Below are 50,694 nucleotides of genomic sequence, written 5' to 3' on the forward strand. Positions count from 1 at the left end.
CCGCCAGCGTTCAATCTGAGCCATGATCAAACTCTTCAGTTAAAATCATTTTGTACCTTAGTTAAGACAAGGTACCAATTCTGGCTCATCAATTACTGACAAAAAATTTGCTCAAATAAACTTCGAGAAATTTCTACCAATTATCAATGAAAATATATTCGATTGATCAACCAGTAAAAATCCACACAAGTTGTTCTTCATAATCTCTTAATGATCTTTCTAACACCTCGTCAGTGCTAGAAGCTGGACTTGAAACACTTGATAACTCAGCGTCTCGCTTCGTTCATCACCGTGTATCTCGTCGGTATGGGTGCATTCTAGAGGAATTCAGAATCATTGCAACCCCCAATTCACTATATTTTTCACGTATGTATCTTTTTTCTACGAATTTCGTTAAAAAATCGCTTTTTTATCTAAATTTTGAGCATTTTTCTTCTATAAAAGCCGTATTCATTGCAATTCAATTTAAAAAAGTAGAATTTATTAAGACCTGATAACTATCAAAAAACTGTGACTTTTGAATAAGACCGTAAAATTTAAGGGCTGTATCCAGAATTTTCCGAAATTTTCTTATATCAGCTTACATATTTTGCTGTTTTCTATCCGACTTATAGATATGGAGCTTTTTGTAAGCTCAAAATCCTTGCTGTATACAGGTTTTTTCTTAACCCTGCTTTTAAGAAGCAAAAATGAGGATATGATCTTTCTAGATTTCAGATTATCCAGAAAGCTTATTTAAGCGCGGAAGAATAAGCAGAAGATTAAAATCGATTAAGCCACATTTGAGTATCTATCTTTTACCCAATGCTGCATCACTTCCTCAATCACTTCTTTCTTGCCACTATAGTCTTCAGCAGCAAACAATAATTTGGCCCGACGTGGCAGACGTTCTTTGACTAATGAAAAGAGTAAATAGTGAGAGGCAAGATCTAATTGCTGAAATAAAGCCTGTACCTGATCAAAAGATTTTTGTTTTTGCTCAGCAGATTCATATTCGAAGAGAAAACGCAAAATGAAATCGATGTCTTCATCAAACATCTGTTCAGTCTGGTATTGATACACCTTATTTACCTTTCTTTTTATAGATGGATTGAGATTCAAAGATGATTCATTCATCTCACTATGGATTTAACCTGAATCCCAGCTAATTCATCCATCTTTGTTTTGAATTTATTGAAGATTGAACATATAGCCAGACAACACCAATAAAAAAGGAAGAGATCTCTCCCAAAATCTCTTCCTTAGAATTGAATCTTTACCCGATCCATTATGTCATTATTATAGTTATTCACATTATATTAACTTGTCTCTTCACTTAGAGACCTGATCAATTATGGAGTTGTCTGTTATTGATCATTACCCTCTAGATATGCTTTTCACGGAATCTCTAGACGAATAAATCTTATACACAAAAAACCAGAAATGCAAGCCAAATGGCAAAATTTAAATGTTGTTTTTATAAGGTTTTTTTTGAATTTCTATATTTATATAATTCATATACAACTTAAAAAATAAAAGCAGGCCGAAGCCTGCTTTTATTTCAATAACTTAGAACCGGCCTTAGTCAACGAAGGTCACTTTTGCAATTGCTTTTTTGCTGGCCTGAATAATTAAAGTTACGTTCTCTTTCACAGAAAAAGACGCATCAACCGGTTTCCAGTCCACTTTTACAGTGCCGCGGCCTAAGGCATCTTTAGCTTGAGCAGCATTTTTGGTTAAGCCAGCTTCACGTAAAATTGAAGTAATGAAGATCTCACCACCAAATTCACCACGTGAAATGGTCACTTCTGGCGTACCTTCAGGCAGTTCACCTTCAGTAATGATATTACCTGCACCTTTATGGGCATGAGCGGCAGCTTCAGCACCGTGGAAACGTTCTACCAGTTCCAGCGCAAGGATACGTTTTACTTCCTGCGGGTTACGGCCTTCTTCGATTTCTTTCAGCAAGCCTTGAATTTCTTCTATAGATTTGAAGCTGAGCAGATCGAAATAACGCTCAATCAGTGAATCCGGCATAGATAATACTTTCTGGTACATCGCGCCCGGTGCATCAAATACACCAATATAGTTGCCTAAAGATTTAGACATCTTGTTCACGCCATCCAGACCTTCAAGAATTGGCACAGTGATACATACCTGCGCTTCCTGGTTATAACGGCCTTGTAGAGTACGACCCATCAACAGGTTAAAGGTCTGGTCTGTACCACCTAACTCCACGTCAGCTTCTAAAGCAATTGAGTCATAACCTTGAACCAGTGGATATAAGAATTCGTGAATCGCAATCGGTTGCTGATTGTTATAACGCTTGGTGAAGTCATCACGCTCTAACATACGTGCAACTGTTTGTTGTGATGCCAATTGAATCAGGTCAGCTGCAGTTTTTTGTGCAAACCATTCCGAGTTAAACACGACTTTGGTTTTGTTTGGATCAAGAATTTTAAATACTTGTTCTTGATAAGTTTTTGCGTTTTCTAGCACCTGCTCACGTGACAATGGCGGGCGGGTTGCGCTCTTACCCGTTGGGTCACCGATCATCGCAGTGTAGTCGCCGATCAGGAAGTACACTTCATGACCCAGGTCCTGGAATACTTTTAATTTATTGATTAAAACTGTATGACCTAGGTGCAGGTCCGGTGCAGTTGGGTCAAAACCCGCTTTAATTTTTAAAGGACGATTCTGCTTTAATTTCTTCAGAAGGTCTTCTTCAGAAATAATTTCGTGGGTGCCTCGTTGGATGAGGGCAAGTTGTTCTTCAGCCGGCAGGAAATTTGACATCACAAAATCCAAATACATCAGTTATTCAATTTGTGCGATATACTAACACTTTTTCAGCACATTGCAGGCTTAAGAATAATCATGACAGCGATCTATATTGGGGTAATGACCGGCACAAGCATGGATGGTGTCGATATTGTTGCTGCTTCTTTTGATCCACTTCAGCTTCATGCTACCCTCACCTTGCCTTTTGATCCCGATCTTCGTGATGAACTGATGGCACTGACTTTGCCAGATGACAATGAAATCGACCGCATGGGCAAAGCTGATGTCGCACTGGCACAAATGATTGGTCATGGCATCAATACGCTGATTAAAGAAAATAATTTAGATCGATCTCAAATTAAGGCGATTGGATCGCATGGTCAGACCATCCGCCATCGCCCCGAACATGGCTTTACCCTGCAAATCGGTGATCCAAATATTATTACCGAAATCACCCAAATTCCGGTCATTTCCGATTTCCGTCGTCGTGATCTGGCTGCTGGTGGCCAAGGCGCGCCTTTAGTTCCGGCTTTTCACCAAGATATTTTCCAGCATGACAGTATTCACCGTGTGATTCTGAATCTGGGCGGCATTGCTAATGTCAGCATTCTGCCGGCAGGTCAACCAGATCAGGTTTATGGCTTTGATACCGGCCCTGCCAATATTCTGATGGATGCCTGGTGTCAGCGTTATACTGGCCAGCCTTTTGATGAAAATGGTAACTGGGCGGCTTATGGCACGCCAGTCCGTAGCCTATTGGATCGTTTACAGGAACATGAATTCTTCTCAAAAGAGCCACCCAAAAGCACTGGCCGCGAAGACTTTAATCTGGAATGGCTGGACGAACAGATTGCCGACTGGCGCAATGACCTTCAATATGATGAACTTGAAGATACACCAGAGAATGTGCAAGCTACTTTAATGAAGCTCACTACCCGTGCGATTAAAAAAGCCATTTACCGTTCCGGTCTGGATACCGGTGAAGTTTATGTTTGTGGTGGTGGTGCCTATAATTCACATTTATTGGAACAGTTACGCTGGCGTTTGCGTAAACATCATTGGAGCGTACAAACCACAGCCGACCTTGGCTTAAATCCGACTTGGGTGGAAGGCACAGCTTTTGCCTGGCTGGCGATGCGTTTTATGAATCAACTCAGCGGCAATCTGCCGGCTGTGACAGGTGCATCAGGTTATCGCGTTCTGGGTACAATTACCTCTGTATAAGAGCAGCTTTAAGCTCACTATATATAGTTATAAAAAAGGTCTGCATATTTGCAGACCTTTTTTATAATGAAGAATCATATTTAGATCATGTCTAAATTCTTCCTAACGCATCATGAGTTTGGCATTTTCATTTCTAAATGCACGCAGGATTTGCTGTCCTGCACGACCGGTCGGGCTTAAACCCAGACGGTTCTGTTCCTGACGAATCGCCTGACGGGTTTTATCCCCAATTAGACCATCTACCTCACCAATATCATAGCCACGGTTTAACAGGAATTGCTGGATCTCGCGACGTTCCGCACGTGACGTACCCGGATCATCGGTTGGCCAAGCTGCCTGGATGCTTCCTTTACCTTGTAAGCGGTCAGATAAATGTGCAATCGCTAAAGCATAACTTTCTGCTGCATTATAGCTATAAATGGCATCAAAATTCTTAAAGACTAAAAATACCGGGCCATTTTCACCTGCAGGTGCCAATAAGCCAGCCTGAGAAGATTCTGATAAATTGCCCTGCAATAGCGAAGTACCGTCAGCGCGCACCACACCACGGTTCATCCAGCTACTCAGTGATTTTTTATTGCGTCGGCCTTCGCCTGAAACAGACATGCCTTGTGGAATTTTTACTTCAAAGCCCCAAGGTTGGCCAGTCTGCCAGCCACGTTTTTTCAGGAAATTGGCTGTAGAAGCCAGTGCATCAGGAATACTGCCGACTAAATCACGACGACCATCCCCATCAAAATCTACCGCTAGTTCATCATAGGTTGATGGCATAAACTGGGTGTGACCAAATGCGCCTGCCCATGAACCTTTGAGCTGGCTTTCATAGACATCGCCACGCTGTAACAGTTTCATAGTGGTGAAGAACTCACCACGGAAATAACTTTGACGACGACCTTCACAACTCAAAGTACCCAAGGCCTGTAATAAAGGATACTTCCCGGAAATATCACCAAAATTACTTTCTACGCCCCATACGGCTACGATGGTTTCTGCCGGTACTCCATAGGCTGTGCTAATCCGGTTTAATACCTCACGATGTTGCTGCAGTTTTTGTCGACCCAGTTGTACACGTTCTTCATCCACCAGTCCGGACAGATAATCCCAGATCGGAGTCGAAAACTCAGGCTGATAATTCAGCTTTTCAATCACAGAATAATCGGGTGTTAAATTTTGCGTATAACGATCGTAGGTTGAACCACTTACGCCTTGTGCAATCGCCTGACTGCGCAAATTGGCAAGACAATTCTGAAAATTATTTTGGGACGCATAATTGACGGGGCTGCTCGGAACAGAGGATATATCCGTTGATGTCACACGCTGACCATTAATAATCAGTTCTGCCTGTGCCTGTGTAGCAGCTAAAACCAAAGAACCAACAAAAAGTGCAAGCCGTTGCATAAGACCCTTAAATATTTAGATTTTGAATTATGTTTCTACCTTAGCAGCTCATGACGAAAATTAAAGCGCCAATGCGTAAATTTAAATTCATAATTCCTACACTTTTGAATTCATTTTGTAGCTTTTAAATTTAAAAACTTATCCACAAGTCCATTTTAAATTCAAATCAGGCTCATTTTTTAAATTTAAATTCAAAACTCAGGAAATTACTTTTGAATTTAAAAATTTATTGTGGATAACTTGTCTTTAGATTAGGACTGCTCAATCAGCCAAAGGCTTCTGGTATATAGTATTTCTATTTTAAATTCATTTTTATTAGAAGGAACTATATTTAAATTCAGAACTTTGAATTCATTGATCAGCTTTCAAATTTGAATTCATATTTTTGAATTTAAATTTAAGCAGCGAAGTTTAAATTCAAAGTTCATTTTTAAATTTGAATTTATTTTTATGAATTTAAATTTAAAATCTATTTCCAGTTTTAAATTCAAACTCAATATTAAGTTTATCCACAAGTGAATAACCCAGAATTCAGCCCAAAATAGCAGCGAATTAAATTATTATATTTATACTCAATTGATCAGTTTATAAGCAATTGATTTTAAAAATGATCCGACCAATGGCAGGGGATTTTTAAAGAGGCGCAATCATGCCTGAATCTGGACAAATAAAAAAGCGATCACCGAAGTGATCGCTTTTTTTATCAGCAGCTCAAAGCTTAGATGGTCATATCTTCGCTCAATGCCAATGGATTCGGTAAAATCTTCGCCAGTTGACGGCATAAAGTGGTCAGCTGAGCGCTGTCTGTGGGCATCAAAGTGATGTGACCAATCTTGCGACCTTCACGTTCTGTTTTATTGTACAGATGCAGGTGTGCGCCTTCTAAAGTCAGGACATCTTCAGATTTGGGATGCTGACCGATAATGTTCACCATCACGGTTGGACGCACCACTTGAGTTGAACCCAGTGGCAGACCTGCGACCGCACGAATATGGTTTTCAAACTGCGAGCAGACAGCGCCTTCAATCGACCAGTGACCTGAGTTATGCACACGTGGTGCCATTTCATTTGCATACAGGCCTTTGTCTGTCACAAACAGCTCAAGGGTCAAGACACCCACATAATTCAAGTGATTGAGCAGGCGAGTAATGTATTCTTGCGCGACTGGCTGCAGATCCGCACTATTGGGTGCCGGAACGATGGAATGCGACAGGATGCCGTTATGGTGATGATTTTCAGCCAATGGCCAGGTTTTGACATCACCATTTTGACCACGTACCGCAATGATGGATACTTCACGCGAGAAAGTCACAAAACTTTCGGCAATCAATTCACCAGCAGGGCCGAGTTCCGCCCAGGCCTGATCAATCTGATCTGCTGAACGTAGAACGAACTGGCCTTTGCCGTCATAACCACCACGAGAGGTTTTTAGCACGATCGGTAAGCCAAGCTCAGCAACGGCCGCCTGCAAGCTTTCGACTGAAGTCACCGCTTTATATGGTGCAACCGGAATTTCCAGTTCATCAAATAGGGCTTTTTCAGACAGACGATGTTGTGCGATGGCTAAAGCCTGACGAGGCGGATGCAGATCTTTGTTTTGCGTTAAAACGTCGACATCAGCTAGGGGTGTATTTTCAAACTCCAGGCTGAAGACATCTGCGCTATTGATGAAATCCTGCAAGCCATTTACAGCTTTTGTTGAGAAAACCGGACCCAAAGCCGCAGAAGGGCAGTCCGTATTGGCTTCAAAGAACGTACATTGAATATTTAGAGGTAGTGCGGCTTGTGCCATCATCCGACCTAACTGGCCGCCACCAAAAATACCGATGGTTTTATCCATTGTGTTTGATCCCGTATTAAGCTTGGACTTACATTTGACCTGGAATATTGTTACTTGCGACTTTCTCGGTTTGTGCCGCGCGGAAATCTGCGACATTTTTTGCGATCTCTGGACGGGTTAAACCTAAAATCTGTGCTGCCATAATGGCTGCATTGGTTGCACCGGCAGGACCGATCGCCAATGTTCCTACGGCGATACCCGCTGGCATTTGCACGATAGAAAGCAATGAATCGACACCATTTAAGATCGAAGATTTGACGGGTACACCCAGTACTGGCAGATCAGTTTTGGCTGCACACATACCTGGTAAATGCGCTGCACCACCTGCACCGGCAATAATCACCTGAATACCACGATCACGCGCTTGTTCAGCATATTCAAACAGACGGTCCGGGGTACGGTGTGCGGAAACGACTTCGGCTTCAAATGGGACACCAAGCTGCTTGAGCATTTTGGCAGTGTGTTCGAGAGTTGCCCAATCTGATTGAGAACCCATGATAATACCTACGAGAGGAGTATCTTGTGCAGCAGCCGCATTCATTGCAAATTTTCCAGAGATTAAAGTAAGAAAGATAAATCTCGACGAGAGAGCCAAGCTTGAATAGGAATGCATATTATAGACTGATTTTTCAGCTTCATAAAATTTAACGGTCAAAGCAAGGCTCGATTTTTCTTATTTTTTTATTGGATTCTTAAAAACTGGAATAAAAATAGGGAAGTAGTGGCTAGTAGATGATTTCAGGAACTGCGGAATACAAAATAGACACAGCCACAGAGACACAGCGCTGCCCATAAATAATCCAGTTTAAACGGCTGTTTGAACAGGAAAATCATAAAGGGAACAAAGACCAGTAGAGTGACGGCTTCCTGGGTAATTTTCATTTGACCCACCGCCAGTCCCTGTTGGGCCAATAATTTGGTTGCTGGAATCATCAGGCTATATTCAAACAGGGCAATGGCCCAGCTAAATAAAATCGCCTGCCACAGCGGTGCATCATGCGGCAGGAATTTGAGATGTCCATACCAGGCCAGGGTCATAAAACAGTTGGCAATCACCAGAAGAAAGAGAGCCGGTAGCATCTGCATGCACTCTGCAAAAAGTTCGGGCTTATTTTACGATTTATTTTGCTAAAAGATATTCTGGAAGCTTGAAAATTTCCCTGAATTTGTCTGTGAAACAGGATTTAAAAAATCCCGCAGGAATGCTTGAACTTTGACTATCTTTTCGGTCAAAGCCTTGCTATCGTTGCTTGCAAATCGAATAAATCATGGCAACAGCACCAGTACAAAGTGATGTGTCAGGCAAAATGGAGTGAAGTAGATGCATCTGCATATTTTGGGTATTTGTGGCACCTTTATGGGTTCACTGGCATTACTGGCACGTGATCTAGGCCATAAGGTGACAGGATCGGATCAAAACGTTTATCCACCGATGTCGACCCAGCTGGAAAATGCAGGCATTACTTTAATGCAGGGCTACGACCGCAGCCATTTACAGCCGCATCCGGATCTGATCATTGTCGGCAATGCCATGAAACGTGGTATTGATGCTGTAGAATATATGCTGAATGAAGGCCTGCCTTATATTTCAGGTCCACAGTTTCTGGCAGATCATGTCCTGCAAGGTAAACACGTTTTAGGTGTAGCTGGTACGCATGGTAAAACCACAACTACCACCATGCTGGCATGGGTACTGGATCAGGCCGGTTTAGAACCTGGCTTCCTGATTGGCGGTGTCCCGCTTGGCTTTTCTGAAAGTGCGCGTTTAGGTGGCGGGAAATACTTCTGTGTCGAAGCCGATGAATATGATTCTGCCTTTTTCGACAAGCGTTCCAAGTTCGTGCATTACCATCCTAAAACGGCGATTCTGAACAATCTGGAATTTGACCATGCCGATATCTTTGATGATCTGGCAGCGATCCAGAAACAGTTCCACCATTTAGTGCGTACCATTCCAAGTGAAGGCCGCATTATTACGCCAATTACTGAAACGAATATTGATGAAGTGCTAGAGCAGGGCTGCTGGACGCCTGTGGTTCGTACTTCATTAGATGCCAATGAAAAATCTGAGCTTTATGCTGAACAGCTTTCAGAAGATGGTTCTCACTTCAAGGTACTCCAATACGGTATCGTGAAAGGCGAAGTGAAATGGAATATGACCGGTCAGCATAGTGTAGCCAATGCACTGGCAACGATTGCTGCTGCTGAACATGTCGGTGTCTCTATTGAAACGGCTTGTGAAGCACTTTCAAACTTTGGCGGTGTTAAGCGCCGTATGGAACTGCTGGACACTGTACGCGGCATTGAAGTCTATGATGACTTTGCCCATCACCCAACCGCGATTGATACCACCCTTGATGGCGCACGCAAGCGTCTCGGTGAACGTAAGCTGTGGGCAATTATTGAACCACGTTCCAATACTATGCGTATGGGCAGTCATAAAGATGGCTTGGCACATTCCGCGCGTCTGGCGGATGAAGTGATCTGGTATCAACCTGAAGGTCTGGACTGGGATCTGCAACCGGTAATTGACGCTGCGCCAAATAAAGCTGTAGTCGCACGTACTCTGGATGAGATTATCCAGACCGTAGTGGCTGAAGCAGGTGAGGGCGATGCCGTGGTGATCATGTCCAATGGCGGTTTTGGCGGGCTACATCAGAAACTGATTAGCGCTTTAAAAGCTTAAAAATTTATATAAAAAAGCCCGTAATAGCGGGCTTTTTTATTTTAAAAATTAAATTCGCTTTCTATCTTTTTTAAGAAAATTAAACTTCATTCAAGTTCAAATCAACTTTCTTATTTCACTATTAAAACAGCTAAAATTTATCTTTCTTCTTTTCATTATCTTTTGTTGCAATCTGAACATAAGACTCATTGCAGTCTTTGAGTGCCCTAGGCACAATCAATAAGAACAACAGCATTTCGATCCTCTTTTATCCTCAACCCTCCTGATGATTTTCTAGGCTGTAAAGGCAGCAAAAAAATAGCTTTATCTCTCTTGTTCAGACCCTCATTTCCTTAGGAGATCTGTCATGACAACAATGAAAGCCATGGTTTATTACGGCGCCAATGATATTCGTTTTGAAGAACGTCCTATTCCCCAAATTCTGCAACCCACTGATGCCATTATCAAACTTAGCAAAGTCACCATTTGTGGTACTGACCTCGGGATCTGGAAAGGCAAAAACCCCGAAATTGAGGAGGTTGCAAAAGAAAAAACCGGCAGCTTTAATGGCCGGATTCTCGGTCATGAAGGTATTGGTATTGTGGAAGAAGTCGGTTCCGCTGTTCAAAACTTTAAAAAGGGCGATCGGGTGATTATTTCCTGTGTCAGCCGCTGCGGCACCTGTGAAAACTGTCAGAAACAGCTGTATGCCCATTGTAGAAACGAGGGTGGCTGGATCATGGGCTATATGATTGATGGCACTCATGCCGAATATGTCCGAACCCCATTTGCCGATACTTCTCTTTATCATTTACCGGAAGGTCTGAATGAAGATGTTGCGGTCTTTCTTTCAGATATTTTGCCGACCTCACATGAAATTGGTGTGCAATATGGTCAGGTCAAACCGGGAGACAATGTAGCGATTGTCGGTGCCGGCCCGATTGGCATGAGTGCCTTGCTCACTGCCCAGTTTTATTCTCCAGCCAATATCATCATGGTCGATGTCGATGATAACCGGCTGGAATTTGCCAAAACTGTTGGTGCCACTCATACCGTGAATTCAGCCAATGAGGATGCTATTCAACGTGTACTGGAACTCACTGATGAGCGAGGGGTGGACTGTGCTATTGAAGCGGTGGGCTTAGAAGCCACCTGGAATATTTGCCAGCACATTGTGAAAGAAGGCGGCCATCTGGCCAATGTCGGTGTACATGGTAAATCCGTCAATTTTGAACTGAATAAACTCTGGATTAAAAACCTGACCATTACCACAGGTCTGGTCAATACCAATACCACCGGTATGCTGCTCAAGACCTGCTGTTCCGGCAAGTTACCACTGGAAAAACTGGCCACCCATCACTTTAAGTTTGCTGAATTTGAAAAGGCTTATGATGTGTTTAAACATGCCTCTGACGAAAAGGCTTTAAAGGTCATGATTGAAATGACTTAGATCATCATTGGCAACAAAAAAGTCCGCTATGCGGACTTTTTTATTTTTTAGCATCAATTAAAAATAGGGAATATAACCACGCTGTTTATAACCTTGAGGAGAAGCAAGATTGGCCTGATTTTCATCCAGACGATAGAGCAGTTCCAGGAATCCACCCAGTTGTTCCTGTTGCAGTGCATGAGGTTCAAATTGGCCTAAACCTAAACGTGAAAATAAAGAAGAAATTTCACTATGTTTATGGACATATTTCATCGACCACTCCGAGAAATGTGGACGTTCTACCGTTGCATCCTGAAAGCGAAGCACCTGATGATGGCGTGGATCACGGCAAATACTCTGAAACAGATTTTCTACCACCTCTGCCTCACCTTCCAGACATTGAAAAAACTTGCCGTGGGAATAATATAAAACCCCGTTAATTTGGTGAGCTTTATTAAATTTTCTCGCTACAGATAATATATCGCTAAGATCCTGTAATAACTCTTGTTCAGATTCTATCCGCTCACTGGCGTAGCAAAGCTGTAGCATAAGGTCATCTCACTGAAGAAAGAATTAAAAGCATAATTTAATCAATTATTTTAATTTAAGTCGATCATTTTTTAATCAAATATCCGTTTTTGCTTACATTGTTTTAGGTTTGCTTTTCCAAAGAAAACTTCTAACAATTACCTCCTGAGAGGAAATCAATGATTTCAGATATATAGCGATAATGATGAAGGAGTGAAACCTGATGTTAAAAGATCTGATTTTCACTGTAGCGTTGTTGTGTATATGTTTTATGCTTTTGATTATGCTGAATGAGATGGCCTTGACGACCGAGACCAACATTCTGCTCAGTTCAGTTTTTGTAGGCTGGACGCTTTTACAGTTTGTTCGCCGTCGTATGTTTTTTTATATCAGTGTAAGCCTGATGATAGGAATACTTACGCTGTTAGGCAAATATGAAGAAGTGTTATGGAACAGCATAGGCCTGATGGCAGGTTATGGCGTATATAACCTGCTGCAGCGTATTTCTGTACCTGCACTTAAAGGCAAATTACAACATATCTCTATCTTGGATAAGTTTAATTTAATTGCTAAATAGCAGCTGCCACATCCTGTAGGCTGCGATCACGTTTAAACATGACATCTACATAGGAACACTGGGGAATAATTTTTAAGCTATTCTTGCGGGCAAAGTCGACCAGTACATCCAGCATTTTGCGTGCTACGCCTTGACCGCGTAAGGAATTATCTACCCAGGTATGATCAGCCACGATGGTCGATGCTTCTTGCCACTGATATGTAATTTCAGCAAGACGTCGACCATCTTCCTCCATAAAAAATACACCGCCGCGTTTTGAATCTTGATGTTGAATGTCCATACTGAAGGCTGATCTCTTAATAAAATTATTGGTTTATTTAATTTAAAACATCTTCTTAAAGAAATAATATGAATTATTGTTAAGTTTTTAATATTGGATGAAATTTTTTATTTTCTTTCATCATTTCCTGTGATTTTTTTCAAATATTGATAACTTTTTATTTCTCTATTTTGCCTGATTGAGGGTGATGCAGTTTTAGTCATCACATATCACCCCAAAAATTTAATTTTACCTACTCCCTAATTGAGAAAGACAGGATTAGAATGCAGCATCTTTTTGCATGCAACTTCGTATGTCTGACTCATCTTCCGCTTCTTCCGTCACCAAGCAATGGATTGGTGTCATCGCTTTAGCCTGCGCGGCTTTTATTTTTAACACCACCGAATTTATTCCTGTGGCATTACTGAGTGGAATCGGGCAAAGCTTTGCCATGTCCGCCACTCAGGCCGGCATCATGCTGACCATTTATGCCTGGATCGTGGCCCTACTATCTCTTCCGATCATGCTGCTCACTAAAGCCATAGAACGGCGTTTTCTACTGATGCTGGTCTTTGCGGTCTTTATTTTAAGTCATCTGCTGTCCTATTTTGCCTGGAGTTTTAGCATGCTGGTGATCAGCCGGATAGGGATTGCCATCGCACATGCCTTGTTCTGGTCGATTACCGCTTCACTCGCGGTTCGGGTCGCACCGAAAGGTAAAGAGTTTCAGGCACTCGGTTTATTGGCCACAGGAACGGCGATGGCAATGGTGCTCGGTATTCCATTTGGCCGGATGATTGGTGAGGCGTATGGCTGGCGTAATAGTTTTGCCCTGATTGCGTGTCTCGCATTGATCATTTGCCTGATTCTGGCCAAAACCTTGCCATTGCTTCCAAGTGTCAATTCAGGCTCCCTCAGCAGCTTAAAAAGCCTGATCAAACGTCCAAGCCTGATGCTAGTCTTTACCCTCACCATTCTGGTGATTACGGCGCAGTTTACCGCTTATAGCTATATTGAACCATTCTCCCTGAATATCGCCCGCTTTGATTCAGCCCAGACCACAACTTTACTTCTGGTTTATGGCGGAGCAGGATTCCTGGGTTCTTATCTGTTTGGCCGCTTTGCCGCACAGTTTCCGAAAATGACTATTCCTGCTTTTACTTTTGGACTGGTTATTTCCATGTTGCTGTTATTGCCCTTGTCGAGCACAGTCACCGGTCTGTCTGGCTTATCTCTGCTGTGGGGTTTGAGCATCATTGGTTTCAGCCTGGCCCTACAATCCAAAACCCTGAACCTGGCTGCAGATGCCACAGATGTTGCCATGGCCATTTATTCCGGCCTGTATAATGTCGGTATTGGCGGAGGAGCTTTGCTTGGCAGTATTGTCACGCTTCAGATCGGGCTATCGAGCATTGGCTGGGTAGGCGCAGGGCTGGCGATCCTTGGATTTCTGCTTAGTCTTTATTTGGTTCAGCGTTTGGACTTTCTGCCCAAAGCTGCTGATTAAACGCTGCTTTTTGTAAAATAATTTGTGATTATGCACAAAATCTGTCATGCTCATTTGATATTGAGCAATTGCTCAAACAGAATTGAGTTTGAACAAGGGGAGTAGCCTCCTCCAAACGTTTAAGAATGAAGTTTCAGTTTTTGAACGTGTCAGAATATCGTCATTACACTTTGCAAAAAGTCGGTATCTGAGCATCTTGAAATGCGACTGGATCTCCTCCAGTAAAGCACAAAGATGTAGGCAAGACCTTGATCATGTTGTTATAGATGTATTTCATCTGACAGCAGGTCAAGGTTTTTTTATGGCCGATTGTCAGATGTGGAGAATTCCCATGGAAACAATTGGTACACCCTGGCTGTATCTGGCTTTTTTCATTATCGTTGCAGTGATGCTGGTCATCGATTTTATCGGCTTTAAGCATCAGCACGGACAGCCCACCAAAGTCCGTACTGCCGCCTACTGGAGTATTGCCTGGGTCAGTGTAGCGACTCTGTTTGGCGGTGCATTATGGCTGTATCTGGAACAGACTTCAGGGGCTGCTCTGGCAAACCAGAAGGTGATGGAATACTTTGCCGGTTATTTGCTGGAAAAATCTCTGGCAATTGATAATGTCTTTGTCTGGCTGATGATCTTTGCTGCCTTTGCTATTCCTCCTGCACTGCAACGCCAGCTGCTGCTCTATGGCGTTTTGGGTGCCATTATTCTGCGGACCATCTTTATTTTTATTGGCGCATGGTTCGTACAGGAGTTCTCGTGGATTCTGTATATCTTCGGTGCTTTTCTGGTTTATACCGGTTTTAAATTCCTGCGCGGCCAAGGAGAAGAGCATACCGATATTGAAGATATGGCAGTTCTGAAATGGCTACGCAAACATATCCGGATTACGCCGCAAATGCGTGGCAATAAATTTTTTGTGCATCAGAACGGTGTCCTGTGGGCAACGCCATTATTTCTGGTGCTGATTCTGGTGGAAGCTTCTGATGTGATCTTTGCGGTAGACTCGATCCCAGCCATTTTCGCTGTCACCACCGATCCCTTTATTGTTTTAACAGCGAACCTGATGGCGATTCTGGGTCTGCGTGCCATGTTCTTCCTGCTCGCTGGTGCTGCATCAAAAATGTACTATCTGCCTTATGGCCTCGGGATCATTCTGGTCTTTATCGGCTTCAAGATGCTGATGCTGGAAGTATTCCATATGCCGATCTGGATTTCCCTGAGCTTTATTGTCATTGTGCTGACGATTACCGCATGGTTATCAATCCGTCATAGCAAAAAATACAATGAAACAGCGCTATAAATAATTGCTTCGTCATTTCTGATAAGTCCGCAAAATGCGGGCTTTTTTTATTTCAGGCCAGTGATCGTTTTGGCTACTTTAATTAGCATCATTTTCTTTATTTAAATCTAATTTAAAAATCTCGTGATAATTGCTTTGATCTTGGCCGCTATTTTGCATTGTTAAAATTTGGGGATTTTTAGTTGTGTATTTCCCATACAGGCTAGAACTTTTCAGCTACAATCAATCGAAAAAATTACAAAGTGCAGGTTTTCAATGTCTTCTTACATTGCGACGACAGCTATCCGTGGTCGTTTCCTCGATATCCAGAATACAGTTGCCCAAGCACGTGAAATTCACGACCAAGTGCGTTATATAGAAGATGGTTTACTCATCATAAAAAATGGAATAATCCAGTGGTTTGGTTCCTGGCAGGAAGGTCAGCAGCAGCTCCCTGAAGGTCTGGATATTACTTATTATCCTGAACAGCTCATCATTCCGGGTATGATCGATACCCATATCCATTTCCCGCAAACTGAAATGGTCGGTGCTTATGGGGAACAGCTACTAGAATGGTTAAATACTTATACCTTCCCGACTGAGATCCAGTTTCAGGATCCGGCGTATAGCCAGAAAATTGCACAGTTCTTTATTCAGGAATTGCTGAAAAATGGTACAACCACAGCTTTGGTGTTCTGTACCGTTCATCCAGCCTCGGTAGAAGCACTGTTCGAAGCGGCTACAGCACAGAATATGCGTCTGATTGCCGGTAAAGTGCTAATGGACCGCCATGCACCTGAAGCCCTGACGGATACTGCAGAATCTGCCTATAGCGACTCTAAAGCCCTGATTGAGAAATGGCATGGTAAAGGACGTAATCTTTATGCGATTACGCCACGTTTTGCTCCGACCTCAACGCCTGAACAGCTGGAAAAAGCAGGGCAGTTAAAAGTCGAATATCCAGATGTTTATATCCATACTCATCTCAGTGAAAACAAAAATGAGATTGCCTGGGTAAAAGAACTCTTTCCGGAACGTGAAGGCTATCTGGATGTCTATCATCATTATGGGCTGACCGGCGCTAAATCCGTATTTGCGCATTGTGTGCATCTGGAAGAAGGGGAGTGGGATTGTATGCATCAAACCGACTCTGCGATTGCCTTCTGCCCAACCTCAAACCTGTTCCTGGGTAGCGGCTTGTTTCCACTGAAGAAAGCCTGGGATAAAGGCGTGAAAGTCGGCTTGGGTACTGATATCGGGGCAGGAACCTCCTTTAACCAGCTCCAAACCCTAAATGAGGCTTATAAAGTGCAACAGCTGCAAGGAGAAAAACTTTCGGCTTTTGAGTCGCTATATCATGCGACCCTAGGTGGTGCGAAAGCCTTAAGTCTGGATGACCGCTTGGGGAATTTCAATGTGGGCAAAGAAGCAGACTTTGTGGTGCTGGATCTTAATGCCACCGCTTTACAACAACTACGCCAGAGCAGGGCCAAAAATATTGAAGATACCTTTTTTGCACTGACCATGCTGGGGGATGACCGTAATATTGCAGCAACCTATGTCTATGGACAGGCTATCTATGTCAAAGCCCAATAAATCGCGTCAGCGCAGGATCATTTTGGCTGCAATCGTCGCCGTCTGTGCCTTTGCGCTGAAGAGAGATTCACAGCAGCCCAAAAATTGATTACATTTACAGCAAGTAAAACAGGTGCATCTCAAGCAAGGATGTATTAAAATTGCTGCAATTCAGGTGTTGCAGGTCAACACCTTTTTTATTTTGCTATTTTTATTTTTTAGGTATCTACCCATGACCGTTCAAATGAGCGTAATGATTTCCGCTGAAGAAATTCAAGCTAAAGTCAAAGAGCTTGGTGCTAAAATCGATGCACACTATGCCAATAGTGACAAAGAGCTTGTACTTATCGGTTTGTTACGCGGTTCAGTGATTTTCATGGCAGACTTGTGTCGTGCCATTACCAAGCCACATGAACTCGACTTCATGACTGTATCCAGCTACGGCGGTGGTACGATTTCGAGCCGTGATGTCAAAATCCTGAAAGATCTGGACGGTGAAATCCGTGGTAAAGATGTGCTAGTGGTTGAAGATATTATCGACTCAGGTAATACCTTAAGCAAAGTCCTGGAAATCCTGCAAACCCGTCAGCCAAACTCAATTGAACTATGCACTTTGGTGAGCAAACCTTCACGTCGTGAAATCGAGCTGGAAGTAAAATTTCTGGGCTTTGAAGTCGAAGACAAGTTCATTGTTGGTTACGGTCTGGACTATGATCAAAAATACCGTCATATTCCATTTATTGGTGAAATCGGTCTTTAAGAACCGGTTTAAAAGAAGTGGCTTCGTGCCACTTTTTTTATTTCTTGAATCATTTCAGTAACACAGCAAACAAAAACGCAACAGCCCGTTGCAGGACATGACTTTTTTCAGTGCTTTTCTTGCCGCAAGATAAACATGATGTAAAAACAAAGACATGATAACAAGGAGTATGCTGATGTGGTCAATTATCGTTGCGATTGTAGTGGGTTTTATTGCGGGTCTGGTTGCACGCGCGATTCATCCTGGTGATGACAAAGCTGGATTCATTGTTACGACCCTGCTGGGGATTGCCGGTTCACTGGTTGCGACCTTTGCCGGACGTATGCTGGGCTTGTACTCCCAAGATTCTGCCGCAGGCTTTATTGCCTCAGTGATCGGTGCCGTAGTCATCCTGTTTATCTACAATATGGTGACCAAACGTAAACGGATCTAAGCCCTGCTTGGAATAAGTTTATTTCATAAAAAGAGCACTGGTTTAAGTGCTCTTTTTTATTTATTGAGTATAGTCAGAATTTTACAGGCCGAATTCTTTGAAGCCTTGTTCAATCTGTTCTGCCGGCTGAGCGCCCATCACTTTAAAACCATTCGAGAAAATAATCGCTGGTGTGCCATTTACACCGAGTGATTGTGCCAGCTGTTTATTACGTTCAATTGGATTGCTACAGCTCTTTTTCGATTTAGGCTGTATGCCTTGACTAATTAAGTCTTCCCAAGCTTGTGCCGGATTTTTTTCACAATAAACCTGTTTAGATGGCGCAATTGACTGCTGCTTTAAAGGCAGGATGAAGGTATAAATCGTGACATCTTTGAGTTTTTTCAGCTCTACTTCAAGCTGTTTACAATACGGGCAATTTGGGTCAGAAAAGATGGCAAGCTGACGTTTTCCGGTCCCTCTGACTGATTTAATCGCATCCTGTAGCGGTAACTTTTTCCAGTCGACACTGTTTTGTCTGAGTAATAAATCCTGAGTCAGATTATGCTGGTCCTGAATACGGAACATTGAACCAGCTAGGAGATGCTGGGCATCTTCATTCAGATAGACAATCTGCCCCTGCATGGAACCGCTATAGATTCCTTTCATTTCGGTAGGCTGAATATTTTCAATTTTCAGGTTGGGACTGTTTTTTGCCAGATTGGCTTTAACTGTATCCACATTGGCAAAGCTAAGGCCAGGGAAGAGGGTTAAAGCCAGCAGCATATTTCTTATTTGCATGAATGTCCTGCTCAGGTCCAAGTTAAATGTGTTTTGATTCTAGTCTTTTTAAAAAGAAAATTCTGACTATTTTATGTAGCCTGATGTTCAAATCGAACTGATCAATCAGTTATGTTTCACGTGGAACATTGACCCCTTAATGCTGATTGACTTCCACCGAGATATGCACAATTTCTTCATGAATAGAGATCGCCTCACGGATTTGATCAGCACTAATGGGGATTCCCGTTTGAACGGCAACAAAACAGGAAAATTTACCTTTACCGACTCTCGATACATGCAGGTCAGTTAAATGCAGATCATTCCCATATTCAGCAATGACTTCACGTATTTCTTCGACCACTGGGGCATCCATATCGGCATCCAGTAAAGTCTTGGCACTTTGCTTTAGCAGGCCAATCGCCCAGCGTGCAATCAGGATTGAGCCGACCAGTCCCAGTACTGCATCGAGAAAATCCCAGCCCATATATTTTCCAGCAATCAAAGCAATAATCGCCAGAACAGAAGTTACAGCATCAGCAACCACATGCAGAAAGGCCGCTTTATGGTTCAAGTCATGATGACCATGATTATTATCATGCTCGTAATGGGAATGCCCATGATGATGATCATGGTGATGGTGCCCATCATCATGCAGCAACCAGGCACAGGCCAGATTAATCAATAGTCCTAAAATCGCGATTGGAATGGCTTCGCTATAATGAATCTGAACTGGCGAAAATAGACGTTCTACTGAATGAATCGCCATAAAACCGGCTACTACAAGCAATAAAATTGCACTGCTATAACTGGCCAGAATTTCAATCCGCCAAGTACCCATATTAAAGCGGGGATCATTCGCATAATGGCGGGCCGCTTTATAGGCAAAGTAAGCTAGTCCCAAGGCCAATACATGCGAGCCCATATGCCAGCCATCAGCAAGTAAAGCCATTGACTGGAAGATCCATCCCCCTAATACTTCCAGCACCATCATGACGGCAGTCAGAATCGTGGCAAACAGAATCTTTTTCTGTGCGAGTGGATTACCTTCATCAAATTGATGGCTGTGCGAATTGGCGGTATGTTTTTGCATAAAAGGGAACTGTTATTAATACTCCCCCCTAGTATATTTATTTTTGGAGATTTGTGGTGAGTCATGTACATGATGATAAAAAAATATTAAACCGGGTACGGCGCTTGCAAGGTCAGATGAACGCCGTAGAGCAGTCTCTCCAGAATCCTGAGACAGGCTGTATTCAGGTCCTGCAACAGGTTGCAGCCGTTAAAGGTGCCATAAACGGTTTGATGAATGAGTTGATCGAGACCCATTTAAGAGAGCATGTCATTGGAGAAGCTGTGGTTAATGAAGAAGAACTGGCTGAGTTTTTAAAATTATTAAAGCGTTATGGCTAATTGTTTAGTTCAACATTTTTGTTTTCTTTACAGCAAGATAATTGACCGCTTTTTCATCTAACCGATACACTGCCACCCATTCTCTTCTTTCTTCCACATCATTCTTTTTAAAATGTGGTGAAACTTTTACGGCAGCTACATGACAGAAAATATCTCATGGCGACCTTTCGCCATGGTCAGTCTTGCATTGATTATGGGTACCATCGGTACAGCACTGGCAAGTCCGCTTTATCCCATTTATCAACAGATCTGGCATTTATCGCCAAGCCAGATTACCTATATTTTTGTCGCCTATATGTTTGGCTGTCTGGGTACCTTGTTATTCCTGGGACGTACCAGCAACACGATTGGTTTCTTAAGAACCCTGCAAATTGGTCTGGTATTTATTAGCATTGGCTTGGTCATTTCAGTCTTTGCCGAGAATGCGCTAATTTTGTCGGTGGGTCGTTTTATCATTGGTATTGCTTCAGGTCTGATGACCACTTCAGCAATGCTAGGCATGATGCAAACCATTCCAGAAACTCATAAGCAGCTTGCACCACAACTGGTATCGATTCTGACGGCTATAGGTTTTGGTTTGGGGCCGTTTGTGGGTGGGGTAATTGCGCAGTTTTCTCAAGCTCCATTAATTACTCCATACCTCCCAATTATTCTTGGGGCAGTGCTGTGTTTTGTCGGATTATTCTGGCTAAAAACACCTGCTTTTGAACGCCAGCCTTTTAGTATTGCACCGAAATTACTGCGTCCTGAACCTCAGTATCATGCTGTATTCATGATTGTGGGATTGACTGCATTTAATGCCTTTGCTGCTTTCAGTTTATTTGCTTCACTGTCACCGTCTTTTGTGCAGGATATCTTACCTTGGCATGGTCCTTTGGTCAGTGGTACCGCCATTACCTGCATTTTGCTGATTTCTGCTGTGGTGCAGTTCTTTGCTAAAGCTGTTCCTGCAAAGAAATGTCTGAATATTGGCTTGATGATTATGCTGGTGAGCTTGGTTAGCCTTGCTCTTTGTATGATCCTTAAAGCAAGTATCTTGTTCTTCGCCAGTGATATCTTATTCGGGATTGGACATGGTTTTGCCTTAATGGGCGCATTCGGTGTGATTCATGCGATCACAACCTTGCAAAATCGGGCAGCCGTGATGTCGACTTACCTGTTTATTGGCTATTTGGGCACGATTGTGCCGATTATCGCGGTGGGGTATCTGGCTGATCACTTCGGCTTAGGATTTGCCGTGATCAGTTTCTGTGTGGCGATCAGTGCACTCTGTCTAATCCTTTGGTTATGGCATCAAAAATTGCAGCTAAAAGCCTAATAAAAAAGCCCACATTTGAGGGCTTTTTTATATAACTTAAGGATTATTTTCCAATACAGAACGATCCAAAGATCTTGCCCAGCAGGTCATCCGCACTAAAGTCACCCGTAATTTCGCCCAGCGCATTCTGTGCCAGACGTAAAGACTCTGCGACCAGTTCACCTGCGTTATACACTACAAGTTGCTCACGGGCTTCAGCTAGGTACATCTGAGTGCGCTTCATTGCGTCTAAATGGCGGGTACGGGCAATAAAGGTATCTTCTTCAGGCTGGAAGCCTGCATGCGCCGTAATCGCATCTATGAGCGACTGGACGCCAGTTTCTTGCTTGGCTGAGACAGTAATATGACGGAAGCCGTTAAAATCTCCCATGACAGCATCGGCACCGGTCAAATCGGCTTTATTCCCGATCAGGACCAGACGTTTCGGCTCGAGATGTTCGGCAAAATATTCTTGAGCGAGTTGTAATGGGTCATCACCTTGGCTCAGGTCATAAACCAGCAACAGCAGATCGGCCTGTTCAATTTCTTTAATCGCGCGGCGAATGCCTTCTTTTTCCACGATATCGCCGGTTTCACGCAGACCAGCAGTATCAGTCAGGGTAATCGGCAGGCCATTCAATGTGATCTTTTCATGCAATACATCACGGGTTGTTCCGGCAATATCGGTCACAATCGCACGTTCATTACCTGCTAGGGCATTGAGCAAGGAAGATTTACCTGCATTCGGTTTACCGGCAATCACCACTTGTAGACCTTCGCGCAGTAACTGACCCTGACGTGCAGATTGCTGAACCTGAGTGACGGCATTCGCCACGCCATCCAGCAGATTTAAAATCTTGCCATCCGCCAGGAAGTCGATTTCTTCTTCAGGAAAATCGATTGCCGCTTCGACATGCAAACGCAAATGAATCAGCTGTTCCAATACCGTATTGACCTTAGTCGAGAATGCCCCTTGTAGAGAACGCACGGCAGACCGGGCAGCCGCTTGGGAGGTCGCATCAATCAGATCGGCAATGGCTTCAGCCTGTACCAGATCCAGCTTGCCATTCTCAAAGGCACGCATCGAGAATTCACCGGCTTTGGCTGCAGTGGCACCCAGTTCCAGCAAACGGCCCAACAGGGCATTCTGAATCACCGGGCCACCATGACCTTGCAGTTCTACTACATCTTCACCAGTAAAGGAATTCGGATTCGGGAAGCAGATCACCAGACCTTCATCCATTACTTCACCGGCTGCATCATAGAACTGACGGAACCCGGCAAAACGGGCTTTGGGCAAATCTTTTTGGCTCAAGGCCTGGGCAATTTCATAAGACTTGGGACCCGATAGGCGAATGACACCTACACCGCCACGTCCTGGGGGAGTTGCAATCGCAGCAATCGTAGTTCGGTCGAGCATAACATTCACCTAGAAAAACTTAAAAATACAGCAAAAAAAATCCGCTCAAGATTACCATCTTAAGCGGATTTATTCAGCCCATCAGTACAACTTAGTTGACTGGTGTTGCCTCATCGCGTTTAGCACGGTCTTTGGCAACAGACTTGTTGATCAGTGTTTGCTGCAAGATTGTGATCAAGTTGTTCACAATCCAGTACAACACCAAACCTGCCGGGAAGAACAGCAAGAATACTGTAAAGATCACTGGCATAATCTTGAACACTTTCGCCTGCATTGGATCAGTTGGCTGCGGATTCAACATCTGCTGAATATACATGGTCGCCCCCATGATCAATGGCAGGATAAACCAAGGATCCATTGAAGATAAATCCTGAATCCAGAACATCCATGGTGCATGACGCAGTTCTACAGATTCCATCAATACCCAGTACAGTGCCAGGAAGATTGGCATTTGCAGTAACAGTGGTAAACAGCCAGCAAGTGGATTCACCTGCTCACGTTTGTACAGTGCCATCATTTCCTGAGAGAAGCGCATACGGTCTTCACCGAACTCTTCTTTCATGCGTTGCATTTCAGGTGCAATCACACGCATTTTCGCCATAGAGCGGTAGCTCTTCGACGACAATGGCCACAGGATCAGTTTAACCAGTACGGTTAACAGGATGATTGCCCAACCCCAGTTACCCACTAGACCATGGAAGAACTCAAGACCAACAAACAGCAGTTTGGCAATTGGCCATAACCAGCCATAATCTACAGTCTGGTTCAGACCAGTCGCTAGGTCTTTCAGCTCCGATTGAACTTTTGGACCAGAGTAGAAGGTCGCATCGATTTCAGCTACGGTGCCTGCAGGCACATTGAAAGTTGGAGAAGTAAAACCAATGATATTCATGTTATCAGTTGATTTACGTGATTCCAGCTTCGCACTGTAGGCTTCACCATTGGCTTGAGTCAATTTCAGGTTACCTGGCACCCAGGCACTCACGAAGTAGTGCTGAACCATTGCAACCCAGCCACCTTTGGCTTCGGTATTCAGTTTTTCTTCAACAAAGTTGTCAAATTTTAACTTGTTGTAGTTTTCATCCGGTGTACCCCAAGCGCCGCCCAGGAACGTTCCCAGTGTGAAGATACCCTGATCAGATTTACCAGGATCTTCGGAATTGTCACGTTTGATCTGACCGAACATCTGACCTTGCCAGGTCTGGCCGCTGCGGTTGACCACTTTATGATTCACAACTACCGGATATTCACCTTCAGTAAAGTTGAAGGTTTTAATGACTTCTACACCATCAGCCGTTTTAAAGACCATAGGTACAGAAAGTACTTTGACAGTTTCGCCATCTTTATTTTTAGCGGCTTTGGCATCTGCCAGTGTATAAGCCGTTTTTTCCAGCTCATAGGTTGGACGGCCACTACGGCTGCTGTCCGGTCCATTCAGACCGATCAGGCCCGACTGAGCGACATAAGTCCGTTTCGCATCGCTTTCCAGCATGACGAACGGTTCATCGCTGTCTTTATTCTTGTCATGATTGAGTAATTCAACACGAACAATATCACCACCTTTAGGATTGATCCAAAGATGATAAAGGTCAGTTTGTACTGAAATAAGCTGCTGACTTACAGGTGCGGTGGCATCCGTTGCTTGCTGCGCTGGCATATTTGCTTGTGGCAGATCAGAGGCGGTCGTCGCCGTCTGAGCATTTGGCAAATCTGCAGATACTTCATGTGAAACAACCGCAGCTTCTTGCTGTGGTTTGGTTTCAGCATTGCCATAATCTTTTTGCCACGCCAAAATGAGCAAATATGCGACAACAAACATGGCTCCGAGAATTGCAATCCTGGCCCATTGTTGCATATGTATTACCCCAAGTGGTTAGAGTGATTTTGGTTCAATAAACGATCACGAAAGGGTACAGCAACGTGAAGCGTTTGAGAATCTATTTGCTGAAATGAAATAAAACGAATCGCTTTCGGGGGAACCGGATCATATCCAGAGCCACCCCACGGATGACAACGGCAAATACGCTTAGTAGCCAGCCACACACCACGTACAGCTCCATGTGTATGGACTGCTTCCAAGGAATATTGAGAACATGTTGGAATATAACGACAGCGTGGTCCCAATAAAGGACTAATCGCAATCTGATAGAAACGTATTAACCAATGCAGTAAACGTACCATTGGCCATCTCTACTTTTGTGGGGAGGATGATGCTATTTTGGAATGCTTTTTGGCAAGACGGTTGAGTTTCTGCCAGGCAAATTGTAATTGCTGATGCAACTCTGCGTTCGGCACTGCTTCTATACCTACTTTAGGCATAACCACAATATCCAAATCATCTAGTTGCTGTTGATGCAGGCGAAAACTTTCGCGAGCAAGTCGTTTTACTCGATTTCGTTCGTGCGCACGGCGCACTTTTTTCTTGGCAACAACTAAACCCAAACGGCTGTTTGGCAGTTCGGAATGTTTTGCAAGAAAAAGGAAATGGGGTTGATGCACTTTAAAAAGCGCACCATCAAAGACTCCTTTATAATCTGCAGCACAGCGTAAACGAAGCTCTGTACCAAAACTATAAAGTGTAGTCATAACACCCAAAATCGGCAAAGCCTAACTGATTAAACAGTTAAGCTGTGACGACCTTTTGCACGACGGCGAGCTAGAACTTGACGACCAGCTTTAGTAGCCATACGAGCACGGAAACCATGAACGCGTTTACGCTTTAATTCAGATGGTTGGAATGTACGTTTCATATTGAAACTCCAAAAATGATCTTTCTATAAAGGTCCGCGATTTTAGTGCTCATTGCTTGAGCTGTCAATGCAAAAGCCACTTTCTTTTCAAATAAGACTGAAATCAAAATTGTAAATAGGGATTAAAAAAATTGTATTCAAATACCTATATATAAGTTAACCACAATATAACTATTTGTTTTAAAATTAAATATAAGTTATTAACACTTATATCAACATAGTTATCCACAACTTATGTGAAATCTAAATTTAACTCATGAGTTTTGAATTTAAATTTAAACTTTTCTTAGTTATCCACAAAAGAACCGAATCTTATAAATAAATTCAAATTTATAAATTTAAATTTATTACTATTAGGATGGACTTTTTCTGTGGAAAAGCTAATTTTATATTAAATAAACAAAAACTTAGTTTGTGGATAAAACTGTTTTTATTAATTTTATACTTTGTGGATAACTTTGTGCTATATTTTATCCACAGCTTGCGGATAAACTTATCCACACCAGCTTTTTAAATTTAAATTTATCCACCATGACTGCTTTTTGCGCAAAATCTGTGGAAATTGCCATGACAGATGTGGATAACTTGGTTAGAATGGCGACCCGCTTTGGTCGCGGTCAGCCTTTTTGATTAACAATGGAATGAATAGGGGATTCACATGCTTTGGACAGACTGCTTAAATCGCTTGCGACAAGAGCTCTCTGGAAATGTCTTTACAATGTGGATTCGCCCGTTGGTTGCAGAAGAGCTGGACGATACCCTGCGTCTTTATGCACCTAATCCGTATTGGACGCGCTACATTCAAGAGCATCATCTGGAACTGATTTCGATTTTGGCCGAACAGCTGTCTGAAGGTCGCGTACGTAAAGTTGAAATTCTGGTGGATTCACGTCCAGGTGCAATTTTATCTGCCAGTGAACAGCCAGCGACGACAACAGCGGCTTTGGAATCTGCACCTGTGGTTGCGCCAGCGCCGCGTCCTAAGAAAGAAAAAGAAGATTCAGGCAAAAATAGCCGTAAACGTCAGCTGAACCCTTTATTTACCTTCTCGTTATTTGTTGAAGGCCGTTCTAACCAGATGGCGGCTGAAACCTGTCGTAAGGTGTTAACCCAACTTGGGGCTTCACAGCATAACCCGCTATTTTTATATGGTCCGACTGGTCTGGGTAAAACCCACTTGATGCAAGCCGTTGGTAATGCTTTATTGCAGGCCAAGCCGAATGCCCGCGTAATGTATATGACTGCGGAAAGCTTTGTGCAGGATTTTGTCAGTTCCCTACAACAGGGCAAGGTTGAAGAGTTTAAGAAAAACTGCCGTTCACTGGATCTTTTGCTGGTTGATGATATTCATTTGCTGGCAGGTAAAGAAGCCAGTCTGGTGGAGTTCTTCTATACCTTTAACGCGTTGCTGGATGAATCGAAGCAAATTATTCTCACCTCGGATCGTTATCCTAAAGAATTGACCGAACTTGATCCACGTCTGGTTTCACGTTTTTCCTGGGGACTTTCTGTGGGTGTGGAACCACCCGATATTGAAACTCGCATTGAAATCTTGCTGAAAAAAGCTGAAAACACTGGTGTAGACTTACCACGTAACTGTGCGCTATTTATCGCCCAACAAGTGGTAGCGAACGTCCGTGAACTTGAAGGTGCGCTTAATAAAGTGGTGGCGATCTCGCGTTTTAAAGGAACGCCGATTGATCTGGATGTGGTACGTGAGTCTTTGAAAGATGTCCTCGCAATTCGTGCCCGGACCATTAGCACTGAAAATATCCAGCGTGTAGTGAGTGAGTATTTTCGCATTCCGCTTAAAGAGCTGGTAGGTCCAAAACGTACCCGTATTTATGCCCGTCCACGTCAGCTTGCAATGGGTCTGGCACGTGAACTGACTGGAGACAGTTTCCCGGAAATTGGTATGGCTTTTGGTGGTCGAGATCACAGTACAGTCATGCATGCCTGCGAAAAAGTACAGAGCTTGCGTGAAGAAGATCCGATCTTCAATGAGGACTATAAAAACCTGCAACGCCTGTTGCAGAGTTGACCTAAAACGCTCAAATTCTGTTCTTGCTATGCGGCCTGTTTTGTCGCATAGTTAACTGCTAAAAATTCAACTTTTATCTTATTAATCTTCAGCTTTAGAGGAATGTACCGTGCGTTTAAAAATCGCGAAAGAAAGCTTACTGAATGTTCTCTCACATGTCGTAGGAGCGGTTGAACGTCGCCATACCTTAAATATTCTTTCAAACCTGAAAATCCAGGTGACTGCTGAAGCTTTGACCGTCACTGGTTCGGATCTGGAAGTGGAACTGGTTGCCAGCACACAATTGGCTGAAGGTGCATGTCTGCAAGCCGGTGAAACCACTGTTCCAGCACGTAAGCTGATTGATATCTGTAAATCTTTGCCATCGGCAGCCCTGATCGACCTGCAAATTACTGATGACCAGCGTTGTATCTTGAAATCTGGAAATAGTCGTTTTGTGCTCGGTACTTTGCCTGCGGATGACTATCCATTACTGAATACTGAAAATACCCAAGGTACACAAGTGACTGTGACTCAGCGCGAATTAAAGCGTCTGTTTGAAAAAACGGCTTTCGCAATGGCTGTGCAGGACGTACGTTTCTACCTGACCGGTACTTTACTTGAAATTGATGCCAATCAGCTTCGTGCGGTAACAACAGATGGTCACCGTCTGGCACTGTGTGAAACAGCAGCACAATCGACTGCAACTCAACCGATTCAAGCCATTGTTCCACGTAAGGCAGTCGCTGAATTGCAACGTTTATTAAGCGTTGAAGATGAGCAGCTTTCTCTGCTGATTGGTCGTGAATTATTGAATGTGACCATTCGCATGGCCAGCCGTGATAAAGAACAGACCGATATCACAGTTCGTTTCACTACGAAACTGATTGACGGTAAATTCCCGGACTACCGCCGTGTGATTCCACGTGGTGGCGACAAGAATGTGATTATTGCGCATGACGTGTTTAAGCAATCTTTACAACGCGTGGCTATTTTGAGTAATGAAAAACTGCGTGGCGTATTCCTGAACTTTAATGCCGGTTCATTACAACTTCGTGCCAATAACCCGGAACAGGATGAGGCGATTGAAGATCTGGCGATCCAGTATGCAGATGCACCACTGGAAATGTCATTCAATGCGCAATACCTGATTGAAGTGCTAGGGGTACTGGACGGTGAAGATGTATCGATGACCATGACTGAAGCGAATCAGTCTGTGCTGGTTCAGGATCCGTCTCATACCGATCAGACCTATGTCGTGATGCCAATGCGTGTCTAAGCGACAGCTGAGCTAAGCCAACGCTATGCATATTACGCGTCTTCATATTGAACGTGTACGAAATTTAAAAACGGTTGCACTCCAGGGATTGCAACCGTTTAATGTTTTTTATGGCCAGAATGGTTCAGGCAAGACTTCAGTACTGGAAGCTATTCATTTACTGGCCACAGGGCGTTCCTTTCGTACCCATATCCCGAAAAATTACATTCAGCATGGTGCCTCGGATGCGATTGTGTTCGCCCAATCGGAAACTGAAAAAGTCGGCATGCAAAAAATGGCCAGCGGGGAACAGCTGATTAAGGTCAATGGTGATGCGATTGCGACTCAAGGCCAGCTTGCTAAAATGTTGCCCTTACAACTGCTTGATCCACAAAGTACCGATATTATCGATCATGGCGCCAAACCACGTCGTCAGTTATTGGACTGGTTAATGTTCCACGTGGAACCAGAGTTTTATCATGCCTGGCAATATTATTCACGAGCCTTAAAACAGCGGAACAGCCTGCTTAAATCCAAACGTTTTCTAAGTTTGTCTGATCTGGAACCGTGGAACCAGATGCTGAGTGAGTATGGCGAGATTTTGCACTCCCAGCGTGTCGGCATCGTGGAACAGTGGAAGCCATTTTTTGAGGATGATCTCAAGCATCTACTGCCTGATCTGGAGATTTCTCTGGAATACAGCCCTGGCTTTCACAGCGAAAACGGCCTGCTGAATGACCTGACCAATCATCATGATAAAGATGTGGAACGACGCTATACCGAATATGGTCCACATCGCGCAGATTTGCGTATCAAGACCCCTTTGGGGGATGCTGATGTGATCCTGTCCCGTGGACAAAAAAAGCTTTTAATGATGGCACTTAAACTGTCGCAAATCGCAATGCTGCATTCTTGTAATAAGGAAACTGTGGTATTATTAGATGATGTGACAGCAGAATTAGATTTAACCGCACAACAACGTTTAATTGAGCGATTGAGCCAGCTTGGTAGTCAAGTTTTTATTACCACTTTAGACCATGAATCAGTACAAAAGCACCTACATGATCTGTCTATCTCATATCAGTTATTCAATGTTGAAAACGGTACAGTTCAAGTTGTTGTGCAATAGTTTTTAAATTTTTACCTATCTTTGGATAAACCTATATTTCACTAGGGAGAAACCATGAGTTCAGAAGATCAAGCTGCTTCTCAAACAGAACAAACCACTGAAAAAGCTTATGATTCCTCTAGCATCAAGGTATTACGTGGTTTAGACGCAGTACGTAAGCGTCCAGGCATGTACATTGGTGATACAGACGATGGTACCGGCTTACACCACATGGTCTTCGAGGTCGTAGATAACTCGATTGATGAGGCGCTGGCAGGTCACTGTGATGAAATTTTAGTGACTATTCATGAAGATGAATCAGTTTCAGTATCAGACAATGGCCGTGGTATTCCGACCGACATTCACCCTGAAGAAGGCGTGTCTGCTGCAGAAGTGATTCTAACCATTCTGCATGCTGGCGGTAAGTTTGATGATAACAGCTATAAAGTTTCTGGCGGTCTGCACGGTGTAGGTGTATCCGTAGTAAATGCGTTGTCAGAAAAACTGGAATTAACTATTCATCGTGCCGGTAAAATCCATGAACAGGAATACCGTCATGGTGACCCACAATTCCCGTTAAAAGTAGTAGGTGAGACCGATAAGACCGGTACTCGCGTGCGTTTCTGGCCAAGTGCTGAAACCTTTAGCCAGACCATTTTTAATGTCGATATTCTGGCACGTCGTTTACGTGAACTGTCCTTCCTGAATGCAGGTGTACGAATCGTATTACGTGACGAACGTATCAATGCCGAATACATTTTTGACTATGAAGGCGGTTTGGCTGAGTTTGTTAAGTACATTAACCAAGGTAAAACCCACCTGAATGACATTTTCCATTTCACCACTCAGGCGGAAAATGGCATTGGTGTAGAAGTTGCTCTGCAATGGAATGATTCTTATCAGGAAAATGTACGCTGCTTTACCAACAACATCCCGCAAAAAGATGGCGGTACTCACTTAGCCGGTTTCCGTGCAGCACTGACCCGTGGTTTAAATAACTACATGGACAGTGAAAATATCCTGAAAAAAGAAAAAGTTGTGGTTTCAGGTGATGATGCGCGTGAAGGTCTGACTGCCATTGTGTCAGTAAAAGTGCCTGATCCGAAATTCTCTTCACAAACCAAAGAAAAACTGGTGTCGAGTGAAGTGAAATCTGCCGTCGAGCAGGCCATGAACAAGGCCTTCTCTGAATATCTGTTAGAGAATCCACAGGCGGCTAAATCAATCGCTGGCAAGATCATTGATGCAGCGCGTGCCCGTGATGCGGCGCGTAAAGCACGTGAAATGACCCGTCGTAAGAGTGCGCTCGATATCGCCGGTCTTCCAGGTAAACTGGCGGATTGTCAAGAGAAAGATCCAGCTTTATCTGAACTGTACCTGGTCGAAGGTGACTCTGCGGGCGGTTCTGCAAAACAGGGCCGTAACCGTAAGATGCAGGCAATTCTGCCGCTAAAAGGTAAGATCCTGAACGTGGAACGTGCCCGTTTTGACCGTATGATTTCTTCTGCAGAAGTGGGTACGCTGATTACGGCACTCGGCTGTGGTATTGGTCGTGAAGAATATAACCCGGACAAGCTGCGTTATCACAAAATCATCATCATGACCGATGCTGACGTGGATGGTTCACACATTCGTACATTGCTGCTGACTTTCTTCTTCCGTCAAATGCCGGAACTGGTGGAACGTGGTCATATCTATATTGCACAGCCGCCGCTGTACAAGCTGAAAAAAGGCAAACAGGAACAGTACATCAAGGACAATGATGCACTGGAAACTTACCTGATTTCGAATGCGATTGATGAGCTGGAACTGCATATCAGTGCTGATGCCCCTGCGATTCGTGGGGAAGCTCTGGCCAATGTGATTACCGATTATCAAACTTCACAAAAGAGTCTGGCACGTTTAACTGTACGTTATCCTGCAAGCTTGCTGGATGCGTTGATTTCACTGGAAGCATTCAAGCTGGATCAGCTGGAAGATAAAGCTTATGTGGAAACCTGGGGTGAAGACCTGCGTGCAGCGATTGAAAAAATCCAGCCAAGTTTACGTCCTGAATTGAGTCTGGAACGTTTTGAAAAAGATGTTGATGGCCAGATCGTAGAAAGCTGGTTACCACGGATTACAATTTATGTGCATAACCTGCCGCATCATTACCTGCTAGATGCTAGCCTGCTCAGCTCAAGTGAATATGCACGTTTACTGAAAAATTCGAAAAGCTGGTTCACGCTGCTTGAAGAGGGTGCTTATTTACAGAAAGGTGAGCGCAAGATTCAGGTCAGCAGTTTCCATCAGGTTTGGCAGCACATTCTGCAAGACTCTCGCCGCGGCATGATGATCCAGCGTTATAAAGGTCTGGGTGAGATGAACGCGGACCAGTTGTGGGAAACTACGATGGATCCGGAAAACCGTAACATGCTACAAGTGACGGTGCAGGATGCAATTGAAGCAGACCGCATGTTCTCTTGTTTGATGGGGGATGATGTGGAACCACGTCGTGCCTTCATTGAAGAAAATGCCTTGAATGCCGATATTGATACCTGATCCATCGGAATAAATCGAAACGAAAAAGCGCCTTTTAAGGCGCTTTTTTTACGTAAATTTTCTATTAATGCCAGATGAACTGTTTAGAATAATTTTAATCTAAGCAGTTTTTAGACCAATGATCTGCTAATGCTAGGTCTTAAAAAACCTAGTTCAGTAGAATCAAGTCTTATTTATAAAGAGGTTTATCCATGGATAGCCAGCTTGAAGAAATACGTGAGATCTGGGCAAATGCATTCTACAGTGGCGACTATGATGTGCTGCGCCACTATGAACATCAGGACTTTCAGGTGGTTTTTGAACAGGAAGGCCGCGTAGAAGGAAGTTATCTGCGTTATGACCGGATCGCTCATGCGGTACAAAATGGCGTATGGAAACCGCTGAAGCCAGACATAGAATATGAAGAATACGAGTACAATGAAGATCAGACCGAATGCCGGATCTTGATTGGACTGGAAAATAATAAACAGCGTCTTCAGGAGATCTGGAAGCTAGAGGATGAATGGAAAATTCTAGAACTTAGATTTTTGAAATCCTGAATTTCAATGATTTATTAAGTTACTTCGAAATTTTTTAAAAATATTTGAATAGTGTTGTTTTAAATCTTACTTAAACCTTGATCAATCGTGTGGATAACTGCAAAGTTATCCATATTTTTTATGTGAATAAGATAGTATTTATCCACAAGTTATATTGTCTTTCTTATCTCTCATTTTTTTAAATTTAAATTTAATTTCTCTATCTTGTGGATAAGTGTTTTTAAATTTAAAATGGGTTTTTGAATTTAAAAGACTAGTTGGAGCCATATCTTCTATGTTCTTTAACGGCAACCAGTTCAGGTGAGTTTTTATCTGTTTTTAATGGTAAATTATATAAATAACTTAAAAATTAATGGTTTATATTGATATTGTAGATTTAATTAACAATCAGCGTGGAACATATTTTAATTATAAAAATCTTCACTGTAGTGAAACTACACAATTAATTTAATAATCAAGTGAACTTTCAATTTTTTATTACTGAATCATAGGCTTATAGATTTTTCCAACTTTTACTTCTATAGCTTAGTTTTTTTAAGCTGGGTCATCACGTGACCTAGTGCCAGTTCATCTGATAAACAGACAATAGATCTGAGCTTTTAAAACTGAAAATAGAAAAAGTATGGTTTATAAAATGGTGATCAAAAATAGAAAAAGCGCCTAACGGCGCTTTCTATTTTTTAATGATTGTATTTATGGGGTCAGAATAATCTTGCGGCAGTCTTCTTCACGTTTATCGAAAATACGATAGCCTTCAGCAGCTTCTTCCAGTTTCATGCGATGGGTAATAATCACTTCTGGAGACAGCTGGCCATTTTCTACATATTCAAGTAATTGTGGCAAGAATTTATGTACATGTGTTTGACCCATTTTAAAGGTCAAGCCTTTATCGAAGGCATCACCAAACAGGAAGCCATGAATTGGACCAGCATATACGCCTGGCACACTCACCACACCACCACGGCGTACTGCGGCGATACATTGACGTAGGGCAAAGCCGCTCGAACCTTCAATTTTTAGATTCGTCATCACAGTTTCAAGCAGACTGCCTTTGGCCTCGAAACCAATCGCATCAATGACAGCATCAACACCACGATGACCGGCAGTATTCTGAATAATATATTCAGCTGCATCGACTTCATCAAAATTCACTGGAATTGCACCATAAGTTTGATGGGCGAAACGCAGACGGTAAGGGTGGTGATCGACCATAAAGATCTGTTCGGCACCCAGCATACGTGCGCAGGCAGCCGACAGTAAACCAACTGGACCAGCACCATAAATCGCAACACTGGAGCCGCGAGTGACCTGGGCATTGGTTACAGCCTGCCATGCAGTAGGCAAGATATCAGTCAGAAACAGGACTTTTTCATCCGGTAATGATCCTGGCACTTTAAATGGGCCCACATTACCTTTAGGCACACGAACATATTCAGCCTGTCCGCCTGGTACACCGCCATATAAATGGCTATAACCAAACAGAGCCGCACCTGGTGGAATTTGTTTCTTATTGATAATTGCACCACGGCCAGTATTGGTATTTTCACAGGCAGCCATCAGTTCATGTTCACAGAAAAAACAGTGACCACATGCAATCACGAAAGGAATAATTACCCGGTCGCCTTTTTTGACTTCTGTGACTTCAGGGCCGACTTCTTCTACAATTCCCATAAATTCATGGCCGAAAATATCGCCATCTTCAGTGGCCGGGATTTTACCCCGGTATAGATGCAGATCTGAGCCACAGATGGCAGTCGCTGTCACCCTTAAAATGACGTCATCTGGTTCCTGAATCACTGGATCTGGAACGGATTCAACTCGTACATCCCGAGCACCATGATAGGTAAGAGCACGCATGCGGATTTCCTCTCTCTAGTTCAACATTAAACAGACTCGTATCAAGGCTGCCAAAAATAAAAAACACTTTTATTAGAGCCTTATGGGCAAAGAAATCGCTGTAAATTAATGTATGAAATAAGACATCCGAGTGTTTAAAAAATAAACTTATATAGGATTTGCGTAATTCACTACAAAATATGTCAAAAAACGGTTTCGATAAAAAAATCAGGGAAAAGATGGAGAGAGCAATATATAAAAAGTATAAAAAAGAGATTAGCTCCAGTTGCAGCTAATCTCTAAGATTTGAATCAAGGTTTAAAACTTAACCTTCCTGAAAAGATTGCTCCAAACTTTCTAGCTCCATCATCAGTTCTAGCATTTGCTCTTCGGCAGTTTCTAGTTTCTGTTTCAGTTCAGTTTGCTCGTTCATAAGTTTCAGCAAGTCATCTTTACGTGCAGCTTCATATAAAGCGCTATCTGCCAGCAATTCTTCAATTTCTGCCAGACGCGGTTGTAACTTGTCGATTTGCGCTTCACATTTTTCAATATTCTTGCGAATCGGGCGAGTCTGCTCACGACGCTGAGCAGCCAGTTTACGCTGTGCTTCTTTATCTACTTTGGCTACCACCACAGGTTTAGCTTCTGTTTCTACTACCTGTGCTTTGGCCAAGGCATTCTGCGCATTGATCTGCTGTTGACGCGCTTCACGTAACCATTTGGCATAGTCCTGCAGATCGCCCTCAAATTCAGTACAATGTCCGGCATGTACTAACAACAATTCATCACATACTGTCGCAATCAATTGACGTTCATGCGAGACCAGTACCACCGCACCTTCAAAATCCTGCAAAGCCATAGTCAGGGCATGGCGCATATCCAGATCCAGATGGTTCGTCGGTTCATCGAGAATCAGTACATTTGGACGCTGCCAAACAATTAAAGCCAAAGCCAAACGGGCACGTTCCCCCCCAGAGAAACTCTCACATGGGGTATCCATGCGCTCACCGCTAAAACCGAAACTGCCGAGAAAAGAACGTAAAGAAGCTTCACTGATTTTTGGATCGGCGATGCGTGCCAGTTGCAGCATTGGGCTAGCATTAGCATCCAAAGCATCCATCTGGTGCTGAGCAAAATAACCGATATTGAGTAATTCTGAGGCCTTACGTTGACCATTTAATAAGGGCAGATCTCCGACTAAGGTTTTGATCAGGGTTGATTTACCTGCACCATTCATTCCCAGTAAACCGATACGTGAATTTGGAGTAATTTGCAGGTTAATTTTGCTGGCAATCGATTTATCGCCATAACCAATTTCCGCCTGTTCCAAGGCCAGAAGTGGTGAACTCATTTTGGTCGGTTCACGGAAACTGAAGGTAAAAGGTGTATCGACATGAGCAGGGACGAGATCCTGCATGCGCTCCAGCATTTTAATCCGACTTTGGGCCTGACGTGCTTTGGTCGCTTTGGCTTTAAAACGGTCAATAAATTTTTGTAGATGTGCCCGGGCTTCCTGCTGTTTCTCAAAGGCCTGTTGTTGTTGCGCCAGACGTTCACTACGAGTTACTTCAAAAGTTGAATAATTACCGGTATAGAGGGTGAGTTCCTGATTCTCAATATGCAGAATATGATCCGTCACGGCATCCAGAAAATCACGGTCATGCGAGATCAGCACCAAAGTGCCTTCATACGCCTTTAACCAGTCTTCGAGCCACAAAATTGCATCCAGATCCAAGTGGTTGGTTGGTTCATCCAGTAATAACAGATCTGAACGGCTCATCAGGGTACGGGCCAGATTCAGACGCATCCGCCAACCGCCTGAAAAGCTGGAAACATCCAGACGGATCTGATGATCCATAAAGCCTAAACCAGCCATCAACTGTGCTGCTTTAGATGGAGCAGAATAGCCATGAATCTCGTCAAAACGGCCATGTAGCTGTGCCAATTCTGCATCGGACAGCTGTTCCGGATGCGCTAATTTAGCCTGTATATCCCAATACTCTTCATCGCCTGACAGAACAAAATCAATGGCTGGCATATCCAAGGCTTTAATTTCCTGAGCCATATGCGCTACGGTCCAAACGGATGGACGAGTCAGCGAACCTTCATCTGCACTCAGCTTACCTAAAAGAGCCGCAAACAGGGTAGATTTTCCTGCGCCATTCACGCCGGTTAAACCAATTTTCCAGCCGGGATGAAGCTGCATGGAGGCTTTTTGAAATAACACTCGCCCACCACGGCGTAACGAAACTTGGTCTAACTGAATCATTGAACTTACTAACAAGGGCAAAAGAGAATGCCGCTATTCTAATGGAAAGCCGGAAGAAAACAAAAAATCTTCGTTGCAGTTTATCCTGTTCAGGCTTTAAAAATTTATAGATTCATATATGATGAACTATGTTTTGAGTAAATACTCTATTTTGTTTAAAAACCGAAAGATAGAGCCATCAAGGTTCATAATAATATTGAGTAGAATAAAAATGAAAAAAGGATTTTTAATTTTATCTGCACTGGGCCTATGGGCTTCGAGTGCACATGCTGCCCCAGTCAATGTCTGTGTATTTGATTTACTGGGGAAATCGGGTGAATCCTTCAAACTGCTGGAAGAATGGGCATTAGCCAGCAAGCAGTGGGGGGCTACGGTTCAATTGATTGCTTATCAGGACGAAGCCAAAGTCGATCAGGATGCCAAAGCCGGAAAATGCGATGGCTTCTATATGACATCCATGCGCGCGCGAGCTTATAACAAATTTGCCGGTTCGATTGATGCGATTGGCGGCGTTCCTAATAATGATATTGCCATGAAAGCGGTGAGTTATGTGCTGGATAAACGTAATACCAAACGGATGACCACCCAGATCGGCAAGGAAAAATTTGAAGTAGCCGGTATTGGCCAGATTGGTCCTGCTTATATCTTTGTCCGTGATCGTAATATGAATAAGTTGGAACATATTAAAGGCAAGAAGTTTGCGGTTCTACATTATGACTATGCCCAAACGATTATGGTGAACCGGGTAGAAGCCGTACCGGTGAATTCGGAAATTTCTAATTTCATCCGTAAATTTAATCAGGGTGAAGTGGATATTGTGGCAGCGCCCGCTTATGCCTTTAAACCTCTCGAAGTGACTAAAGGGCTGGGCCAAAAAGGAGCCATGATTAACTTTCCGGTGGTCAATGTCACGGCAGATCTGATTATTCGACCGGATAAATTTCCGGAACAGTTTGCAGCCAATTCCCGACAATGGTTTGTTAAGCAGTTACCACGCAGCTTCGCGATGGTAAAACGGATGGAAGCAGAAATCCCGCGTAAATATGTTCTGAACCTGAGTCGTGAGGAACAGGTCAGTTATCAGAAAATTCTGCGTGAAGGGCGTATGGATTTAACCAAACAGGGCATCTATGATGCTGGCATGATGACGGTATTAAAACGGGCACGCTGTACTGTGGAAAGAACCAATTTCGAATGCTCAATTAGTGGTGAATAGTTTTAAAATCATGTATATCTTTGTAACTACAGCAAATGAAATGTAATTCAAAGTAGCTAAGCTAAAATATTAAGATGCTGATATATTTATAAAAAAATAAGATAAAAGAAATCAAGAAAAACTGATTTATCTTTATAGGCCAAAAAGCCGCTTTTATCTGGAGTAAATGCTCTATTTTTTTGAAATAAATTTGCTTAATATTTGACGCGTGTACGGACACTCAGCTAACAACAAGATTTCAAAGGATAACTAAAATGAAAAAAACACTCTTATCATTGGCTGCATTTTCTGCATTTGGTTTTGCAGGTGTGGCACATGCAGAAAAGGTCGATATCTGTGTGTTTGACCTACTTGGTAAATCTGGCGAGTCTTTCCAGATGGCTCAGGAATGGGCACTGGCAGCAAAAGGCTGGGGCGCAGATATTAATCTGATCGCTCGTCAGGATGAAGCCGTCGCTGACAATGACTTTAAGGCTGGCAAATGTGATGGCGTATTCATGACCGCCATGCGTGCCCGTCAATATAACAAGTTTGCCGGTTCAATCGATGCCTTAGGTGGTGCTCCAAGTAATGCCATTGCACAGCGTGCGATTAGCTTCGCTTTGGATAAGCGTAATGCCGCTAAAATGGTTACGACCATGGGCGGTAAAAAATATGAGGTGGCCGGGATTGCGCCATTAGGTTCAGCTTTTATCTTTGTACGTGACAAAAACATTAACTCCATTGAAAAAGCGGCAGGCAAGAAGTTTGCTGTTCTTGGCTATGATGATGCGCAAAAAATCATGGTTCAACGTGTAGGTGCTCAGGCTGTAGTGTCTGATGTATCCAACTTCGTGGCCAAGTTTAATAATGGTCAGGTCGATATGGTGGGCGCACCGGCGTATGCGTACAAGCCACTCGAAATCTATAAAGGTTTGGGCAATAGTGGTGCGATGTTTAACTTCCCGGTACTGCATGTTACCTCTGACTTTGTGATTCGTCCGGAAAAATTCCCGGCTGGTTTTGGTCAGAAGTCTCGTGACTGGTTCATTAAAAATCTGCCTAAGAGCATGGCGATGATTAATCGTCTGGAAGCCGGTATTCCAGCGAAATATAAGCTGAATCTGAGCGCGGAAGACAAAACCAAGTACCAGAAGTTATTACGTGAAGGACGTATGGATATGACCAAGCGTGGAATCTATGATGCCAGCATGATGTCGGTATTGAAACGTGCACGTTGCTCTGTCGATAAGGCCAACTTTGAATGTTCACTTTCTGGCGAATAATTTGATTTTTAAGGAAAAAAGCTTAGATTTATCTAAGCTTTTTTTATATTAAACAAAGTCAGATCTGCCATTGCAGATCACGGTAAAGCAGTTAAGCTGATTAAAAATAATGCTTTCATGTTTAGTATAAAAAACAATAACATGTAGCACTTAAAGCAGATAACAAAAACAAGGCAATCAAGGAAAGCAAAATGATGCAGAGAGGATGGAAAGCCCTGGCTGTAGGTGCAACACTCGCGGCAGTTTCAGGTCTGGCTCAGGCTAAACAGGTGGTATGTGTATTCGATCTGGTCGGCAAAAATGGTGACGTTTATGCTGTAATGAAAGACTATCAGCTGGCTGCAAAAAACTGGGGTGCTGATATCGAGCTCAGGGTAAATACCAATGAAGCCGTCGTCGCAGAAGATTTTAAAGCTGGTAAATGTGACGGGATCAGTGTCACTGGTATGCGTGGCCGTCAGTTCAACCGTTTTACTGGTTCACTCGATGCGATTGGTGCAATTCCTGATCTGAACCTGGCGGTAAAAGTTATGCAAGGCCTGGCGAGTCCGACCTTTGCCAAGCTCATGGTTCAAGGCAAGTATGAAGTCGCAGGGGTAATTCCGGTAGGCGATGCCTTCCTGATGGTCAATGACCGGAGTATTAATACTGTTGCAAAAGCAGCAGGTAAAAAAATTGCTGTACTTGACTATGACGAAGCACAAAAAATCATGGTTCAACAAGTGGGTGCACAGGCAGTCAGCGCCGATGTGACCAACTTTGGCTCTAAATTTAACAATGGTCAGGTCGATATTATTGGCGCGCCGGCTGCTGTATTTAAACCGCTAGAACTGCATAAAGGTTTGGGTAGCAAGGGTGCTATTGTGAATTATCCGGTATTGCAGGTCACCGGTAATATTATTATTCGTCCAGATAAATTCCCGGCAGGATATGGACAAAAATCACGTGAATGGGTGAAAAGCCAGTTACCACGTGCTTTTGGAATTTTGGGTAAAATGAAGGCAGATATTCCCTCTAAATACTGGATGGATATTCCTGAAGCAGATAAGCCAGGTTACCAAAAGCTGATGCGTGATTCGCGGATTGATCTGACCAAACGGGGTATTTATGATAAACGCATGATGAAGTTACTCTGGCAATTCCGCTGCAAGCAAAATCCGAAAAACTTCGAATGTGCATTACAGGATGAGAACTATAAACAATCCTGATAAAATTACTCTGATTTGACTTTTAATCTGTACAGACTGACCATATATTGAGTGTGTTATACTTGAAATATGGTCTTTTCTTTTTAAAGACATTCCATTCAACAGAGGAATCCGCCATGAATGCTCAAGCGCTTGTGCTCACCGACAATGCCGCAAATAAAGTACGCCAGTTGCGTGACAGTGAAGGTAACCAAGACTTAATGCTCCGTGTGTATGTCACCGGTGGCGGTTGTTCAGGTTTCTCTTATGGCTTTAACTTTGCGGAAAGCCAAAATGAAGATGATGCAGAATTCGTCAATGGCGATGTCAAAATGCTGGTCGATTCTCTGAGCTATCAATATCTGGTCGGTTCAGTGGTTGACTATGTTGAAGGTCTGGAAGGTTCACGTTTTGTGGTACAAAACCCGAATGCGACCACGACCTGTGGTTGTGGATCTTCATTCTCGATCTAATACCTATCAAGTTGAATAAAAAAGTCCTCATATGAGGACTTTTTTATATCTGAAGAAAGCTTAGCTTTCCAGTTTGACCGCTTCAAGCAGGTCAAAAATCACTGTAGTGACATCCTGACTCAGTTCGCGGTTATTAAATATCTCGTAGGCTGTAATGGTAATGTCCGTATCACTCGGCAACAGACGCTGTTCTTCCTCAATCAAGTCATTGATCGGTAACAAAGTCTGTTTCACTTGCAGATGCAAAATATCCTTAAATTCAAGATTTTCATCATCCAGCTCGATCAGCTGTTCATTGAAATAAGGCAGCAAAATTGAATGAAGATAAGGTTGAATATCCTCGATATCAAAGATCTCGATATCACGGGTTTCATCAATCGTACTAATGTGGTCATTTACTTCAATTAAAATATGGTAGTAACTCACATGAATCTCCAAGAAAGTTGGCCTAAGACGTCCTACTGTTCTTCACAATAACATGAAATGAAACCAAGTTGTATTTTTACTAGCCTAAACACATAAATAATATAGGGAATTAAAACCTGAATGTTATCGGGTATACAATAGGGTCTTGTCTGCCGGACGCAGTTTGAAATCTTGCAGATTCTGTTCACCCAATACCGGATACATCAAGGCTTCCGGATCATTATGATGATAGAGGCCCAAGGCATGGCCCAACTCATGTGCCAAAGTTAAACGTAAATCATCTTTGGCATCAAACTGGTAAATCTGGATCTTATCTCCCATAAAAATACCCTTATGAAACTGGCGTGGGGGAAAACGCTGCTGGGCCTGCTGGATATTTCGCTGATGGCTTTGCACACTGTTTTGATGAACAGAAACCTGCTGGTTAAATGAAGATAGCTGTTCCTGAAGATAGGCATATTCGCGCTTAAAGCTTTCCAGTTTAGGCTTGAGCATTTCCATCTCATACTGAAGCTGTTCACGCTCGGCAGATGAGCTGGCTTGTTGACGGCGTTGCAATAGGGTTTGAAATTCAAACTCAAGCTGACTTTTTTGCTGGATCAGTCGTTGTTGCTGATCTTCCAGATTTTTCTGTGAAACTTGCAGATTGCTGACTTCACGCTGATATCTGGCTTCATCGGCAAGTAACTTTTTTTCGACCTTTTTAAAGGCTTCATAGTCCTGTTGGCGTTGATCATAAATCAGTTGAATGGCCAGCTGAGCATTCTCATCATAAACCATCAGATCATCGCGACTGGTTCCTTCATGCCAGATCTGAATCGCTTCCTGACTTAATTGAATGACCTCATCACGGGTCAAGCCAAAACCGGGATCGACTTGGTCAATCCGGAAACGTAGGCGCGTATCAAAAGGATGGGTCAAACGGTCAGCCAGGGAATTAAATTTTAATTGTGGATGGGTCTTGGTTTGTAGATACAAAAACAGTGACACAATGAAAACGACAATCCCCAGAAAGCTTAAAAGACGCATAGTGTTTTTTTAAATATTGTTTGGCTCAATGTAGCTAAAAAACCAGCAAAATCCTAGCGTCAGAGCGATAAAAAGTGGCAATAAAAAACCGTGCTTATGCACGGTTCTGTTCAGGTCAGATTATGATTTTTTACCTTTCCACTGTTCAACCTGTCTTGGCATATTGGAATGATAGATAAAACCAAGGCCTATACCATTCAATAAGAAGATCATAAATTCAATTAAATATTTCAGGTTATAGGAATGTCTGGTTTGGTGATTAAAGGCATACAGCGTGATTTCAGATTTAAAGATCTGGAAAATAATATAGCTCAGCAATCCAATAGCTAGAATGATAAAACCTTTTCCGGAAGGGTAACGCTGAGGTACAGCCAGGATCAGTAATACAATGATAGCAATCAGGAAACCCAAGGAAAAAGAAGCTTCAATTCCGAAAGTTTGCAGGTAATTAAAAGGCGCGAGTACCACATTCGGCGGTAAGATCAGAAGCAGATTGCCCATCGGGTAGAGCAGCATGATCGCAAGCCCGGAAGCCAGAAGAAAAAGCTTAACAAAATTCTGCATACGTTTTTATTTTTAAGTTATTTATTTCATTATAGTTTAATTAAAAAAGATTCTATTGCCTATGTATTGAACAAAAAAAAGACCGCATAAAATGCGGTCTTTTTCTCAAAGTGACAAATTATTTTTTGTCATCTTTTACTTCAGTGAATTCAGCATCAACTACGCCGTCATCTGCTTTTTGAGCTTGGCCTTCGCCGCCTTGGAATGCATTAGGATCGAAACCTTGTGCACCGCCTTGGCCTTGAGCTGCTTCATAAGCACGTTGGGTGATCGGCATAATAATGTTTTGCAATGCTTCAGTTTTCGCTTTGATTGCTTCAACATCATTTTCTTTCGTAGACGCTTCTAACTCAGAAACCGCAGTTTCGATGGCAGTTTTTTCGTCAGCAGTCACTTGTTCGCCAAGATCTTTTACTGCTTTTTGAGCAGAAGAAACTAGCGCATCCGCTTCGTTACGTGCTTTTGCAAGCTCTTCAAACTTACGGTCTTCTTCAGCATTTGCTTCAGCATCTTTGATCATTGCTTCGATTTCAGCATCAGACAAACCTGAGTTTGCTTTGATCTGGATAGATTGCTCTTTACCAGTGCTCTTATCTTTCGCAGATACTTTCAAGATACCATCCGCGTTGATGTCGAACGATACTTCAATTTGTGGCACACCACGTGGAGCAGGTGGGATGTCGCCTAATTGGAAGTTACCCAACAATTTGTTTTGTTGAGCCATTTTACGTTCACCTTGGTAAACTGAAATGTCTACAGCAGGCTGGTTGTCCGCAGCGGTTGAGAACACTTGAGATTTTTTCGCAGGGATCGTCGTGTTTTTCTCAATGATTGGAGTCAACACGCCACCCATGGTTTCAATACCAAGAGTTAGTGGAGTTACGTCAAGAAGAAGTACGTCAGTTTTATCACCAGACAATACTGCACCTTGGATCGCAGCACCCATTGCGACTGCTTCGTCCGGGTTCACGTCTTTACGTGGCTCGCGACCGAAGAATTCTTGTACTTTTTGTTGTACAAGTGGCATACGAGACTGACCACCTACCAGGATTACGTCAGAGATGTCAGAAGTTGAAAGACCTGCATCTTTCAGCGCAATCTTACAAGGCTCGATGGTACGAGCTACAAGATCAGCCACTAAACCTTCAAGTTTTGCACGAGTTACATTGATCACTAAGTGTTTAGGACCAGTCGCATCTGCAGTGATGTATGGAAGGTTGATTTCAGTTGCGTTAGAAGAAGAAAGCTCGATTTTTGCTTTTTCAGCTGCTTCTTTCAGACGTTGTAACGCAAGTGGATCATTCTTCAAGTTCACGTTTTGTTCTTTCTTGAACTCTTCAACCAGGTAGTCGATCAATGCGTTATCGAAGTCTTCCCCACCAAGGAAGGTATCACCATTAGTTGATAACACTTCGATTTGCTGGTCACCATCAAGGTCAGCAATTTCAATGATTGAAACGTCGAATGTACCACCACCCAAGTCGTATACCGCAACTTTACGGTCGCCTTCTTTCTTGTCCATACCGAACGCAAGCGCCGCAGCAGTTGGTTCGTTGATGATACGTTTAACTTCTAGGCCTGCAATTTTACCTGCATCCTTAGTTGCTTGACGTTGTGCATCGTTGAAGTAAGCAGGAACAGTAATCACCGCTTCAGTGACTGTTTCACCCAGGTAGTCTTCTGCAGTTTTCTTCATTTTTTTCAGAACTTCTGCAGAGATCTGTTGTGGAGCAAGTTTCTTGTCGTTTACTTCAACCCAAGCATCGCCATTGTCAGCTTTCAGGATTTTGTAAGGAACCAGACCGATATCTTTTTGTACCGCCTGGTCTTCATAACGACGACCGATCAGACGTTTGATCGCGAATAATGTGTTTTTAGGGTTGGTTACCGCTTGGCGTTTAGCTGATTGACCAACAAGGATCTCGCCATCTTTGTACGCAATAATAGATGGAGTTGTACGTGCGCCTTCAGCGTTTTCGATAACTTTAACTTTGTCGCCTTCAAGTACTGCAACACATGAGTTTGTAGTACCTAAGTCAATACCAATGATTTTAGCCATTTGGATGTTTCCTCAAAAATTTTTTTGTGATTTACACTTGTTATCCGATATGAGAGCCGTTCAATTTTTTTCAAGTAAATTTTTAGAAAAAATTTCACAAACTCCCGATTTATTTAGCTTAAGCGCCAACCATGACCATTGCAGGACGTAATAAACGACCATTGAGGGCATAGCCTTTTTGCAAGACTGTACCGATTTCATTAGATTTGGCATTTGGATCAATACCGACTGCCTGATGCAATTCAGCATTAAAACCATTTGCGGTATCAACTGCGACTACACCAAATTTCTCTAGTGTATTGAGCAACGCTTTCAGGGTCAGTTCTACGCCTTCACGTAACGGGCCCTGTTCTTCCCCTGCAGCAACAATCGCGCGCTCCAGGTTATCCACTGTATCTAGCAGCTCTTTAGAGAACTTTTCCAGCACAGTGTCTTTATGCTTTTCTGATTCACGCTGAATACGTTCTACACTTTTTTGTGCTTCGTAAACTGCATTGGCAGTGCGTGCTTTTTCTAACTTTAAGTCACCTTCAAGTTGTGCAATCTGCTCTTGTAAAGATTCAACGGTAACTTCTACTTGCTCAGGTTCAGCTTGAGTTTGCTCTACCTCTTGTGTCGCTTGCTCTTGCTCAAGATCTTGAGCTTGTTCGTTCTGCTCAGTTGCCATTGATTTACTCCGTTTAAATGGGTTCTTAAACATGTACAGTCCTTGGGCGTCAGAGTTAACTGCGTTAATACTGAACTGCCATGATTGAAATTTTTAATTATTTAAAGAAATCGGGGCAGGGGCAAAAAATTCAAGCACAAGTACAGATTAATTTTAGGATTTATTTGGATTTAATGACTTTCATAAATGTAGCATCGTATTTTTAGATAGAAATAATAATTTTTATCTGTTTTAAATATTTTTAAGACCGGTGCATCATAGCGTCATTAACAGTGACCTTGTTCTGAGGAGAGAGCTGAACCAGGTTGCTGTTGCCTTATTTTTTAAGCTGTTTTTTCCAGTCGGATCCCTCACACATGGTCCGGCTTTTTTTGTCCAGATTATTTTTTAGACATAAAAGCGATTAATAACTAAGCAATAAAGTATTACACAAAAAATGAGCAACGCTATATTATTCATTTCAGATTCTATCGCTGTAGTTTCTTCTCTTTTTAGAAATGTGTTTTCGTGGCTTATCTTTTCTCTAGATAAGCCTTTTTTTTGCCTGAAATTTGCTACGGTTTTCGACCTATAAAATGAGATCATCTTCATCAAGACTATACTGAGTGAAAACATTTCTTCTATTCAAAGAAAATAACTGGAATGAGATCAAAACCATAAAACCGAGTCCATAAAAAAAGCCCTGATCTAAATCAGGGCCTCTTTTTTTATTTATATTCTGCCTAATCACGACGATTACGTGGTCGCTGCTGTTCCTGTTTACGTCGCTGATCATTCCAGCGTGGATTATTGGAGCGGTTTTGCTGAACCCGTTTACGCTGCTGTTCTGCCACTTTTTTACGTTGTTCCAGCTGCTGGCGACGTTTACCTTCAGCCTGCGCCTGTTTCTGACGCTGGTTACTCAGATTTTTGCGTTGCTGTTCCAGACGTTGTCGTTCCAGTTGAGTTTTACGACGGTCCAGTTCTATTTGCCGACGCCGTTCCTGTTCCCAGTTACGCTGCTGAATATTTTTGCGACGTTCCAGTTCCAGTCTCTTACGCTGCTGTTCGTATTCCCAGCGTTGCCGGTCATAGCGACGATCCTGATCATAGCGATAGTCATAACCTCGATCGCGACGGTCATAACGTCCGTCATAATAACCATCATCAGGAAAAGCCACACAGCCTACGGCTAAAAATGCAGTGGCTAAGGATACCGTTATTATTCTTATCGCCATAAGCTATCTCCTTGTATACAGACTTCTACATCAAAGTCGCAAAAGTGCTGTAAAAATCTCACTTAAACTGTTAATGACATCTGATTAAATTCAGGTTAGCGTATTTGGCAGATAATCTATGTACATTGATATTAAGACTTATATAAGAATATGGTCACTAAAATCCTAATCATGTAGAAAAAATGAAGAATTATGGGAAAAGGATGAAAACTCATGGGTGCGAATAATCCGGTCACAAAATTTGTAATGGATAAGGGGCAGGGCACTGCAGCACGTTTGCTGGATTGCCTGCCGAGCTTTGCACAAGAACGTCTGGTAAAAGCATTGGATTATCCTTATGACTATCCTGATTTGGATCCTTATATAAAATGCTTGATGGCGATTCAGATCAAACAGGGACAGCAGAGTTTTATTAGTGAAGATGCGGTGCGATCACGTCAACTGTTTGATGAACGCATGAAAGCTATTCAGGCGAAACCGACGCCGGTCAAGGCAGTCGAGGATCTGCGTCTGCCATTGCAAAATGGCACTATCTTTGCCCGACATTATCATCCGGCACCACAGAAAAAATTGCCGATGGTCATTTTCTATCATGGTGGTGCATTTATAGTGGGTGGTTTGGATACACATGATGAGTTTTGCCGTTTATTGGCGGTGCATGCCAAGGTGCAGGTACTCAGCGTGGCTTATCCGCTAACGCCCGAATACAGTCCTTTGCAGATGGTACAGGTTTGTGAAGATGCTCTGGCTTGGGTACACCAAAACATTAAGCAGTTGAAAATCTATAAAAACCAGATTGTAGTGGCCGGGGATAGTGCGGGTGGAAATCTGGCGGCAGTAGTTGCGCAGCGGAGTGCCGATAAAATCTATGCACCTCGTGCACAGTTATTGCTTTACCCGGCTGTCGATTTTAAAAGCCGCCATCCTTCTTTTTATGCATACAATCAGGGCCTGGTACTTTCAGCTCAGGATATTGATCTGGTGACCAAGCTATATGCTGAAACACATCAGGTCGAACTGGACGATCCGCTGATTTCACCGACCTATGGTGAACTGAAGGATCTGCCACCTGCCTATGTGATTACTGCCCGTCATGATGTATTGCATGATGAGGGTTCAATCTATGCACTGAAGTTACGTGAGAATGGGGTGCGAGTGTACTATCAGGAATATACGGATCAGGCACACGGTTTTATCAATCTGACCCCAATTCATAAACGCTCAAAAAAACAGGTCATCGAACTCAGCAAGAACTTCCGTAAATTCCTGGATAAAAAAATCTGATTCAGAAATAGATGTAATTAAGGTGTTTCACGTGAAACACCTTTTTTATTTTTTATGGATCTTGGCTTCTGGAAAGACTAGATTAAATTTAGGCACATAGAAGCTTTGTAAATATTTAGCCTTAGAAAAATCCGGGAATATATCCTGAGTATCTTGCCACTCTGCTTGAATGAGCTTGGATAAATAACCCCGGAATTGAGGGCTAAACTGATAATGCTGGGATTTCCAGGTTTGCCGGATTTTTAGCATGGAGCTTGGAAGATGATGACTATTTAAATAGAAAGAACGAGGAGATTTAGGTTTTTTAAGACGAAGCGTCATGCTTTGCTCACGATAAGTAATGCGGCAAATCGTTTCCTGTCCCTGTTCTTGCCAGTCAAACTCTGCATATTCTTTAGGAATACCCCACAAGTGCTGACCATGCACAATAGATTCATGAGTAGAGACATAAATTTTCGGAATAGTCGAAAGACGCCGTCTGCTAATTAAAGGATGATCCATAATGAGCAATTCATCATAAGGACCCACAGGAGAATGATGATAGTGCACTAATAGAACCTGAACGACACGGCCGAGTGGAGATGGCGCAATCCGAAAACTTTGAAATTCACGAATGAAATGAGGGGTAATCCAGTAATTTAGAATAAAACCCTCCCCCTGCAAATGCCAGGGCGGAAATTGATGGACGCTTTTCTCCTGTAGTAATGCATGGCTCATTATTATTCTCTTGTCTTTAGTCGGCAGGTCACTGCATTATTAGTCATGAAAGATTAATATGTTGTGAATCTCAACCTTTCTTTATCAGTAGATGAGTTAAAAAATGTTAAAAAAATCATTATCTGCTATCGCGTTGATCGCATTTAGCTTGCCAAGTTTTGCTGCCAATACCCTGATCGAGATGAAGACCTCATCCGGTAATATCGAAATTGAACTCTTTAATGACAAAGCACCGATTACGGTGAAAAACTTTGAAGAATATGTCAAAAGCAACTTCTATACAGGAACCATTTTCCATCGGGTCATTCCGGGTTTCATGATTCAGGGCGGAGGCTTTGATCTCAACATGCAGGAAAAAGCCAATAATAAAGCTTCAATCAAGAATGAATCAGATAATGGTTTGCAAAACAAACGTGGCACTTTGGCCATGGCACGTACCAACGACCCTAATTCGGCGAAAGCGCAGTTCTTTATTAACTTGGTAGATAACAGTTTTCTGGATCGTTCACCAAGAAATGCTGGATATGCAGTATTTGGCCGGGTCACAAAAGGTATGGAAGTAGTCGATAAGATCGCTCAAGTACCTACTCAGAACTATGGCATGCATCAGGATGTTCCGAAAACAACTGTGAAAATCAACAGTGTGACCATTAAAGCACCAAGCGTGAAAAAGTAAGTGAAAAATAAAACATAAATGTTTTGTTTATATTTTCTTTGGAATATTATGAACTTATGTAACAATTGGTAGGAAAATGAACTAATTTGGTGCATAAAAATGAAACAGTCATGATTAGTGTGCGTTAAAAGCACTTGCTTGTGTAGGAAATTGCCCTATAATGAGCTCATACCGACGAGATAGACGGAAATGAACGAAGCAGATTGCTGAGTTGTTAAGTTTATTGAAGTCCAGCTTCTAGCACTGACGAGGTGTTAGAAAGATCATTAAGAGATTATGAAGAACAACTTGTGTGGATTTTTACTGGTTGATTGATCGAAATTATTTTCATTGATTGATTGGTTTAAATTACTCGAAGTTTATTTGAGCGAAATTTAAGTCAGAAAATTGATGAGCCAAGTTTAAGAACTTTACTTATAAAGTTCGAAATGATTTTAACTGAAGAGTTTGATCATGGCTCAGATTGAACGCTG

Annotated in this window: 46 protein-coding genes; 22 read left to right on the forward strand and 24 right to left on the reverse strand. The window is 42.8% G+C overall.

The genetic code is table 11. From position 1 onward, the window contains the following. Window positions 1–771: 771 nt before the first annotated feature. A complete protein-coding gene (locus tag FTU46_RS13520; RefSeq protein WP_166139244.1) occupies window positions 772–1,062 on the reverse strand; it encodes a hypothetical protein in 291 nt (96 codons plus the stop codon). Window positions 1,063–1,560: 498 nt separating this feature from the next. Then, window positions 1,561–2,793 carry a tyrosine--tRNA ligase gene (tyrS, locus tag FTU46_RS13525; RefSeq protein ID WP_161792066.1) on the reverse strand — a complete coding sequence of 411 codons (1,233 nt, stop codon included), beginning with the start codon at window positions 2,791–2,793 and terminating at the stop codon, window positions 1,561–1,563. Window positions 2,794–2,856: 63 nt separating this feature from the next. On the opposite strand from tyrS, the gene FTU46_RS13530 reads away from it, so the two are divergent. Further along, complete coding sequence (locus FTU46_RS13530) at window positions 2,857–3,984, forward strand: anhydro-N-acetylmuramic acid kinase (protein ID WP_180105176.1); 1,128 nt, start codon at window positions 2,857–2,859, stop codon at window positions 3,982–3,984. Window positions 3,985–4,086: 102 nt separating this feature from the next. Here the strand turns inward: FTU46_RS13530 and FTU46_RS13535 are convergent, their stop codons facing one another. The 4 genes from FTU46_RS13535 to FTU46_RS13550 all read right to left on the reverse strand — a co-directional run bounded on the left by FTU46_RS13535 (window position 4,087) and on the right by FTU46_RS13550 (window position 8,302). Then, on the reverse strand, window positions 4,087–5,382 hold the full coding sequence (locus FTU46_RS13535) for a lytic murein transglycosylase (RefSeq protein WP_218948194.1): 1,296 nt from the start codon (window positions 5,380–5,382) through the stop codon (window positions 4,087–4,089). A gap of 718 nt (window positions 5,383–6,100) precedes the next feature. Continuing rightward, complete coding sequence (locus FTU46_RS13540; RefSeq protein ID WP_180105177.1) at window positions 6,101–7,222, reverse strand: 5-(carboxyamino)imidazole ribonucleotide synthase; 1,122 nt, start codon at window positions 7,220–7,222, stop codon at window positions 6,101–6,103. A 28-nt stretch (window positions 7,223–7,250) separates the two neighbouring features. Further along, complete coding sequence (gene purE, locus FTU46_RS13545) at window positions 7,251–7,763, reverse strand: 5-(carboxyamino)imidazole ribonucleotide mutase (RefSeq protein WP_004780321.1); 513 nt, start codon at window positions 7,761–7,763, stop codon at window positions 7,251–7,253. Window positions 7,764–7,960: 197 nt separating this feature from the next. Continuing rightward, window positions 7,961–8,302, reverse strand: coding sequence for a DMT family protein (locus FTU46_RS13550; RefSeq protein ID WP_180012287.1), 342 nt, complete (start codon window positions 8,300–8,302; stop codon window positions 7,961–7,963). A 241-nt stretch (window positions 8,303–8,543) separates the two neighbouring features. Here FTU46_RS13550 and mpl point away from each other — a divergent pair, with 241 nt between their 5' ends. Further along, on the forward strand, window positions 8,544–9,908 hold the full coding sequence (gene mpl, locus FTU46_RS13555) for a UDP-N-acetylmuramate:L-alanyl-gamma-D-glutamyl-meso-diaminopimelate ligase (RefSeq protein ID WP_180053992.1): 1,365 nt from the start codon (window positions 8,544–8,546) through the stop codon (window positions 9,906–9,908). Window positions 9,909–10,254: 346 nt separating this feature from the next. Beyond that, window positions 10,255–11,337: a zinc-dependent alcohol dehydrogenase family protein gene (locus tag FTU46_RS13560; protein WP_180105178.1), complete on the forward strand. Its 1,083-nt coding sequence runs from the start codon at window positions 10,255–10,257 to the stop codon at window positions 11,335–11,337. 57 nt (window positions 11,338–11,394) lie between these two features. Here the strand turns inward: FTU46_RS13560 and FTU46_RS13565 are convergent, their stop codons facing one another. Further along, window positions 11,395–11,865, reverse strand: a complete 471-nt coding sequence (locus tag FTU46_RS13565; RefSeq protein WP_180012271.1) for a BLUF domain-containing protein — start codon at window positions 11,863–11,865, stop codon at window positions 11,395–11,397. Between the two features lie 202 nt (window positions 11,866–12,067). Here FTU46_RS13565 and FTU46_RS13570 point away from each other — a divergent pair, with 202 nt between their 5' ends. Continuing rightward, window positions 12,068–12,421: a hypothetical protein gene (locus tag FTU46_RS13570; RefSeq protein ID WP_180105179.1), complete on the forward strand. Its 354-nt coding sequence runs from the start codon at window positions 12,068–12,070 to the stop codon at window positions 12,419–12,421. Here the strand turns inward: FTU46_RS13570 and FTU46_RS13575 are convergent. Then, entirely contained in the window at window positions 12,414–12,701 is a 288-nt protein-coding gene (locus FTU46_RS13575; RefSeq protein ID WP_004780333.1) for a GNAT family N-acetyltransferase, read from the reverse strand. The two genes, FTU46_RS13570 and FTU46_RS13575, sit on opposite strands and share 8 nt — an antisense overlap. A 292-nt stretch (window positions 12,702–12,993) precedes the next feature. Between FTU46_RS13575 and FTU46_RS13580 the strand changes: the two genes are divergently transcribed. The 5 genes from FTU46_RS13580 (at window position 12,994) to FTU46_RS13600 (ending at window position 18,231) form a co-directional block, all read left to right on the forward strand. Then, complete coding sequence (locus FTU46_RS13580) at window positions 12,994–14,187, forward strand: sugar transporter (RefSeq protein ID WP_180105189.1); 1,194 nt, start codon at window positions 12,994–12,996, stop codon at window positions 14,185–14,187. 331 nt (window positions 14,188–14,518) lie between these two features. After that, window positions 14,519–15,484, forward strand: a complete 966-nt coding sequence (locus tag FTU46_RS13585) for a TerC family protein (protein WP_180048206.1) — start codon at window positions 14,519–14,521, stop codon at window positions 15,482–15,484. Window positions 15,485–15,739: 255 nt separating this feature from the next. Then, the gene (guaD, locus tag FTU46_RS13590; RefSeq protein ID WP_180105180.1) at window positions 15,740–17,059 is read left to right on the forward strand and encodes a guanine deaminase; all 1,320 of its coding nucleotides are present in this window, start codon (window positions 15,740–15,742) and stop codon (window positions 17,057–17,059) included. A gap of 211 nt (window positions 17,060–17,270) precedes the next feature. After that, complete coding sequence (gene hpt, locus FTU46_RS13595; RefSeq protein ID WP_004780337.1) at window positions 17,271–17,798, forward strand: hypoxanthine phosphoribosyltransferase; 528 nt, start codon at window positions 17,271–17,273, stop codon at window positions 17,796–17,798. Window positions 17,799–17,973: 175 nt separating this feature from the next. Next, window positions 17,974–18,231: a GlsB/YeaQ/YmgE family stress response membrane protein gene (locus tag FTU46_RS13600; RefSeq protein WP_034171345.1), complete on the forward strand. Its 258-nt coding sequence runs from the start codon at window positions 17,974–17,976 to the stop codon at window positions 18,229–18,231. Window positions 18,232–18,312: 81 nt separating this feature from the next. Here FTU46_RS13600 and FTU46_RS13605 read toward each other — a convergent pair whose 3' ends face one another. Beyond that, entirely contained in the window at window positions 18,313–19,011 is a 699-nt protein-coding gene (locus FTU46_RS13605) for a DsbC family protein (RefSeq protein ID WP_180105181.1), read from the reverse strand. Between the two features lie 136 nt (window positions 19,012–19,147). Then, on the reverse strand, window positions 19,148–20,083 hold the full coding sequence (gene dmeF, locus FTU46_RS13610) for a CDF family Co(II)/Ni(II) efflux transporter DmeF (protein ID WP_180105182.1): 936 nt from the start codon (window positions 20,081–20,083) through the stop codon (window positions 19,148–19,150). Between the two features lie 56 nt (window positions 20,084–20,139). Here dmeF and FTU46_RS13615 point away from each other — a divergent pair, with 56 nt between their 5' ends. Next, window positions 20,140–20,403, forward strand: a complete 264-nt coding sequence (locus FTU46_RS13615; protein ID WP_180018418.1) for a metal/formaldehyde-sensitive transcriptional repressor — start codon at window positions 20,140–20,142, stop codon at window positions 20,401–20,403. Window positions 20,404–20,575: 172 nt separating this feature from the next. After that, complete coding sequence (locus FTU46_RS13620; RefSeq protein ID WP_180025587.1) at window positions 20,576–21,721, forward strand: MFS transporter; 1,146 nt, start codon at window positions 20,576–20,578, stop codon at window positions 21,719–21,721. 43 nt (window positions 21,722–21,764) lie between these two features. Here the strand turns inward: FTU46_RS13620 and mnmE are convergent, their stop codons facing one another. The 5 genes from mnmE to rpmH all read right to left on the reverse strand — a co-directional run bounded on the left by mnmE (window position 21,765) and on the right by rpmH (window position 25,870). Further along, complete coding sequence (gene mnmE, locus FTU46_RS13625; protein ID WP_104426795.1) at window positions 21,765–23,120, reverse strand: tRNA uridine-5-carboxymethylaminomethyl(34) synthesis GTPase MnmE; 1,356 nt, start codon at window positions 23,118–23,120, stop codon at window positions 21,765–21,767. Window positions 23,121–23,211: 91 nt separating this feature from the next. Beyond that, window positions 23,212–24,975, reverse strand: a complete 1,764-nt coding sequence (yidC, locus tag FTU46_RS13630; protein WP_179993056.1) for a membrane protein insertase YidC — start codon at window positions 24,973–24,975, stop codon at window positions 23,212–23,214. Between the two features lie 5 nt (window positions 24,976–24,980). Further along, window positions 24,981–25,301, reverse strand: a complete 321-nt coding sequence (gene yidD, locus FTU46_RS13635; protein ID WP_005233127.1) for a membrane protein insertion efficiency factor YidD — start codon at window positions 25,299–25,301, stop codon at window positions 24,981–24,983. Window positions 25,302–25,310: 9 nt separating this feature from the next. Continuing rightward, complete coding sequence (rnpA, locus tag FTU46_RS13640; RefSeq protein WP_034706193.1) at window positions 25,311–25,706, reverse strand: ribonuclease P protein component; 396 nt, start codon at window positions 25,704–25,706, stop codon at window positions 25,311–25,313. 29 nt (window positions 25,707–25,735) lie between these two features. Beyond that, window positions 25,736–25,870, reverse strand: a complete 135-nt coding sequence (gene rpmH / locus FTU46_RS13645; protein ID WP_000831329.1) for a 50S ribosomal protein L34 — start codon at window positions 25,868–25,870, stop codon at window positions 25,736–25,738. A 658-nt stretch (window positions 25,871–26,528) separates the two neighbouring features. On the opposite strand from rpmH, the gene dnaA reads away from it, so the two are divergent. The 5 genes from dnaA to FTU46_RS13670 all read left to right on the forward strand — a co-directional run bounded on the left by dnaA (window position 26,529) and on the right by FTU46_RS13670 (window position 33,336). Further along, a complete protein-coding gene (gene dnaA, locus FTU46_RS13650; protein WP_004780349.1) occupies window positions 26,529–27,911 on the forward strand; it encodes a chromosomal replication initiator protein DnaA in 1,383 nt (460 codons plus the stop codon). Between the two features lie 109 nt (window positions 27,912–28,020). Beyond that, window positions 28,021–29,169: a DNA polymerase III subunit beta gene (gene dnaN, locus FTU46_RS13655; RefSeq protein WP_159124285.1), complete on the forward strand. Its 1,149-nt coding sequence runs from the start codon at window positions 28,021–28,023 to the stop codon at window positions 29,167–29,169. A 25-nt stretch (window positions 29,170–29,194) separates the two neighbouring features. Beyond that, a complete protein-coding gene (gene recF, locus FTU46_RS13660; RefSeq protein WP_179993059.1) occupies window positions 29,195–30,277 on the forward strand; it encodes a DNA replication/repair protein RecF in 1,083 nt (360 codons plus the stop codon). 54 nt (window positions 30,278–30,331) lie between these two features. Continuing rightward, window positions 30,332–32,797, forward strand: coding sequence for a DNA topoisomerase (ATP-hydrolyzing) subunit B (gene gyrB / locus FTU46_RS13665; RefSeq protein ID WP_166139278.1), 2,466 nt, complete (start codon window positions 30,332–30,334; stop codon window positions 32,795–32,797). Between the two features lie 191 nt (window positions 32,798–32,988). After that, entirely contained in the window at window positions 32,989–33,336 is a 348-nt protein-coding gene (locus FTU46_RS13670; RefSeq protein ID WP_180012252.1) for a hypothetical protein, read from the forward strand. 693 nt (window positions 33,337–34,029) lie between these two features. Here the strand turns inward: FTU46_RS13670 and FTU46_RS13675 are convergent. Together FTU46_RS13675 and FTU46_RS13680 are read right to left on the reverse strand one after the other, a co-directional pair. Then, the gene (locus tag FTU46_RS13675; RefSeq protein WP_159124281.1) at window positions 34,030–35,193 is read right to left on the reverse strand and encodes a zinc-dependent alcohol dehydrogenase; all 1,164 of its coding nucleotides are present in this window, start codon (window positions 35,191–35,193) and stop codon (window positions 34,030–34,032) included. 304 nt (window positions 35,194–35,497) lie between these two features. Beyond that, a complete protein-coding gene (locus FTU46_RS13680; protein WP_180105183.1) occupies window positions 35,498–37,441 on the reverse strand; it encodes an ATP-binding cassette domain-containing protein in 1,944 nt (647 codons plus the stop codon). A gap of 211 nt (window positions 37,442–37,652) precedes the next feature. Between FTU46_RS13680 and FTU46_RS13685 the strand changes: the two genes are divergently transcribed. The 4 genes from FTU46_RS13685 to erpA all read left to right on the forward strand — a co-directional run bounded on the left by FTU46_RS13685 (window position 37,653) and on the right by erpA (window position 41,582). Further along, window positions 37,653–38,657 carry a putative solute-binding protein gene (locus FTU46_RS13685; protein WP_159124291.1) on the forward strand — a complete coding sequence of 335 codons (1,005 nt, stop codon included), beginning with the start codon at window positions 37,653–37,655 and terminating at the stop codon, window positions 38,655–38,657. A 254-nt stretch (window positions 38,658–38,911) separates the two neighbouring features. Continuing rightward, window positions 38,912–39,922, forward strand: coding sequence for a putative solute-binding protein (locus FTU46_RS13690; RefSeq protein WP_004780360.1), 1,011 nt, complete (start codon window positions 38,912–38,914; stop codon window positions 39,920–39,922). Window positions 39,923–40,116: 194 nt separating this feature from the next. After that, window positions 40,117–41,130, forward strand: a complete 1,014-nt coding sequence (locus FTU46_RS13695) for a putative solute-binding protein (RefSeq protein WP_180105190.1) — start codon at window positions 40,117–40,119, stop codon at window positions 41,128–41,130. Window positions 41,131–41,246: 116 nt separating this feature from the next. Beyond that, entirely contained in the window at window positions 41,247–41,582 is a 336-nt protein-coding gene (gene erpA / locus FTU46_RS13700; RefSeq protein WP_004780362.1) for an iron-sulfur cluster insertion protein ErpA, read from the forward strand. A gap of 60 nt (window positions 41,583–41,642) precedes the next feature. Here erpA and FTU46_RS13705 read toward each other — a convergent pair whose 3' ends face one another. The 6 genes from FTU46_RS13705 to FTU46_RS13730 form a co-directional block, all read right to left on the reverse strand. Further along, window positions 41,643–42,020 (reverse strand): hypothetical protein, encoded by a 378-nt coding sequence (locus tag FTU46_RS13705; RefSeq protein ID WP_162835342.1) that lies wholly within the window; start codon window positions 42,018–42,020, stop codon window positions 41,643–41,645. 111 nt (window positions 42,021–42,131) lie between these two features. Next, on the reverse strand, window positions 42,132–43,037 hold the full coding sequence (locus FTU46_RS13710) for a matrixin family metalloprotease (protein ID WP_180105184.1): 906 nt from the start codon (window positions 43,035–43,037) through the stop codon (window positions 42,132–42,134). Between the two features lie 120 nt (window positions 43,038–43,157). Further along, window positions 43,158–43,553, reverse strand: a complete 396-nt coding sequence (locus FTU46_RS13715; protein ID WP_257218537.1) for a hypothetical protein — start codon at window positions 43,551–43,553, stop codon at window positions 43,158–43,160. Window positions 43,554–43,719: 166 nt separating this feature from the next. After that, entirely contained in the window at window positions 43,720–45,660 is a 1,941-nt protein-coding gene (gene dnaK / locus FTU46_RS13720; RefSeq protein ID WP_104426786.1) for a molecular chaperone DnaK, read from the reverse strand. A gap of 118 nt (window positions 45,661–45,778) precedes the next feature. Beyond that, window positions 45,779–46,327 carry a nucleotide exchange factor GrpE gene (gene grpE / locus FTU46_RS13725; protein WP_166138659.1) on the reverse strand — a complete coding sequence of 183 codons (549 nt, stop codon included), beginning with the start codon at window positions 46,325–46,327 and terminating at the stop codon, window positions 45,779–45,781. Between the two features lie 722 nt (window positions 46,328–47,049). After that, on the reverse strand, window positions 47,050–47,544 hold the full coding sequence (locus FTU46_RS13730; RefSeq protein ID WP_180105185.1) for a hypothetical protein: 495 nt from the start codon (window positions 47,542–47,544) through the stop codon (window positions 47,050–47,052). 213 nt (window positions 47,545–47,757) lie between these two features. On the opposite strand from FTU46_RS13730, the gene FTU46_RS13735 reads away from it, so the two are divergent. Next, a complete protein-coding gene (locus FTU46_RS13735; protein ID WP_180105186.1) occupies window positions 47,758–48,828 on the forward strand; it encodes an alpha/beta hydrolase in 1,071 nt (356 codons plus the stop codon). Between the two features lie 45 nt (window positions 48,829–48,873). On the opposite strand, the gene FTU46_RS13740 is transcribed toward FTU46_RS13735, so the two are convergent. Further along, window positions 48,874–49,545, reverse strand: a complete 672-nt coding sequence (locus FTU46_RS13740; protein ID WP_180105187.1) for an acetoacetate decarboxylase family protein — start codon at window positions 49,543–49,545, stop codon at window positions 48,874–48,876. Between the two features lie 103 nt (window positions 49,546–49,648). Between FTU46_RS13740 and FTU46_RS13745 the strand changes: the two genes are divergently transcribed. Further along, window positions 49,649–50,221 (forward strand): peptidylprolyl isomerase, encoded by a 573-nt coding sequence (locus FTU46_RS13745; RefSeq protein WP_180105188.1) that lies wholly within the window; start codon window positions 49,649–49,651, stop codon window positions 50,219–50,221. The last annotated feature ends 473 nt before the right edge of the window (window positions 50,222–50,694 follow it).

The organism is Acinetobacter sp. YH12108, from assembly GCF_013419055.1.
Lineage (GTDB): Bacteria > Pseudomonadota > Gammaproteobacteria > Pseudomonadales > Moraxellaceae > Acinetobacter.

Excerpts from the sequence above, each read along its gene's own strand:
- tyrS (WP_161792066.1), bottom strand. The coding sequence starts at position 2,793 with ATGTATTTGGATTTTGTGATGTCAAATTTCCTGCCGGCTGAAGAACAA.
- FTU46_RS13530 (WP_180105176.1), top strand. The coding sequence starts at position 2,857 with ATGACAGCGATCTATATTGGGGTAATGACCGGCACAAGCATGGATGGT.
- FTU46_RS13535 (WP_218948194.1), bottom strand. The coding sequence starts at position 5,382 with ATGCAACGGCTTGCACTTTTTGTTGGTTCTTTGGTTTTAGCTGCTACA.
- FTU46_RS13540 (WP_180105177.1), bottom strand. The coding sequence starts at position 7,222 with ATGGATAAAACCATCGGTATTTTTGGTGGCGGCCAGTTAGGTCGGATG.
- purE (WP_004780321.1), bottom strand. The coding sequence starts at position 7,763 with ATGAATGCGGCTGCTGCACAAGATACTCCTCTCGTAGGTATTATCATG.
- FTU46_RS13550 (WP_180012287.1), bottom strand. The coding sequence starts at position 8,302 with ATGCTACCGGCTCTCTTTCTTCTGGTGATTGCCAACTGTTTTATGACC.
- mpl (WP_180053992.1), top strand. The coding sequence starts at position 8,544 with ATGCATCTGCATATTTTGGGTATTTGTGGCACCTTTATGGGTTCACTG.
- FTU46_RS13560 (WP_180105178.1), top strand. The coding sequence starts at position 10,255 with ATGACAACAATGAAAGCCATGGTTTATTACGGCGCCAATGATATTCGT.
- FTU46_RS13565 (WP_180012271.1), bottom strand. The coding sequence starts at position 11,865 with ATGCTACAGCTTTGCTACGCCAGTGAGCGGATAGAATCTGAACAAGAG.
- FTU46_RS13570 (WP_180105179.1), top strand. The coding sequence starts at position 12,068 with ATGTTAAAAGATCTGATTTTCACTGTAGCGTTGTTGTGTATATGTTTT.
- FTU46_RS13575 (WP_004780333.1), bottom strand. The coding sequence starts at position 12,701 with ATGGACATTCAACATCAAGATTCAAAACGCGGCGGTGTATTTTTTATG.
- FTU46_RS13580 (WP_180105189.1), top strand. The coding sequence starts at position 12,994 with ATGTCTGACTCATCTTCCGCTTCTTCCGTCACCAAGCAATGGATTGGT.
- FTU46_RS13585 (WP_180048206.1), top strand. The coding sequence starts at position 14,519 with ATGGAAACAATTGGTACACCCTGGCTGTATCTGGCTTTTTTCATTATC.
- guaD (WP_180105180.1), top strand. The coding sequence starts at position 15,740 with ATGTCTTCTTACATTGCGACGACAGCTATCCGTGGTCGTTTCCTCGAT.
- hpt (WP_004780337.1), top strand. The coding sequence starts at position 17,271 with ATGACCGTTCAAATGAGCGTAATGATTTCCGCTGAAGAAATTCAAGCT.
- FTU46_RS13600 (WP_034171345.1), top strand. The coding sequence starts at position 17,974 with ATGTGGTCAATTATCGTTGCGATTGTAGTGGGTTTTATTGCGGGTCTG.
- FTU46_RS13605 (WP_180105181.1), bottom strand. The coding sequence starts at position 19,011 with ATGCAAATAAGAAATATGCTGCTGGCTTTAACCCTCTTCCCTGGCCTT.
- dmeF (WP_180105182.1), bottom strand. The coding sequence starts at position 20,083 with ATGCAAAAACATACCGCCAATTCGCACAGCCATCAATTTGATGAAGGT.
- FTU46_RS13620 (WP_180025587.1), top strand. The coding sequence starts at position 20,576 with ATGGTCAGTCTTGCATTGATTATGGGTACCATCGGTACAGCACTGGCA.
- mnmE (WP_104426795.1), bottom strand. The coding sequence starts at position 23,120 with ATGCTCGACCGAACTACGATTGCTGCGATTGCAACTCCCCCAGGACGT.
- yidC (WP_179993056.1), bottom strand. The coding sequence starts at position 24,975 with ATGCAACAATGGGCCAGGATTGCAATTCTCGGAGCCATGTTTGTTGTC.
- yidD (WP_005233127.1), bottom strand. The coding sequence starts at position 25,301 with ATGGTACGTTTACTGCATTGGTTAATACGTTTCTATCAGATTGCGATT.
- rnpA (WP_034706193.1), bottom strand. The coding sequence starts at position 25,706 with ATGACTACACTTTATAGTTTTGGTACAGAGCTTCGTTTACGCTGTGCT.
- rpmH (WP_000831329.1), bottom strand. The coding sequence starts at position 25,870 with ATGAAACGTACATTCCAACCATCTGAATTAAAGCGTAAACGCGTTCAT.
- dnaA (WP_004780349.1), top strand. The coding sequence starts at position 26,529 with ATGCTTTGGACAGACTGCTTAAATCGCTTGCGACAAGAGCTCTCTGGA.
- recF (WP_179993059.1), top strand. The coding sequence starts at position 29,195 with ATGCATATTACGCGTCTTCATATTGAACGTGTACGAAATTTAAAAACG.
- gyrB (WP_166139278.1), top strand. The coding sequence starts at position 30,332 with ATGAGTTCAGAAGATCAAGCTGCTTCTCAAACAGAACAAACCACTGAA.
- FTU46_RS13670 (WP_180012252.1), top strand. The coding sequence starts at position 32,989 with ATGGATAGCCAGCTTGAAGAAATACGTGAGATCTGGGCAAATGCATTC.
- FTU46_RS13675 (WP_159124281.1), bottom strand. The coding sequence starts at position 35,193 with ATGCGTGCTCTTACCTATCATGGTGCTCGGGATGTACGAGTTGAATCC.
- FTU46_RS13680 (WP_180105183.1), bottom strand. The coding sequence starts at position 37,441 with ATGATTCAGTTAGACCAAGTTTCGTTACGCCGTGGTGGGCGAGTGTTA.
- FTU46_RS13685 (WP_159124291.1), top strand. The coding sequence starts at position 37,653 with ATGAAAAAAGGATTTTTAATTTTATCTGCACTGGGCCTATGGGCTTCG.
- FTU46_RS13690 (WP_004780360.1), top strand. The coding sequence starts at position 38,912 with ATGAAAAAAACACTCTTATCATTGGCTGCATTTTCTGCATTTGGTTTT.
- FTU46_RS13695 (WP_180105190.1), top strand. The coding sequence starts at position 40,117 with ATGCAGAGAGGATGGAAAGCCCTGGCTGTAGGTGCAACACTCGCGGCA.
- erpA (WP_004780362.1), top strand. The coding sequence starts at position 41,247 with ATGAATGCTCAAGCGCTTGTGCTCACCGACAATGCCGCAAATAAAGTA.
- FTU46_RS13710 (WP_180105184.1), bottom strand. The coding sequence starts at position 43,037 with ATGCGTCTTTTAAGCTTTCTGGGGATTGTCGTTTTCATTGTGTCACTG.
- FTU46_RS13715 (WP_257218537.1), bottom strand. The coding sequence starts at position 43,553 with ATGCTGCTCTACCCGATGGGCAATCTGCTTCTGATCTTACCGCCGAAT.
- dnaK (WP_104426786.1), bottom strand. The coding sequence starts at position 45,660 with ATGGCTAAAATCATTGGTATTGACTTAGGTACTACAAACTCATGTGTT.
- grpE (WP_166138659.1), bottom strand. The coding sequence starts at position 46,327 with ATGGCAACTGAGCAGAACGAACAAGCTCAAGATCTTGAGCAAGAGCAA.
- FTU46_RS13730 (WP_180105185.1), bottom strand. The coding sequence starts at position 47,544 with ATGGCGATAAGAATAATAACGGTATCCTTAGCCACTGCATTTTTAGCC.
- FTU46_RS13735 (WP_180105186.1), top strand. The coding sequence starts at position 47,758 with ATGGGTGCGAATAATCCGGTCACAAAATTTGTAATGGATAAGGGGCAG.
- FTU46_RS13740 (WP_180105187.1), bottom strand. The coding sequence starts at position 49,545 with ATGAGCCATGCATTACTACAGGAGAAAAGCGTCCATCAATTTCCGCCC.
- FTU46_RS13745 (WP_180105188.1), top strand. The coding sequence starts at position 49,649 with ATGTTAAAAAAATCATTATCTGCTATCGCGTTGATCGCATTTAGCTTG.